Raw genomic sequence first — 57671 nt, 5'->3', positions numbered from 1 at the left:
AAAAACTCACCAAATTATTTTTATTATCCTTGTCTATCGTCAACGTAAAATCACCTATAGGTCCAGCCCAATTCGCACCTGTTTTAAGAATATAAGACAGCCTCTTTTCGCCATAGTAGGGTATGCCTTCTTTAATTCTGGTGGCAAGCTTCTTTTGCAATGCATCACTCACACAATATTTTTTAATAAAATCTAAGTACCATTTCTCGTGAAGTGCGTAAGGTAAACCTATGCTAGTTCCTACCGATAAACCCACGACCGGTTGATATTCATGCTCAATAACAAGGGTTTTCCTCGGTGGAAAAACCTGCTCCCAGGTGTACGTTGTTTTTAATGTCCAGGCAGGTTGGGCTTCTTTTTTCATACCTTGACCAGCATCGTATTCTTCAGTCCAAATTAGACCAAGAGCTTCCAGTTTTGGCCACTTTGCTTCTGGGAATTTTTGTAAGGCGTCCTTGGTTTTACTGTAATAGGGCGACAATGGAATTTTATTTTTTAGTAAAAAATCAGTTTGATCTTTGTTTTTGGCGATAGCCTGTTGATGAATAGACATGTTAATCGCCTGCCCATTTACACGAGTAATAAAACCAACCGGGTTGGCAGGGTCATCAACCGGTAATATAGAAAAACGCTTATCATAACGATAACTTTCAATGTCAGGTAAGGGAAAAGCAATCATCACCTTCACAGGCTTATCTGACTTATTGAAAAACCTATAACGCACCTGCACTTTCTTTGGTGAAAGATAAAGTTCTTCGGATTGCATTTGGATAACAGGGTTTTTGACAAAAATTAATCCACCTGCTGCCAATTCAGCAGAAGAGTCATTAGCAAAAACCAAAAAGGGAGAGAAGAGAGCAATCAACATTAAAATTTTTATTGTTTTCATGTTTTTACCGTCATTTTTATTCATCGATAAAGCCTAATTCCACTAAAAGACAAGGGCCTTTGGCAATAACATTGATACCGTTTTTATTACAGTCATGGATGGCTTTCTCACTCTCAGCCCCTGGTTGCATCCAAATATTTTTAATGCCCTTTTTAATTGCTTCCTCAACAACCCTTTCAGTAACAGCAGCAGGTGTAATGATAGAGATACTTTCTACATCGGAGGGTAGTTGGGTGACTGTCTCGACAGAAGCTATACCCTCAACAATGGATTCCCTAGGATTAATTGGGTAGGCTGTTTTGCCATGCTGCAAATAACAACGCAGCACTTTATTACCAAATTTATGACGTCGGCCTGAGGCACCAACTACACCAAAGGCTTTTGATGATAAAAACTGGTTAATTTGTGCCTCTAAATTCATGGGCATAATGAGATCCCTTCACGTAATTATTTGATCTAGCATAACATAGATAAACTATAAGCCTCTTTGGAAACAATTTTTAAACCAAAGGTTATAATTTTTGCGCACCTATTGTATAGTATTGAACTTTCTGTTCATAAATGAGTTTAAAATGAAATCTATTATCACAGGGTTACTTAAAAATTTGAAAGATATTGAGAGTTTTTTAGACGGCAGCCAACTTGAAAGAGCTAGACTTGTGCATCAAAGCGTGGCAAAAGCTCTTCAAGAACTCAATGCATGTTCTCTATTTATTGAAGATAAAGAACTTTACAATGAATTGAATGAGAGATTTGTCGAAGTTTCGATGAAAGTTTGCTTTGCAATCACTTACTCGCTAATTGATGCTTACAGTAAAGCTGATACGGCTAATAATTTCGTTGAAGCCAAAAGGTTATTAAAACAGATTGAATCAGAAAAAGAATTCATGTGCCAGGAATATCAAAATGCTGTTAATGAAGGGAGAGCAGAAACTCCAGCTTTTATTGATTTCCCAAAAGACTATTACTATTTATCTCGCTACAGTGATGATGCACTCATTGCACCAATATTTAATAATTTCGCGAAAGCACTTGACTTCAGTGGCATGCTCAAAGAATTTGGCCTAAGCCGATCTTCATCTGTTTTTTTTCCAACTTCTTCTGCTAAAGGTGAGATCACAAAACCTCAGAAAAACAACTTCGTTTTCCAATAAATTCCACATGCCTCGGCCTGCCCGAGGCACGTCGTGAGTGAACAAGCACACATAACAAGGTTGGAAGGAACTCTATTCATAATCTACGGTCTTGGTGACTTAATGATCAACAGATTTTTGCTCTATTTCTTATCTACGTCTATGCTTTTGAAGAGTATAATGGACTATTTTTAACCAACTTTTCGATATTCATGGAGGAATAATCATGTCTAAGTTTTTTGTCATCGCGATACTCTTAATGAGCTGGGCCTTTGCCCCTAATGCACTTTCGCGTCAATCCGGTGGCTCGGGCGAAGACCTTAAAGGAGTTTGTGAATTATCGGGAGGGCGTTGGGTTGGTTCTGAAGGCGGTAACTGGGCCTGCTGTTGGGCTGACTGGGGTTGCTATGGTTGTGTTGATAGCGTTTGTAAAATGAAATGTGATACACAACGATGCAAGAAAGCAAATGGCATGGCACGTCCTAGTAGCACTGATTTAATTATCATTAAAGGATTAGCACCTGCTAATAGCAAATCGCCAATAGTACCTAAGAAAAATGCTGCAACAACCAACGATTCATCCTCACAAACCATGCAAAAAAATCAGTAATCCTTATTCCTAATGCTAGTTTTCGCTAGCATTAGGTTTTACAGCTAACTGTTGGGTCTTTCTTCGTTTGTAGAGGAAGTAGATAATTCCAAAACATATAACGAGCAGTCCTGCTGACCACCAGGGTCGAATCGCAAACCAGGCAAGTGCAGTAACAAGAGTCCAAAGTACAAAACCACAGATAAATGCAATAAGTCCAGTACCAAAACCAGCAATAGATCCTAAAATAGGAATCACATCGGCCAACACGACAATAGGTTTCAAAAGCAACGAAAAACCTACAACTAGCATTAGCAGGGTGACACCGCGTAATAACCAGGTAATCAGCCGATTTTCGGTGAGTGCATCCTGAATCATTTGCTCAGGAGATTGTTGACCTGAAACTAATAACAAAACCGGCTGACCCGCTTTTGCCATATAAGCTTGTAAGGTATTGCCTGTTTGCTGCCCAATAACACTCACTGTTTGCGGCAATGTTGCAATCAAAGAAACACGAATATCACCTATTTCCGGGTTTTGATAATCTTTGCCGCCGTAAAGTTGATTATTAATATAGCGCACGGGTTTATTGATTTTATTTTGTAATGACGCTGTATTTACCTTTTCTAAATCCACAGATTGAGTATCACTAATCTGTGTCACTAAATCGAAAGGAAGTAAAAAGTCACCTATCGTGACTTTCTCGGCATACCATTGTTTCGATTCGATAGGCATCGCTGCAGGGTTTTCATGACCTGCCTGATCTTTATATCCGCTGCTATCCAGTAAACGCGTTGTCCAGACTTTCTTATAAGAATAGGTCGTGACTTGCTTCTCCGAGCCGCCTAATTGGGATTCAGTTTTTGTTTCCTGATTTTGCTTCCATTGATACATTTCCACTTTTCGATGCAGACCAATTGCATTTTGCGAAACTCCTAATGCAGGGTCGGTCAGTATATCTTTAGTCGTTGCCAAACCACTTAGATAAACCACATGGAGATTATTTTTAGGATCAATGGGAGAATTGGGCACGGAGATTAAACTACGCTGTGCTTCTACTAGAGATTCCGCGGTATGTAACCCATGGCGTTCATTCCAAAAAGCAAGAACGATAGCCCCGATAATTAATACAATGCCGCCTAAAATACCAATAAAAGCATCCTTGATTCGGCTTCCCCAGGACTTAGTGACAATTTCCTCTGACATATTCCCTGCTCCTAATGATAAGCGTTTGGGGCAACATCATCCGTAAATGACGATAGTAAGGCAAGAAATATGCCTGGAAGTTCATTCTATGGCAAGTTACTGCAGGGGAGTCCGTAGTAACTTAAAAGTGAGTTTCTACGCGCGTGTATGCATCAGAACATTCCATTACCATTCGCTGCTTCAGCAGGAATACTTTGAATCGCATCCCAATGCTCAACAATTTTATTATTTTGTAAACGGAAAATATCGACATTGGCTTGCCCACGCGTATCAGGTTCTTTCATGGAATGGACATGCAAAATAACATAATCCCCACTTGAAAAGACTCGTTTAATTTCACTATGAGATTGTGGATAGGTCGTTTTGAGATACTCAATAAATTGTTTAAAACCCTCAATGCCATCTTGAGCTAAGGGATTATGCTGAATGTACCAAGGACCTAAATACGCTTCAGCGGCATTAAAATCTTTATCATTAATCGCTTTTTGATAAAACTCAGTGACCACACGTTTGTTTAACTCTTCAGTAGTCTCATCCTTGGCAAAGCTTGTCGTTACTTCCAACAATAAAGCAACCGCTAAAATAGATAACCCTATTTTTTTCATTTTCATCTCCTTATTAATTCAATAAAATTGATTGTAATTCACCCAAAGAAAGAAAAAAGCGCAATTTTTTTAATCAAATAATCAGTTTTTTCGATATATTGGATTTTTTAATATGACAAAAATTACATTAGAACAGTGGCGAGTTTTACAGACAGTCGTCGATGAGGGCAGCTTTGCAAGGGCGGCGGAAAAACTCCATAAAAGCCAATCGAGCATTAGTTAAACTCTTGCTAAACTGCAAGATATGTTAGGGCTGACATTATTGCGCATTGATGGGCGTAAAGCCGTACTTACAGAACATGGCAAACACATTTTAAATCTCTCACGACAAATAACTCGTGCCATTAAAAAAGTGGAGATGGCCGCTCAACAGTTAACGTCGATTTACGAACCTGTTCTCCGATTAGCAGTCGATGAAATTTTTCAAGCGACACTTTTAGTGGATGTGCTGCATCAGTTTGCTACTGAAAATCAGCAGACTCGCTTGATTGTGACGCAAGGTCTACTATCAGGTCCTAGCGAGTTATTACTCAATGGCGATGCAGAGTTAGCTATCGTGTCGAAAATTCCTGAGGGATACTTAGGAGAAAAATTGCTGGATATTCAATCAGTTCCTTATACACACGTTGACAGCCCCTTGCACCAAAAAGAATTAGCGCTCGATGACCTCCTTGACGAACATTTTATTATTGCTCAAGACTCGGGTACAAAAAACAAACGAAATGAGGGTTGGTTAGGTTCTCAGTTTCATTGGAAGGTTAGCACCATAGAAATGAAAATTCAGTGTGTGGCACGTGGTATTGGCTTTTCATGGTTGCCTAGACAGTTAGTAGAAAATCGTAACCTGCCGATTAAGCAAATCCGATTAGAGCACAACAATGTACGCACTTATCCTCTTTATCTAGTCCATCATAATCCTCAAGAAATAGGACCTGCGGCCAATCAGCTTATGAGTCTTTTTTCAAGGCATTGTCATAAGAGATAATTTTGCAATTATTATTTTTTAAAATGCTCAATAAAATATTCGTCAGACCTTTTTATAACCACTATGGCTTTCTATACTTAAGAAAGGGCTATTAGTTGGTTTTGAGATTAAGAAGTTATTCTCTGAAAAAAATCACTTCTTAAAAAGATAAAAGTGCTTTGCTCTTGTCGCAGCGACGCATACCGGTATAATCATTCGCAACCAACGCGCGAAATGAGGGATTAACATGATTGCAAAAACACCATTGCATGCTACGCATGTAGCACTAGGCGCCAAAATGGTCGATTTCCATGGCTGGGATATGCCATTACATTATGGCTCGCAACTGGACGAACATAATCAAGTACGCCAACACGCCGGGGTATTTGATGTTTCTCACATGACTATTGTTGACATTTTAGGGGCTGGCGGTCGGCAATTCTTGCGTAGATTATTAACGAATGATGTCGATCAGTTGGAGCATACCGGTCGCGCACTTTATAGCTGCATGTGTAATGAACATGGCGGTATCATTGACGATTTAATCGTTTATCAACGTTCTCCAGATAACTACCGATTAGTGCTAAATTCAGCCACCCGCGAACGTGATTTGGCATGGATTCGTGAGAAAAGTGAAGGTTTCGCCGTAGGGCTCCAGGAGCGTCATGATATGGCAATGCTTGCTGTCCAGGGCCCTAAAGCCATTGCAACAACAATGAGTCTTATTACCCCAGCTCAAATAGATGCTGTCACTACCTTGACCTATTTTGAATGTGTTGATGTGGAGCATTGGTTTTTTGCTCGTACAGGTTACACTGGAGAGGACGGTCTTGAAATTATTATGCCTAAAGAGGAAATCGTTTCATTTTGGTCCTCTTTACTACAAGCAGGCGTAAAACCTTGCGGATTGGCTGCACGAGATACCTTGCGTCTTGAAGCAGGAATGTTGCTTTATGGTCAGGATATGGATGAATCAATCACGCCACTCGAATCAGGTTTAGAATGGACGGTAAAATGGCAACCCGAAGATAGAGATTTTATTGGCATGGGCGCCCTTCTGTCGCAAAAACAGCATGGCGTTAAACGCAAATTAGTTGGCCTCATTTTACAGGATAAGGGAATTATGCGCTCTGGACAAAGAGTCATTGTTGAAGGACATCCAGATGGCATTATTACCAGTGGCAGTTATTCTCCTACTAGAAATGAATCCATTGCACTAGCTCGTGTCCCAATGGCAACGGGCGAGGAAGTGTTGGTGGACATTCGTGGCAAATTAATTCCAGCAAAAGTAGGTAAGCCAAGATTTGTTAAACGCGGAAAAGCATTATAACTATAGTGTTGACAGCAACTAATAAAAATTAAAAAGAGAGATAGAAATGACCGATTTAAAATTTACAAAAACACATGAATGGTTAAGAGTAGACGGCTCTGAGTATACAGTAGGAATCACAGAGCATGCCCAAGAATTATTAGGCGATATGGTATTTGTTGAATTGCCTGAGGAAGGTGATGAAGTAAATGCCGGTGATGAAATTGGCGTGGTTGAATCTGTGAAAGCAGCTTCTGATTTTTATGCACCTATTAGTGGAACGATTGTAGCCATTAATCAGGACGTTAGCGAAAATCCTGCTTTGGTCAATAAAGAGCCTTACGGCGCTGGATGGTTAGTGAAAATCAGAGCAAAAAACCCTGATGAAATAAACACATTATTAAGTAACGAGGAATACCAAAGCGAAATTAAAGAGGATCATTAACAATGCCTTATATCCCACACACAAAAGAAGATATCGATGCAATGTTAGCTCGTATCGGTATTAAGAAAACACAAGATTTGTTTGATGAAATACCATCGTCTTTATTGTATGGCGAACTTAAAAATATTCCTGAAGGTCTTTCCGAAATGGCCATGTTGCAAAATGCGCAGCATATGGCTAATCAAAACCAGAATGGGGTATGTTTTATAGGCGCAGGTAGCTATGAACATCATATTCCGGCTGCGGTGTGGGATATTACCTCTCGTGGCGAGTTTTTAACGGCTTATACGCCTTATCAGGCAGAGGCTAGCCAGGGCACGTTGCAACTTCTTTATGAATTCCAAACCATGATTGCAGAGATAACTGGAATGGACGTCGCAAATGCCTCGATGTATGACGGTGCTTCTGCTTTAGCTGAAGCAGTACTCATGGCAGTACGACTTAACAAACGCAGCGAAAGCAATCGCGTATTAGTTGCTGGCACTGTTCATCCGTTTTATCGTGAAACTCTAGAAACCATTGTACGTACGCAACACATTGAAGTTATCACCTTGCCTTTTGATGAACAACAAGGGATTACAGCACTATCGGCCCTCGATAAGTATAAGGGTGAAGACATTACCGCATTGGTTATTGCACAACCTAACTTCTTTGGCTGTCTTGAACTTGTGGATGAGCTAACCGATTGGGCGCAAACGAATAACACGATTAGTATCGCTTGTGTTAATCCAATTTCTTTAGGTCTTTTAAAACCACCCGGACAATGGGGCAGCAAGGGGGTCGATATTGCATGCGGGGAAGGACAACCTTTTGGTTCTCCCTTGGCTTCAGGGGGTCCTTATTTTGGTTTTTTTAGTACGCGCATGGAGCATGTCCGCCAAATGCCGGGACGTCTAATTGGCCGTACGGTTGATAAAGATGGAAAAACAGGATTTACCCTCACTTTACAAGCGCGTGAGCAACATATTCGACGAGGAAAAGCGACGTCAAATATCTGCACTAACCAAGGCTTATTAGTGACTGCAGCAACCATTCATATGAGTTTACTGGGGGCAGAGGGTCTGCAGCGAGTGGCTTATCAATGCTATGCCAATACCCAAAAGCTTGCAGATGAATTGACTAGAATTGAAGGGGTAGAAACTGTTTTTTCATCACCCTGCTTCCATGAAAGACTTTTGCGATTCAATCAACCCGTTGATGAGGTTTTAGCAAGATTACGAGATGTAGGCATTATTGGTGGGTATTCAATAGAGTCTCACTATCCGCAATTCGCAAATACTGTTCTTGTGTGTGCAACTGAAATGCGTACCCCTGAGGAAATCACTCATTATGCTAATTCACTGCAGTCAATTATGACTAAGCGAGGCATTTAATGTTTATAGTACAGTTATTTTATAAAACTCCGATTAGTGAGGTGGATAAGTATCTACAAGCTCATAGGGAGTTTCTTGACTACTACTACAAAAAGGGATTATTGGTAGCGTCAGGTCCTATGAAGCCCAGAACTGGGGGCATCATTATCGCGGCAACTAGTGATAGAGAGCACTTGGAGTCAATACTTAAACGTGATCCTTATTATCTCGCTGAAATCACTGACTATCAGATTATTGAGTTTACTCCGGTGAAACACTGCGAGGAACTCAAGGATCTCATTCAGAAAACGGAAGGCAAATTATGTTGATTTTTAATCGTTCAAAAGCAACTCGAAAAGCAACGGCACAAATGCCTGAAAAGCCAGCAGAACAGGTCGCAATTCCTGCGCATTTCTTGCGTAAAACACCTCCACGTTTGCCTGCTTGCTCAGAATTACAGGTGATTCGTCATTTTACAGGTTTGTCGCAATTGAATTACTCAATTGATACTAACTTTTATCCATTGGGTTCCTGCACCATGAAATATAATCCTCGTGGTGTTCATAAAGCAGCGTCCAAGCCTGAATTTATTAATCGACATCCTCTTGCTCCTGAAAAAGCAAGCCAGGGATTTCTGCGAATTCTGCATGAACTACAAAGCTATATTGCTGAAATCACAGGCATGTCTGGTGTTTCTTTGACTCCTATGGCTGGTTCACAAGGTGAGTTTGCTGGCGTCGCCATGATTAAAGCCTATCACCAATCCCGAGGCGATACGGCACGTGATGAAATTTTAATTCCAGATGCAGCCCATGGTACTAATCCAGCTTCAGCTGTCATGTGCGGATTTAAAGTTGTTGAGCTTACGACTGCCAAGGATGGTGATATTGATCTGGAAGAGCTACGAAGCAAAGTAGGCCCTAAAACTGCAGGTATTATGTTGACTAACCCTTCAACCTTGGGGTTATTCATGCGTCAAATTAAGCAAATTGCCGAAATTGTGCATCAAGCTGGCGGTCTTCTTTATTATGACGGTGCCAACCTCAATGCCATTTTAGGTAAAGTACGACCTGGTGATATGGGTTTTGATGTTATGCATTTGAATTTACACAAAACCTTTGCAACACCTCATGGCGGCGGTGGTCCGGGTGCAGGTCCTGTTGCTGTGGGCAAGCGCTTGCTTCCTTATCTACCACTTCCTAATGTCATTAAAGAAGATAACTACCGTTGGGCAACCCGCAGTGATTATCCGCAAAGTATTGGTCGTTTATCATGCTTTATGGGAAATGCAGGTATTTTATTACGTGCTTATTTTTATATCCGTGTTTTGGGCAAAGAAGGTTTATTACGTGTATCAGAATTTGCCACACTCAACGCAAACTATTTGCTCACTGAATTAAAAAGAGCGGGGTTTAGTCCTGCATACCCTGAAAGACGAGCAACCCACGAGTTTATTTTGACATTAAGTCAAGAGAAGAAACTTTATGGAATCTCGGCGATGGATTTAGCGAAGCGTTTATTAGATTATGGTTTTCATGCGCCAACGACTTATTTTCCGTTACTGGTCCCTGAATGCCTGCTTATAGAACCAACAGAGACTGAATCTAAAGAAGAGTTGGATGGATTTATCAGTGCGATGCAAGCCATTCATCATGAAGCCGAAACAAATCCAGCTCTGCTAAAAGATGCACCGCACACGCTCCCTGTGAAACGGCTGGATGATGTAAAGGCGGCCAGAGAGCTTGATTTAAATTATTACAGTCATCACGAATGATTGATTTACTTGTATGGATATATTGTCAATTTCAGTTTTATATCCATGCAAGTTTTTCTTGCTAATTTCAAATTCCAACTCAGTCCTATTTCCTTCAATGAATAACGTCCTATTGCTTGCAATGGGAGCCAAATGAGAATGGCTTTTAAATAGATAAGATCTTGTTTTAAAAAACACAGAAAATACTTTGCGTTAACAAAAAAATAAGTTATAACAGTTTTACCTGTATCAAGGATTGACGGGTATGAGGGGTCAGCCCCAAAAGCTGATAGGAAATCTTTTTTCATGGAGCGAAAGGTGAATAGTAAGGTATTTTCACAACGATTTAATCGTGAGTTGTCTTTGCTTGGTTTTCCTGAGGAATTAGCTGAGAAAACCAAAGCGGTTTCTAAAGTGTTTGGCGTTACCCGCCATTTAGCCAATGCAATGATTTTTGGTCATTTGCTACCTTCTTCGGAGCAGCTGGATAAAATAGCGGAAGTTTTGGAAGTTTGTCCTCAATGGCTAAGTGGTATTACCGATCGAAAAAAAGCTTATCCTGGACGTGAAACTACAGAAAGCGTGTAGTCTTGCTCTAATTAGGTTATAATTGGGTAATAAAAATAGAAACTCGTGATATCCAGTTATATCACGAGTCATCAAAGGTTATGTAATCATGGAATGCTTAAGTTATTGCATTGCCAGTTCAATTGATTTGACGCGTCTAGATAATCATTTTAAGAATACATTGATTGGCTATAGCTCTGTTCGCTCTCGAGATGTATTAAAATTAAGTCACTGTGATGACAGCAATTCATTAGTCTTTGTCTTTAAAAATGGTACTGTTGTCACCTGGGGTGTTAAGCGTTATGCAATTAATACCTATCTTGACATCATTCGTCCCTTTGGAGACAAGCTAGTTACTTTTCTGGTGCGCGATGAATTCAGTTATCAAGTGGGCGATAAAACAGCCATAGAGCCTCATGATTTTTTTGATGTGGATTGTTTAACGATCGAAGCAGACAGTGATGAACTGAAATTAAGTTTTTCGTACGGATTTTCTCAATCGGCAAAATTACAATATTTTGAAACCATCATTGAAGCATTGATCGAAAAATATAATCCAATGATTCAAAGTCTCTCCCATAAAGGGGAAATGCCTGTTACACGTAATCAAATACGACAAGTTATTGGCGAAATTTTAGGTGCTAAAAGCGAAATGAACTTGATTAGTAATTTCCTTTATCATCCGAAATACTTCTGGCAACATCCAACACTCGAAGAATACTACACCATGATGGAACGATACCTACACATTCAACGTCGAGTGAATACTATCAACCATCGTCTGGATACATTGAACGAAATCTTTGATATGTTTAACAGCTACCTGGAAACCAGACATTCTCACAGCCTGGAAATTATCATCATTGTATTAATTACCATCGAAATTATTTTTGCCGTACTTAATATCCATTTTTAGTTTATGGCTGTCGCTTACTCCTTTATTAAATTCTATATTGCAAGCGCTCTCTAACTTTTGTAGTATCAACTTTTGCATTGAGCAATCTCTATGAATCGCTTCCAATCTCGTTTTCTAAGTCAATCTTCTTTAAAAACGGAGATCTTGGCGGGTGTAACGACTTTCCTAACAATGGCATACATCGCCTTCGTTAATCCAACGATACTTCAGGAAGCTGGCATGGAGCCAGGCGGAGTGTTTACTGCCACATGTCTTGTCACCGCCTTTGCCTGTGCTTTCACAGGCTTTTATGCGAACACCCCCATTGGTATTGCCCCAGGCATGGCGCTTAACATTTACTTCACCTACGGCGTAGTAAAAGGCATGGGCATCGATTGGCAACACGCCCTGGCGATGGTTTTTATTTCTGGTCTTATGTTCTTAGTGGTGAGCCTTACCCGATTAAGACGCTTATTAATAGAATCTATTCCTCACAACTTGCAAGTAGCTATTCTCATAGGAATCAGTTTACTTATTGCTTTAATTGCTTTACATAGCAATCAACTCATCGTGAGTAATGAGCATACTTTAATGGGTCTTGGAAATCTTGCCACCCCTCAAAGTGGTTTATTTATTGCTGGTTTTTTATTGATTTTGGTCTTGGATTATTATCGTATACCTGCGGCAATCATTTTAGGTATTTTAACGATTAGCTTACTGAGTCTATTGCTAGGATTAACCTCTTGGCGGGGAATAGTTGCTTTACCTCCATCAATCAGCACAACTTGGTTACAATTGGATTTCTCAGGCTTTAACAATACCGCCGCTCTTAAGGCAACATTTACCTTTTTCCTGATTGCCGTATTTGATGCCACAGGAACACTTATTGGTTTATTGAATCAATCCGTATTTAAAGATGAGGATGATTATCAACAGCGATTAAGCAAAAGCTTAACTGCTGATGCAGCAGCCTCAACACTTGCAGGTCTTTTAGGCTCAGCCAGCACCTCTCCTTATATTGAATCAGCAGCTGGTATTGAAACCGGTGGACGCAGCGGCTTAACGGCCTTGGTAATTGCTGTCGGTTTTATTCTTATGTTGTTTTTCTTTCCGCTGGCACAAATGATTCCAAGCTATGCGGTGGGACCAGCACTGTTATATGTTGCCTGTAGCATGATGAAGCATGTGACGGATCTGAAATTGACAGATTTCACAGAGATTGCGCCTTGTATGGTGACCATTATGTTAATTCCATTTACCTCATCGATTGCTGATGGAATAGGAAGCGGTATTCTTCTTTATACCCTATTAAAAGTAATTACACGCCAGACAATCAATCCTTTATTATTTATTTTAAGTTTTTTATTTGTGATATTTTTTGCCATTAGCTAACAACCCTAGTGTAATTTGCTACTGTGGCTGGATAATGTTAGTGAAGGCATTTTTTCAATGTCACTAAGTAATGCCTTTAATAAATTTTCTGTAGAATCTACCCCGCGACCAATTTTCAATTTCGTCATGCTTGTTCGAATGAGCTCAATACTATCTTGTGGTGCAGTGGTCTTTAGTGTTTCTAATAATTTTTCTAAATCCCTTGCTTTCGTTTCTATTGACGATTTATGGAATAAGCTTTTACGCGCATCAATGTATAGCGTATCCACCTGATTATATAATTTTTGATACGGCATTAAATTTGCAACTTCAGACTGATATTTTTCGGCTTGGGTCCATCCTTTGAGAATATCTTCGCGAAGTTGCTCCGTTGAAAAAAAATCAAATCGATTAGGATTCCACAACATTGTTGGCTTAAAACCATTTCTTATTAATTCTCTATTTAAAACTAACATGACTAACGTTCGGCAATTCCCGTCAATAAAAGGATGCAGACGTTCAATTTTCTGAATTAAATTAATAATGCAATCTATCTTATTTTCATCACCCGCGACACTTTTTAATTTTATCTCATACTGTAGAATATAATGATTAATTTTCTCTGCTATCTCTTTATGCGTCATACGCGGTGAGAGAAATTTACAAGGCGTATTTTTAATCGTAGTTTCCAGAAAATCTAAAGCATCCTCTAAACCTTGTTTTGGGTTAGCAGCGCCCTTATAACGCTTTAAAACGTCTTGCAACACATCAGTACCGTGACTTAAAATTTCATAGTGATTTTCATTATTATTGGCAATAATTTCCTCTAAAAATTGACGCAATCCCTCGCGGGAAACATTCGCTTCGTCAGTATCGACAGTATTTAGTTTCAACCAAAATCCACTTACATCATTTGAACGAAAACGATCAAAACGATCTAACTCTGTTAAATTGGTTTTACTCACCCCTTCTAAGGCAGCTTTATACAATTGCAAAATTAATTTCGGGGACAGCGGCTCATGTAATGTTATATTTAACAATTGATGGGCTTTAAGCATCGCTGCCATATAACCAGGTTCATCGATGTCAAATAATAACGATTCGTGTTGTTGCCCTTCTTTAGTGACTTGACGATAATAATCCATATAAAATCGCCATATTTCCTTAGGTAGGACTCTGGCATACTCATAATTTTCTCGTATCTTAGGCATAGTGAGCGTCAGTAACGAAAAGTATTTTTAGTATAGCTGATAATAAGCACAGAGCGTTTCAAATATATACGTCTCTATTGATAAAAAATACTCATTTTTATGCAATACTTAATTTATTTAAGAAGAAAACATCATGATCATTTGTAACAATCAAATTGACGATGACCAATTAAAAGCAATTCAAGATCTGGCAAGCTTATGCCGTGAACATGATGGGGGAACACCTACTTTTTATAATCATCTTCTTATCCAAAAAAGACCCACAGAAAATAATGTCCTGTATTTTCAAGACAATCAATTACTTGGCTTCCTAAGTGTGTATTTCTTTTATGAAGATGCTTGTGAGGTGAGTCTCATCGTTTCTCCTCTTCATCGCAGACAAGGTATTGCGAAACAACTCTTACAAACGATTATGCCTCTTTTAACCGCCAAGGAAATGACTACCCTGATTTTCTCAACTCCAACTGAAATCAATGACGACTGGTTAATTAATCAGGGATTTAGTTATCGCAATAGTGAATATCACATGCAAAGAAATGGATACGACCCCATATTCATGCCAACTCCTAAACTTCATATCCGTAAAGCAACCGAAGATGACATCCCTGCACTATGTGCGATTGATGAGGCTTGTTTTCCAGAACATCAAGAAAACATGATAAGCCGCTTTAGCATGCTATTAAACGATGCGAGCTATACATTATTTTTAGCATCCTATAACCACATTATCGTAGGGAAGGCGCATATTCATTGGCAATCCAAGGAAGCCATCTTCTCTGACATTGCAATCTTTCCACAATACCAAGGACAAGGTTGGGGCGGGGAATTACTCTCTTACTGCATTAATCAGGCACTGACTTCAGGGAAAAACAAGTTGATGCTTGATGTAGAAACCTCTAACCAAAATGCGCTTCATCTTTATACTCGTCTTGGTTTTAAAACAGCGAATGTTAGCGATTATTGGGTAATTCCTCTACCCCAACTACTTACTAACTGGGCGTTAGAGTAAAAAAATAAACTATAGGCTACACTTATACTGTCAGAGTAGTAACTGTTTGCAAAATTATTATCAATTTGGATGATAGATAATGCGCTCAATCAAAGCAGTTTTATTCTTCTTACTTTTTGCATGCAATATTTTTGCTGCCCATGCCACCATCAGGGTAGGCACCGTTTTCTTATATCCCCCTTTTGTCATTTCACTCAACGAAGGTTTTGATATTGAGTTAATTCATCTTCTTTGCCAGAAAATGAATACAGATTGCCAATTAGTTCCTATGGATTTTGAGAAATTATTTACCGCTCTTGATAATGGCGACATTGATGTTGCTATCGGCGGCATAGTAATTTCAAAAGGCAGAGAAAAAAAATATATCTTCACCCTGCCCTACATGCTGAGTCGAGGAGAATTTTTAGTTTCACCAAACAGTACAGCTACAAGCATTAATGATTTGGCAAATAAAACCATTGGCGTCATCAAAGGGGAGCAAGATTCTACTGTTTTCGCAGGTTTTTTAAATGAAAACTATCCGGGCTTATTTACCATTCAATCTTTCGATGATATGGAAGATTTAATTACGGCGCTGAGTAGCAATACGATTGCCGCAGCGTTTATGCATGAAGCAACAGCCTATTATTGGCAACAAAATGGTGGCGGACAGTTTCATCTTCTTGGTAAACCCATGATTGTTGGCGAGGGGATAAGTATCATGAGTACACCCTCACATGCGGATTTAATCGCGCAACTTAATCAACAACTTTTAGCGGCCGAACAGGACGGTTCCTATCTTAATATATTTAGAGTTTATTTTGGTGCAGAACAGTAAACAGGAATTGTTTCTTTCACTTAATATTGTCTTAATTTTTGCACACTATTATATCAATATTGTTGTATTGAAATGAGTGGCTCTGCTATGCCTACCTACAAGGGTCTTGAATTAGAGAAATTTAAAGATAAAACCGGCGGCAAAAATAAAGGCGATGTCGATGGTTTTTATCGAGCGAAAAATGGTGAGAAATTCCTTATTAAGCAGCCTGCGGACAGGAAAGAGTTATTTACTGAATTATTTGCTGGTCTTTTACTCAAACAGTTTTCTGAACGATTGATAAAAGGCCTAATCGACGAAGGCAAACTCCAAGATGGCGCTGAAAAATCACTTATCTTTGCTGAAGCTATTCAACTTGATGATGGCTCCTATGCGCTAATCCAACCGTTCGTTTCCTTCATTGAATTATTCAGAATTATTGGTACCGGCTATAAGGATGATTCTGACCGCGATGCTCTATGGGAAATAATTAACGGTCCTTCAGCTTACCCAGCTCTCACCCATTCGGGACAATACTTCGGCTTATCTTTGTCACTGATGTTCTCTTTGCTTTTGGGTGCTTACAGTGTTCATAGTGCTAATATCGCTCGCTTAATACCAGCAATTGCTAACCCCCTTGAAGCATTCTTTAGTCAATTTGCACGTATTGACTGGGGTGATGCTTTCCGTTTATTTGCCTCTGAAGCAAATAACAAAGATATTCTTTTTCCTGCAGAATATGAGGGTTTTTTTAATTTCAAAAAAATAACCAAAGGTTATATTCAAAACTACCAAAATATTTTTGGGTTATTTACCTCTATTGCTGAGAAAGGTCTGCTCATAGAGAAAAGGGCAAAAGCGTTAAGTAATGGTTCCGTTGCAAACTTTTTTTCTTCCGCAGTTTTGGAAGCATTTCGGCAGATGCCTAAGGATTTATTTCAACATAAGACTAAACCAGAATTAGTTGATGAGGAGAAAAAAGGAAAAGCGAAAACGGTCGATGAGTTAGATCAACAAACAAAGAAAGAACTAGCCAAGTATCTTGCTATTCCCAGTTTTGAACATGTCACCTTTGGAGAAGGGGGTAATTATGCAGAGGTAGCTGCAGAGTTTGCCAAAGTGTTAGAACAACGTCTTACCAAAATCACTCAATTAAAAGAACAACACGCCCCCCAGGAAGACCTCTATCAAAGCGTACTCTTTACTGCGTCTAACCCATTTAAGCTAATAGATGAAACAACGATTTTCTCTGATTTCGTTACAACATTAGACAGTTATATTAATAAAAAAGGCGAATTAAATCTAAAGCAAGCCATTGCCGTTAACTTCGATGAACTCAACTTAACGCAAGTTGCAGAACAATATAATCACTACATTGATTTATTGGCCAGTCAAACTGAGAGTTTTCGGCTATGGCCACACGACGCGGCAAGCAATAGAAATCTGCTGGCAACTGGCCATGAATATGTTCCAGGGCTTCAAAAAGGACATGCTTTTGTGCCCTACTATCGAGAAAGTACAATTTTACGTCGTCTCTCAACTATAGATACTAAAACTTTAGGTATTTATCGTTTTGTACCTTATGAGGAACCTTCGCGTAAATATGGTCATGATTATGGGGATTCCGTTTGGAAAAAAATGGATCAAGTAGCTAGCAGCGGAAATGCGGTTATAGGTTTTCTTAAAGTCGTTCAAAAGATGCAAAAATTCATTTCACAAGAAATTAAATCAAATAAAGTCCAACTTAGTCAGGAAGAAATTACCGAAAAGTATAAGGTAATGGAACCCTCTTTGTCAGATTTATCGAATGCAATTATAGCATTTAATAAAGCACGAGAAGCCCTCTCGTCCTTATTTACCAATCCTGATCCCTGTGAAACACCGGACTACGAGAGTAGCTTTTTTTACCCCATTTCAGACAAAGAACTACATGCCTTGGATGGATTACAACTCGCTACGATTTGTTTTGAAGAATTAAACGCCGTTGAGGAAAGTTTGCTGCTCTTTAGAATTATCAATGATTCCACGTTGTGGGGAATTATGGATCAAGCGATTACTGATTCTAAGCAAATGTTTTTTGCGCGCGAAGATAATATTGAAAGAAAATATACGAAACTGTATGAATTGCACGCAAAAATAACGTCCTTTCATACCCTAGAAGAGCAATTTACAAAAGCATCTTCGCTTGAAGAAAAAGCTGCGGCTTTAGAAATTTTAGAGAAGATGGCAACTCAGTTACCTGCAAAATTTCAAGGTGCACTCACCAAGAATATTGATGCAGCAAGAGAAAAGTTAAGTATACAGCAATCACTTTTTGAAGAATATCGTTTAAGCCTTGAAGTATTTGACCGTGCAGAGGACAAGATAGGGGCGTTTGAATCACTGCAAACAACCTTTAAAGCATTGCCTTTATTTTTGCAAACGCAATTCAGACAGCAATTCAACGATGCAAGAGTATTAGCAACGTTTAAACAGCATTTCTCTTCTTTTAAAGCAGCTGATTCTAAAGATGAAATTTATTTAAAATTACTAGAGATCTATAAACAATTGCCTGCTCGTTATCAAGACGCTGAAGTAGGGACCATGAGTGAAGCAGTGGGTGAAATCTGGAAGGAAAAGGTTAGAGCATTGGATGAGATTTCTGACAAAACCCCCGGTTGGCTTGGCTTAAAGCAAGAATATTTTACTGACTTACAAGCGTTTTTTGATTCTTTACCCAAGACGATAGGTGATAAATTTAAAGAGAAGTTTACTCAACTATCCTACGAGAATGGCTTTTACCAGGGACTTGAGGTTTACAATTCACTCACAACCGTAGCTGCTAAAATCCATGGTTTACCCGCTCTAAAGGATAAAGCAGATACCTGCCAATCTAATTCTTTTATTCAACAAGTGTTTTCCGAGACTCGTGAAACCAATGACCATTTATCCATCTTACAGGAAAAAGGCTTAATCACAGCAGATGCTGAATCCCAAAAGGTAGAAGACAGTTTAGCAACATTAAAAAGAAAGATTGCCGGATTGAAGGAACCTGCGTACTCCAATTTCATAGATGCAGTAATACATGATAAAACGCTTTGGGAAGCTGTTCAGGCCAGTAAGAAAGCCGTCTTTTCAAATGAGATAATTTCTGACCTGTTAGCATTAAAGGATTTTCTCGATAAAAAACTTGCTATTAATAAGCGCGGCGAATTTGGTCAAGACTATTCAATGTCATTGAATAAATTTTATGAAACCGCGGTAGCAATTCGTTTATCCACGTCGTCCCCCAAAGATCAAGCTCATGCAATTATTAAGGCAGCTCACCATGAATTTGCTCACCGTGACTCTGGAAAACGTCTGATCGCTGATATCATCATGACAATTAGTGTGGTGGGTCTCTTTATTGGTGTTGGCCGTTTACTTTCTGGACGGTCCTTTTTCTTCAGTCAAGCCAAAACTGAAAGAGAAACTGAATTCACCACGCAATGGTTGCAAAATGCTGAGAAAGAGGACGAGGATACAAGGATTATTGTTACTCCCCCCGCTGCTTAATAGTGCAATTGCCTTCTTATAGTACAGCTACTTCCTACTAGTACAACTACTTCCTACGTCCCGCGGCTTGTCCGCGGGATCCAGCTTATAAGGCACACTCGTCTAGATCCAGCGGACAAGCCGCGGGACGTAGGATAAAGATTCCCAGGATGCAGGAAAAGATTTTTGGATGCAGAAACAAAGATTCTCGGGATGTTAGGAATCAAGAATAATGAAAACGACCCCACGATACCTTAGGAATTTCTCCCCTCTTCATCATTTTATTGCGATTGAGCTTCTCTTCATGATAGCTTAAGCATACATTGATGCGCCTGCTCTTAAGGCGTTTAAAAATAAAGGGATTTATGAAAGCACTTTTTTTTAGTTTGATGTTTGTGACAACATTTGTCTTCGCCTCAGTACTGGAAAAGCCCACAGACTCTAAAGACAATGCCATCAATCAAATCATTCAGGAACATTTACAAAAATACAAATCTGTCGAATTTTTTTCAGCGATTCAAGTTTCGATAAAAGTTAAAGATAAATTAACCACTTATACCGCTGGGTATCGTGACAATAAGCCAGGGAGCGCACCGATTGATGCGAATTCACTGTTTAATCTGGGCAGCATCACGAAATCATTTACAGGAGCATTGGCCCTTCTCGCTGAAAGTGAAGATAAAATCAAATTAGCAGGAACCTTAAGTAATTACTTACCCGAAAATATCCACATTGGGGAGATATCAGTTTAACGAATTTACTGGATATGAGTAGTGGCATGCCCAATTATTCTGAAGCCCCGAAAATTAATTATTTATTCAGCAAAAATCTTCGCCAATATTGGAGTCAGGACGATTTAATCAATTTAATTTACTCAAAAGACTTTAATCCCCCACGCAAACCTGGCTATTTTTATAGCAATACAGGGTATGTTTTAATGGATAAAATACTGACTAAAGCCTACAAAACACCATTTAAAGCACTCCTTATTGATAAAATTATCAATCCTCTTCAGCTCAAGAATACTTATTATCCTGTACCTGAATATCCACCCGAAGTATTGTCACGCCTGGTAAGAGGCTATGGCTATAATATTTACGACAATCCTGAGTTATTAGGACAAGATGTCACTGAGAATAACTTAAGTTGGGCAGGGGCTGCTGGTGCCCTTGTTGCCAATAGCGAAGATGTTATTCATTGGGTAGAACATTTATTCATTGAAAATAAACTTTTAACTAAAGATCAACAGCAGAAAATGCAACAATTAGTTTCTCTTAAGACGGGTTTACCTATAACGACAACGACAGAGAAGGATCCACAAGGTTTTGGCCTTGGCATAGCTCAAAATTATGATGCAAAAATAGGGCGCTATTGGTTTTATGAAGGGCAAACACTAGGTTATCGAGCAATTTATATTTATGTTCCCTGTAACAAAGTCATTATCAGTACACTATTTAACAGTGCTACCAATGGTGAAAATGACCATACGCGCGAATTAATGGTACAACTTTATAATTATCTTCTTTCCAAAGATGAGATGTTAATCTGCGGTAAAAACAAGATGGATACATAAACAAATAGAATTGAACTTGACAGATTTTCTAAAGGCTTTAGTATTTGCTTTTTATCGCGACGGGAACGCGCCAGAGGGGATGGAATGAAAAAAAGAGTGGTCATCACTGGGATGGAAATTGTATCGTCCATTGGTAGTAGTCTTGAGACTTTCTGGCAGGCGTCGACGAAAGGTGAATGCGGCATTAAACGCATTCAGGCTTACGATCCTTCGCCATATCCTACACAGATTGGTGGAGAAATCACTAATCTATCCCTGGCTCACTTGCCAGATTTTGATAAATCAAAACGTTTTCCTCGTGTAGCACAATTTGCGCTATATTGTACGCATCATGCTATAGAGAGAGCGGGACTTACTGCTGAAGAGCTCAGTAAGGCAGGTACGTTTATTGGCACCAGTCTCGGTGGCACACCGGAACTTGAAGAAGCTTACAATACATTTTTTACTCAAAGCTGGAAAAAAATACCTCCGCTTAGCGTCATCCGTGGCATGCCTAATTCCGTTGCCAATCATGTCGCAATTGCTTTTGGACTTGGAGGACCTAACTCAACCATTTCCAATGCCTGTGTCTCTTCTGCAGAGGCAATAGGCTATGCTTATCAGCAAATTGCTCATGGCCAATTACCCTTAGCTGTATGCGGTGGTACAGAGTCACTTCTCTGGGAAACGATAATGGCAGCCTGGTGTAAGCTGCGCGTTATGTCGACCCAAAATGAAAATCCTCAATTAGCGAGTCGGCCTTTCGATAAAAATCGTGATGGTTTGGTCATGGCCGATGGCGCGGGGATTTTAATTCTCGAAGACATGCAACATGCCAAAGCGCGTGGTGCAAAAATTTACGCAGAAATTATCGGTTTTGGTGCCAGTTGTGATGCCTATCACGTTACAGCCCCTAACAGCCAAGGACAAGTTCGTGCAATTCATTCAGCGCTCGATGATGCAAAGCTTGCTATCAGCGATGTCCAATACATCAATGCCCATGGTACAGGAACTCAGTTGAATGATGTCACCGAAACAGAAACCATTAAAGCCGTGTTTGGTCAACGAGCTTATGAGATCCCTATCACCGCTCAAAAAGCAATGACAGGACATGCCATTGGTGCCGCAGGGGCAATGGAAATTATTGCAACTACATTATGTCTCCAGAATGACTTTTTATTACCCACCATCAATCTTTATGAGCCTGATCCGGCCTGTGATCTTGACTATGTTGCCAATGAGGGGCGCAAGCAACAAATTGATATTGCACTCTCAAATCATTTTGCTTTTGGTGGAGCAAATGCTGCTTTATTATTACGAAGGGTATAAAGATTCACAACTGAAGCTGCATCGAGTTATAATTGCACTATTTTGCACGATTATTAAGGTACTTTGATGAATGCTTCGTTGTATGAGATTGCTCATTTAGTCAGCGGTGTTGTGGTTGGTGATGAGAACATTGAAATTTCTTTATTAGCTCCTATTGATAATATTAGTGTAGGCGCTCTGGTTTTTGCTGATGGAAATGACAATTTACAGTTAGCAGAACATTCTGCTGCAGCTGCTATCCTGGTAAGTCACTCGGTCACAAGTCAGTTAAAACCTGTTATTCAAGTTGCTCACCCTTATAAAGCCTTTATTCAACTGTTGCAGCATTTTTATCCCCCCCAAAAAATTCCCGCCGGTATTCATCCTACTGCAGTGATTGCCGACGACGCTATTCTTGGTAAAAATGTTGCGATTGGTCCTTATGTTACCATCGAAAGTGGCGCACATATTGGCGATAATTGTGTAATCAAGAGCCATGTCCATGTCGGTGAAAATGTCACGATTGGCGCAAACACAACCATTCATCCCCAAGTCACTATTTATAGAGAATGTCGGATTGGTGAGCGTGTCTCAATTCATGCGTCAACTGTGATTGGTTCCGATGGTTTCGGCTATACTTTTATAGACAATCATCATTTGAAAGTTCCTCATGTAGGCAACGTGGTTATTGAAGATGATGTGGAAATTGGTGCCAATACCGTAGTTGATAGAGCAACCTTAGGCTCAACGGTTATTGGTGCGGGTACCAAAATAGATAATCTGGTTCAAGTTGCTCACTCTGTAAAACTCGGTAAACATAACATTCTTTGTGCTTTCACCGGAATAGCAGGCAGTACGACTAGTGGGAATAATGTAATTTTTGCGGCGAATGTAGGCGTTAGCGATCATGTTCGCATTGATGATGGTGTTATCCTGGCAGCACGTGCCGGCGTACCCCCTAAAAAACATCTCAAACAAGGCAATGTATACTTAGGTAGTCCTGCTCGCCCACGAGACAAGGCAATTGAACAAGAACTAGCAGTAACACGTATTCCATTGATGCGTAAGAACTTAAAAACTTTAAGCGACAAAGTTGAAGAACTGAGTCAGCGTTTGGCACAACACGAGACAGACTAATGGCGTCACCACTGATTTTAATTGATGGATCATCCTATTTTTTTCGCGCCTTCCATGCGCTTCCCCCACTGACAACATCGAAGGGTCAGCCTACCGGTGCGGTTTATGGGGTAGCAAACATGGTCAAGCGTCTAATCAAAGATTATAAACCAGAGCAAATTGCGGTAATTTTTGATGCAAAAGGTAAAACATTTAGAGACGATTGGTATCCAGAGTATAAAGCGCATCGTGCACCTATGCCTGATGATTTAAGTTGTCAGTTTCAGCCGTTAGTAACCTTATTAGAAGCCATGGGTTTACCCATTCTGATTATAGACGGCGTGGAAGCAGATGATGTCATTGGCACCATCACCCATTGGGCAACTGTGCAAGGTCAGCCCGTTTTGGTCTCCACTAGCGATAAGGACATGGCACAATTAGTCAATGAGCATGTAACGCTTGTTAACACAATGACGAACCAAGTGCTCAATATAGAAGGTGTTCGAAATAAATTCGGTGTTGATCCCTGCCAAATTATTGATTATTTAACTTTAATTGGCGATAGCGTTGATAATGTCCCTGGTGTTACCAAATGTGGACCCAAAACTGCAGCGAAATGGCTACAGGAATATCAAACCTTAGACAACTTATTAACCAATGCCAACAAGATTACCGGTAAAATTGGTGAGTACTTACGAGAGAGTTTGGCTCATTTACCTTTGTCTAAACGCCTAGTCACGATTAAAACTGATGTAGCTTTGTCACTTACTTTGTCTGACTTGTCGATTAAAAAAGCAAATCGCGAGCAGCTTATTGCGCTAACCCGTGAAATGGAATTTAAAAACTGGTTAAAAGAGCTCTTGGGCGAAGAAGAAAACGAAATCGTTAGTTCAGGCGAAGTTTCAACATTAGCGGTCAATTTTTCAATTATCAATACAGAAGAAGAACTCAATAAGTTGCTTTCACAATTAAATAGCTGTCAACAATTTTGCTTTAATATAGAAACGAATAATAAACATTCATTCGATGCAGCTATTGTAGGCATTGGTTTAACACTAGAAGAAGATAAGCCTGTTTATCTCCCTCTTGCTCATAAAGACAACAGTTTACAGCTTGCAAGCGAGCGAGTATTAGCAGCATTGAAGCCTTTCTTTGAAAATCCAAACATCACTAAGATAGGCCAAAACTTAAAGTATGATTTCAATGTTTTGAAAAAGCACGATATTCATTTAGAAGGCATGGTTTTTGATATTATGCTTGAGTCTTATGTGCTGAATAGTAATGCTAGCAAACATGACCGCGATTCACTGGCGTTAAAATATCTAGGCCATAAAGCCTTGAGTTATGAGGATGTCGCAGGAAAAGGGGTAAAACAACTTGCCTATGATGCACTTAGTGTTGCTCAGGCCGCACCTTATGCAGCTGGTGCTGCCGATGTTAATCTAAGATTACATAATAAGCTCTATCCCATGCTTGATGAACCTCTCAAACGAGTATTACAAGACATCGAAATTCCTTTGCTCCCTGTGCTTGCGGAGATGGAGTACGGAGGGGTGCTTATCGATGAAAATACTCTCGAGAAACATGGTGAACGCTTAAAGTTACGAATGATCGAACTTGAAAAAGAAGCATTGGCGCTTGCAAAAGCACCGTTTAATTTAAATTCGCCTAAGCAACTGCAAGAAATTCTTTTTGATAAATTAAAATTACCTGTTTTTAGCAAAACCCCTACAGGGCAACCTTCAACTGCTGAATCTGTCTTGCAAGAGCTCGCTTTCGAATATCGCTTACCGGCTGTGATTCTTGAATACCGCAGTCTTAGTAAATTAGTCAGTACTTATATTGACGCCCTGCCCAAATGTATCAGCCCTATTACTCACCGGGTTCATACTTGTTATAACCAGGCTGTGGCAGCGACTGGACGTTTATCGTCAAGTGATCCTAATCTGCAAAATATCCCTATTCGTAATGAGGAAGGACGTTTAATTCGCAAAGCATTTATAGCTCCTCCTGAACATGTGCTGGTGGCAGCCGATTATTCGCAAATTGAATTGCGCATTATGGCCCATCTTTCACAAGACGAGAATTTACTTAAAGCGTTTACCATGGGTTGGGATATTCATGCAGCTACAGCAAGTGAAATTTTTCAAGTGCCTTTGGATGAGGTTAGCCATGAACAACGTCGCCGCTCTAAAGCCATTAACTTTGGCTTAATTTACGGAATGTCAGCGTTTGGTCTATCAAAACAGTTAGGGATCGAGCGTCAGGATGCCCAAAACTACATGGAATCCTATTTTAAACGTTATCCTGGCGTATTAAGTTATATGGAACGCACCCGCCAGCAAGCTCATCAACAGGGGTATGTCGAAACACTGTTTGGTCGTCGACTGCATTTACCAGAAATTAATACGCGCAACATGGTTCGTCAAAAAGCTGCAGAACGGATGGCGATTAATGCTCCTATGCAAGGAACAGCTGCTGACATCATTAAAAAAGCGATGTTGGCTATTTCCAAATGGCAAACCACTCAACCAACAACTTATGCACGAATGATCATGCAAGTTCACGATGAGTTAATTTTTGAAGTGCACAAAGATCACATTGATGCTACAACCCATACTATCCGGGAGCTCATGGAACATGCTGCCAAATTGTCTGTACCTCTACAGGTTTCAATAGGTATTGGACAAGACTGGGACGAAGCACACTAATTTTCTAAATAACGTCCAATAGATGTATTTCTCCCTCAGAAATGGCATCTATTGTCTTGAAATTAAGCATTAAGGCTGATTAAATTAGTGCGTTTGGTAAAAATTACTAAATATTGGATAAGGAAATTCGCCATAAATATCAAAAATTCAGCGATTATTTTACTGAAATAAATATTTAATCCTGTGTAATGAATAAAGTTCATTACATAGAAAGAAGACGCCCCCATGACCACCACCAACGTAAAATATTGAAAGGCAGACACTAACAAACTTTTTTGCGATTTAAACGATAAATTCTTATTTAAAATAAAATTGACCGGTGCGGAAATAAGTCGCGCACCAAATACCGCAAAAGCCGCATGTTGGCTAATAAGATAGAACATTGAAAATAGACTAAAATCCAGCAAGAAAGAAAAAATAGCTACCGAACAGAAACGCAGAAAAATATAATAAATCCTCAGCGAATCGACAAGTGGATTAAAATGAGACCCCTTATTGTTATCAATATAAATTGTTTCAATAGGTAATTGCTCAATTTGCAAACGAAGTTTTTTAGCAATAAAAAACATTTCAAACTCAAACTCATACCGTTTGGTTGTTGTCATGACCAGGCTACGAATTAATTGATTGGGAATTCCGCGAAGACCTGTCTGCGTATCTTTAATGCGACTACGTGTAAGCACATTAAAAAGAAGCTTGGTGAGTACATTGCCAAATCTGCTACGTAGCGGAATATCACCTTTTGCAATTTGACGAACCCCTAGATATAACTTGGAAGGTTCCTCATGAAAACGTTGACTAAGATGAATGATGTCTTCAACACTATGCTGTCCATCTGCATCTGCCGTAATTACTCCTGTCATCTCTTGAGAAAAAACAGCCAAATAATAATTCATTGCCGTTTTAAGCGCAGCACCTTTGCCCTGATTCCTTTTATGATGCAAAACAATATAGCCATCACTTTCCAGTTGATTAAAAATTTTCATGGATTCAGCAGTGGAACCATCATTGACAATGATACATTTTTGCTCAGAACAAAGTTCACTGTGTTCTTTTAATAATTGACTAAGCCTTTCATCAGGATTGTAGGCTGGAATAATTAAAACTGGATAATTCTTTGATGGCATAAATAGGACTTCCTGGTTGATATACAGCTTATTGCTATTGTCCTTATTGGGAATGAGCACATTATTTTTTATTAGCTAAATAAATTGTAAATAACCGTCTAGATAAATATTTTAACAATAGATAAGCTCGGCTAAGCTAGCAAATTTCATGAAATAGTGCAATCTTTGTAATTTAAATTCCTTTTCTGCACGATATCTTTAAATTCATATCAGCCCCGTCTTGCTCCAACATAAATAGCCCTTTAAACTGTCCTTCAATTTTGTGCCCCTTCATTTTGGCAAATAGCCATTAACCCTGCAGAGGAATGATATGATATTGCTGTGTTGTGCGTTATTCTGTTCCGTCTTAATTGGCTGGGGCGTTTTTTTTACTCGCGTATTGAAAACCAATCTATCAGTTGGGTTGCTTAATGCCACGGCCTTTTCCGGTTTGGTGATGTTTTATAGCTTTTTATTCTCTATTCCTCATTTAACAAGCCTATTGCTTCTTGGAATCGGCGGGTTTCTCTTCATTTTCTATGTAGGAAATTTAATTAAAAAGAAACAATCGTTGAGTAACTACCAGCCAGAACTGCTCACGATTTTGGCCTATTTGACCATTTGTGGTTTATGTTTTGCTATTGCTTATGGTCTGAGATTTCGAAGCATTGATGACTACTCCTATTGGGGAACAATCAGTAAGTATTTATTTGTCTTTAATGCCTTGCCCAATAATGACACTTACATTAATGCAAGCTTTCTTACCTACATTCCTGGTATGGCAAGTTTCCATTATTTGCTTTATACACTCACACAGCAATACTCCCAGATACTAGGTTATTTTGCCCAAGGACTCATTCTAATTGCTGCTATGATGGTATTTTTTGACCCCCGCAATATTGCTCGCTCAGTAACCCATTTAAGTATTTGGCTAATTTTATTTACGCTTTCCTACGGTGCTATCTTTGCCAGAATGGAAGTTGATGCCTATGTAGCTGCTTATCTATTTACGATAACGTGGTTGATTTATAAAAAAGAAAACTCCTTGTCATTGTGTCTTCCTATCGTTTTTCTTTCCATCATCAAAGAAATTGGACTCGTCTTCTCTATTCTCGCGCTGGTATTATTAGTTTTAGTTGAACGCGCCAATCGCAAAATTCTACTCCATTGTGTTGGAACAATTGCCCTGGTTTTCATGACAAAACTATTGTGGAAATTCCATGTTACTAGTAATCATTTCCACAGTTTCTCACACAGTGTCTCCCTTGATTCTGCACTCTCGGCCCTTAATCCTTTCAACACCCATTATCACGTTGCACAATGGCTTTACTTGAAAGAAATATTTTTTGCACGCTTTGATTATCTCATCAAAATTCCTTATTTGATGCTTTATCTATTCATTGGTGGGCTTTGGTATTGGGCGGTAAAAAATCCCCTTCTAAATCGTGCCAGGATTAATACCAGCATGATCGTTTTTGCAGCCTTTGCCGTTTTATATTTATTGATGTTGTATTTCTTGCAGGCCATTGTTTTTGCAGTTGGCTATGAGAATAAGGACATTTTAGGATTTCACCGCTATTACAATATGCTTTTCCTGCCTTGGCTTTGTTTGCTTATATTTTCTGTACTTGATGCCGTAAAATTCCCGGCTTTGGATAGTTTATCAAAACCTGCTGGATTCATTGTGGTAAGTCTTGCTGCAATACTTTTAATCGGAGGGAAAGTTGAGCGAGTCAGAAAGTTTTATCAACCACATCAACTCTATCAACTGTATGCATCGATTGATGCTAAGGCGAAACAATTAGGGATTAATCACTGGTCTGTTTGCCTGATTAATCCACCTACACCAGCGTATCAAGTTTCAATGCCTTTAAGCTATTTTTTTATGCCTAACCGCATTCTCTATCCTGTGGATCAAAAAGAGCTAGCGAGTTGTAATCTAAAACTGGAATGGACTAATGAAAAGTTATGGGGCGTTAACGTATAAATTAACGCCTTTTAAAAACTTATCTGAAGTTATTCTGCATTCTCTTTTCAACTTCGTCCCGAACTGCAGCAACTGAACCTGACACACTTAGATTTGTCCATGGATCGATTGGCAGTACACGGTTGACCAATCTCCCAAAGAAATCACCCACTGCTACACGAGCATTTGATGTAAACTTATTGCCATTCAAACGATGTTTAGTGATATGGCGTAAGTCCCCCATAATTTGGCGAGCAAAGTTGAAGTCTTCACGGTCCTTATCACTTGCCTGTGCTATTTTTGCTTTTAAGGCATATAAACATTTTGGCTTTTTTAATTGCTCTGCTGTAAAGTCAATATCTTTCTTTCCTAATGAGCGTCTAAGTGCCTTCTTTTCCTCGGGTTTTGCTTCCGTCGTTCTATCTTCTAACATCTTAATAACATCATCAACTAATTTAGACACATTCTTTACGACTTGAGGTACTGGAGGAATCTTTAAAATTTCTTTGTCGTAAGTATCAAGCATTTTTTTAAATTCGTAGGGTTTAAGTCTTTGAGTAGGACTTTGTTTAGTCATCTTTTTAATAATTTCAACTAAAAATTTGACTTGTTTAGCGCTTAAATCGGGGCGATTTTTAGCCAGATTTTTCTCAAGATCCGCATTCGGCATAAGTCTGATGATATTTGATTCATGCTCAGCAATATTAAGCTTTTCTCTTTTAACTTGACCTAAACCTTCAAGTGCTGCAATCCCAACTGAATAAATATCTGCAACCTGGCTCACTGGAGCACCAACAAATAACTCTAAAGGAGAGTAAAGGGGTGTACCACGAGAAACAAGATCATCAGCTCCTTCAAGTGCAGAGAAACCGTAATCTACCGCTCTAACCGTTAAATCTTTTCCCACTATAAAATTCGCAGGTTTAATATCACCGTGAATGATCCCCAAACTTTGTAATCGATACATTTCCTGAAACATTCCCCGCATAATAATCAAAAACTCTTGCGTGGTGTACTTCCCTTTTTCAATGACTTTGCTTAAATCTTTTCCAGCAAAAAATTCATTGACCATATATGCTTTTTGCTCACCTGGGTTGTCACTACTTTCTGTGAACACCAGTTTACGGGTAAATTCTGCCTGGGCACCTACGGAGGCTTCTCTTTTGATATCGGCCACGAGCTCTTTACTGTCAGGAGAGTTATCAATTTTTTGAATTTTGATGGCCTTTATAGTTCCGGTTTGCGCATTTTTCGCTTTAACCACTTTTCCCCATGCCCCCTTGCCTAAGGTTCGCATTTTCTCATAGGACATCACTTCCCCTAAATCATCTTTAAAGGTAATTTCTTCCTTCGGGTGATGATTGTCTGCCTTTGCATTTTCGACTTTAAATAATTTTACAGAATTTCCCATAATACTTCTTAGCCTTCTTGGTTACTTTTTTAGTAAATAGCCCATATAATGCCAGCCGAACCTTAATATTTCCTTAAGAGTTTTAATATTTTTTGAGAAATAATTGGCACAAAACGATTAATTTAAAATCAATAAAACTCCTTCTGGATCCCTACATCCCAATTATTGATAACTGGGATGTAATTCAATCGGCATCACTTGTTGTAAACGTTCATATACATCAAGAAGTTGTGTACAAAAGACATGATGTTGCTGGCGCTCTTCCCACAGTTCGTAGTCAAGACCTTTACGAAAGGCTTGAGATTTTGCCAAGCTCTTAAGAAGTACCCTATCTTGGTTTGACAACTCAAGATCGCTGTTTAATTCAACGAGCTCCATGAGTCTTAAGGGTTGATTGATTTTTCTATGCTCATGCAAAAGATAGGCTTTAAGAGTTAATTCAAATGCGGTGTACATCAGTGATGTAATCGGAGCCAGTGCATCGCTGGTCCTGTGGCCACTACCAGCGACTTCAGCATTTTGATGCAACAAATGCTGCGCACAATAAGCGTGTTCTGTTGCTATTTTTAATAGCTCGAGAGGAGAAAGATCTTTTTTGTCCATTATATAAACTCACCTAACTCTAAATATAAAAAATGACACGATAAAAATTGAGGTATAATGCAATCCATTCAGGGTGTAGCGTATTTTTTATGCATAGTTTTCTTAATAGTCCTTTAAGCATTGGTTCATTACAGTTGTCGAATCGTTTAATTCAAGGTCCATTAGCAGGTTTTAGCTGCGCACCTTTTCGCGAATTATTTATGAAGCACAAGCCTCCTGCCTATTGTGTTAGTGAAATGATTTCCGCACACGATACATTATACAAACATAAATCCAATTCACGTTATCTTTTTCGCTCCCTACAAGAAGGATTGCTTTGTTATCAAATTGCCGGCAATGATCCTGCTATGATGGCTGAAGCCGCCGTACGATTGCAACATTATGGTGCTGATTTACTTGATATAAATTGTGGTTGTCCTAAAGGTAAAATTCGTAAAAAGGGCGCCGGGAGTGCCTTGCTCGATAATCCACACCAGCTTAGTACTATTATAGCTGCAATCCGACCTCGAATTAGCATCCCTATTACTGTAAAAATTCGTATTCAGAAAAACGATCAGGATCTCACTCTGGCAAAGATGATAGAACAATCCGGTGCCGATGCACTTATTGTTCATGGACGACATTGGTCAGAAGATTATGACAAACCATGTGATTTCGAGCAGATAAAACGAATTAAACAAGCAGTCACTATACCTGTGATTGCCAATGGAGATATCAGCAATCAGGAAACTCTCCTTGGAGCAATTTCTTTAAGTGGCTGTGATGGCTATATGATAAGTCGTGCAGGCACGGGCAGACCTTGGATTTATCAAAACTTACTAAATGATGAGAAGGTTGATATTGATGATAACCAACTTAAAACAGTATTTATGGACCATTTGTTAGGTCTTGCACGTTTGGAAGATGACTATAAAGCCATGCTTCAGAGCAAATCACTATTTCGTTATTATTTTAAAAACAGATTGACTCCTCAACAATTACAAGATTTTTACGCTCTACAAACATTAGTTGAGATTGAGAAGGCGCTGAAAAAATTGCTATTGCTCGATAATTAATAATGGTGCTCTCAACAACCTAATAAATTTTCAGTGTCAAGACTGTTTTTTAAAAATTTATTTGGCTATCATGACAAACCCTGCAGAACTATTCTCTTTTAGCGTCTTGTGGGTAACCTTAATCTTTTTTAATCTACCTGTTATCCCAATTTTCTAATACCAAGTCTGTCACACCAGATCCAGTGCGGGTTAAATGCTATTCAACTTGTTCTGAGGTCCGTTTCTTTTATCCACAAAATCTGTGGATAAAACTGTGTATAGCTTGTATGAGGTGCCACCTCATAGCAGCTGAAAAGACAATCGCTACTTTAATGGATGCCTCGGACAAGCCGAGGCACGTAGGGCGGAACTATAGAGAGGTAATCTCTACTTGTCTCTACTTGCCTCTACTTGCCTCTACTTGCCTCTACTTGCCTCTACTTGCTTCTACGTGTCTCGGCTTGTCCGAGACATCCAGAAAATTTCTCTTGTGGGCCTGGGCTCATATTTGGATAAAGCGATCCAATCTACGTTAGATTGTAAATGAAGTTTCCCTAACCCTAGGCGATGCTGCGCCCGCCATCAACGCTCAAAATTTGCCCCGTTATAAATGGATTTTCCACTAACGCCAATACAGCTTGGGCAATAAAGCTCGGATGACCGTGGCGTTTCAAGGGTGTTTGCGACACAATTTTTTGTTGAATTTCAAGATTAAGCGCATTGCCATGCTCAGGCCACATAATGGCTCCCGGCGCCACCGCATTAACACGCACATCAGGAGCAAATTCTCTAGCTAATGCTTTTGTTTGCATGACTAATGCCGCTTTGGTTTGACAGTACACCGCATAATCTTTAAGCGGTTTTTCAGCATGAATATCCGTAAGATTAATAATAACTCCTTGATGTTTCGCTAAATGGGAACACGCTTCCATACTTAAAAAAAACGGTAATTTCACATTGGTATCGAATAAGTCATTCCAATGAGCCTCATCCGGTTTTATCAACATAGTCCGGTTGAAAATAGAGGCATTATTGACTAATACATCAAGACGCCCACCCCATACTAACGCTGCGGCGATAAGCTTATTGGCAGCATTTTTTTCATTTAAATCCTGAGAAATAACCAAAGCACTGTCCGGATGTTGCTCATTAAGAGTCGCTGCAAGCATTTGAGCATCGCGCAAAGATTGATGACAATGGATAACTACTTTAAACTTCGCTTCATGTAGTTTAGAAACAATAGCGGCTCCAATCCTCCTTGCAGCACCGGTCACCAAGGCCACTTTTACTGCGTGTTTATTGGCTTGAGTCAAAATATGTTTCCCCATTTATAGTTAATCAGTTATGAACTTATCTTCCCTAATACGTGAACAAATTCAACAGCAAGGCGATCTACCCTTTGTTGATTTTATGCAACAGGCCTTATATCACCCCTATTATGGCTATTATAGTGCTGGTCTACAGAAATTCGGAACCCAGGGAGATTTTGTGACAGCACCTGAGCTAACCCCCTTATTTGGCTATACCGTTGCCAATCAATGTCAACAAATCCTTAAAGAACTTGAAGAACCCATTTTATTTGAATTTGGTGCGGGTTCAGGCACACTTTGTGTTGATATTATGCTACAACTTGAACGCTTAAATTGTCTTCCTCATAATTATTGTATTTTAGAAGTTAGCAGTAATTTAAAACAACGTCAGCAAGCCCTTATACAGGAAAAAATTCCCCATTTATTTTCGCGTATTACCTGGCTTAAACGCTGGCCGGAAACCGCCTTTAAAGGAGTTGTCATCGCCAATGAGGTACTCGATGCCATGCCTGTTCATCGTTTTCTACAAACGAAGGAGGGGTTACAAGAAAGCTATGTGACCCAGGATGCTCAAAATAATTTGGTCGAAATTTTTAAACCTTGTACTAATCCACGTTTGATAAATCATGTTGATAATGTATTGTCTAAAGACTTTTCTCCTTATCTATCAGAAGCCAATTTGTTTATCGATAATTGGATTAAGCAATGCTTTCTGATGCTTGAACAAGGTGTTGTGTTCTTAATTGACTATGGTTTCCCACGACATGAGTATTATCATTCCGATCGCAATACAGGAACCTTGATGTGTCATTACCGTCACCATGCTCACCCTGATCCATTAATTCATCTTGGTGAACAAGACATTACAGCCCATGTTGATTTTACCCATGTTGCTGAAGCAGGTTATCATGCCGGCTTTCATGTTGCAGGCTATACCAATCAAGCCTCTTTTTTGCTGGCGAATGGTTTGTTAAGCTTGCTTAATGAACTGAGTGACGATTCACTTCGCGTGCGAGCAAATCAAGCAGTGAAACAGCTGCTGCAACCCAGTGAAATGGGCGAATTATTCAAAGTCATTGCCTTAAGCAAACACATTGAAATTCCTTTACTGGGTTTTCAACTGCAGGACAAACGAGCGAGTTTATAATGAAAAAATATTTAACCACAGTCGAACTGCAAAAAGAATCCATGAAATTTTCTGCAGGCCATACTACCATTTTTTCCGCGACAGAACGCGAGCCTCTCCATGGTCATATGTATGGTGTTTATTTGGCTCTAACAACCTGGGTTGAAGAGAATGGAATGACTTTTGATTACCGTTATTATAAAGAACGTATCCATAAGCTCTGTCGTCACTTGAATCAAACTTTTTTAATGCCAGAATATTCACCATTTCTGCAGTTCGCCGAGGATGAAGAGTATTATTACTTCACATTTAATCACAAAAAAATTCCTTTCCTGAAAGAAGATGTAACTCTTATGCCATTAACAAACATTACCGTTGAAGAACTCTCCCGGTGGTTTGTGCAAGAATTAATTAAAGACAAAGAAGAACTTGATAAACATCGCATAGAAAAAGTAGTGGTCAAAGTATTCTCCGCTCCAGGACAATCTGCAAACCACGAATGGCAACGTCCGCGATGACATCGATGGATAGCGTCTATAAAATCTGCATTCCTAATACTTATCGCGATTTTTTTGACTACTTGAGTCCTCAACCACTCTGCATTGGTGCGCGTGTTTGGGTACCTTTTCGCAAGCAAACTCGTTTGGGGTTTGTCATCGGCGAACAATTATCAAGCGATTACAGCAAGCTTAAAGCTATTTCTGAGATTATCGATGAAACACCGTTATTAACCCCTACGATTCTTGAGTTATGCCAATGGGTCTCTCATTATTATCAAGCCCCTTTATCGGAAGTTATTCCTTTAGCCCTGCCCAAAAACTACCGTCTTGGTCACCCCTGTCAATTACCCACCGACGATTATTTTCAACTCGCAATGCCCTTAGAGGATGCCTATCACTTGATTGGGACCAGGGCTCACAAACAACGCGCACTTCTTAGTTTTATTCAGGAGAAAAATAAGGCCATCAATAAAAAAAGAATACTGCAGGAAGGTTTTAGCCAGGCGCAATTGACTAATCTATTGGCATTAAATGTATTAACCCATAAACAAGAAATACTTCTTCCTGTCTCAGGGTCACATCAATCAGAAGCGCCTTTGCTTTTGAATGCAGAACAACAGGCTGCCGTGCACACAATAGCTTCTCATTTAAATGATTATCATTGTTATTTATTACAGGGAATTACTGGAAGTGGTAAAACTGAAGTGTATTTACAAGTCATTGCCGCAGTCTTGGCGCAAGGAAAGCAAGTGCTTATCTTGGTTCCTGAAATAGGTTTAACCCCGCAATTGCTGTCTCGTTTTACAGCTCGTTTTAATGAACCCATGGTCGTTATTCACTCCAATTTAAATGAAACAGAACGGCAACATGCCTGGCAACTGGCCAGTGACAATCTGGCCAAACTGGTTATTGGGACTCGCACCGCCGTCTTCACACCCATGCCAGCTTTGGGATTAATTGTTATTGATGAAGAGCATGATACCTCGCTAAAACAGATGGATGGCGTACGCTATTCGGCACGCGATACGGCGTTGATGCGCGCGCACATGACAAAGATTCCTATTATCTTAGGCTCTGCAACCCCAAGTCTTGAAAGTTTGAACAATTGCATCCAAAACAAATATACTCTATTACGCTTAACGCAAAAGGCACTGAATGCCACACCCTTGCATTATCAAGTTATCGATCTTCGCAATATCCCTCTGCAACAAGGATTAGCTCCACAAACATTAAAAATTATCGCATCACATTTGCAGCAGGGTAATCAAGTATTAGTGTTTATTAACCGTCGTGGTTTCGCGCCAGTGCTATTGTGTCACCATTGTGGATGGATGGCAGACTGCAAAACCTGCGACAGCCATTTGACTTTACATCGTCAACTTGGACGCCTGGTTTGCCATCACTGTGGCCGAACAGAAACTATCCCCTCACAATGCAAGTCTTGTCACAATAAAGAATTAATTCCTATTGGGGCAGGTACGCAACGTGTTTATGATTATTTAAATCAACAATTCCCAGACACTAAAATTTTACGTATTGATCGCGATGAAGTTCAGAAAAAAAATGCACTGGAAAATTATCTCGATAGCATTCACCGCGGAGAGGCTCAATTAATTGTCGGCACACAAATGTTAGCGAAAGGACATCATTTTCCTAATCTCACTTTAGTTGTCGTTCTTGATACGGATGCAGGTTTTTATAATCAGGATTTTCGCTCGCTTGAACGTTTAGGGCAATTATTAACGCAGGTCTCAGGTCGGGCTGGACGGGCAGAGTATCCAGGACAAGTTGTGATTCAGACCCATTTACCACACCACCCGTTGCTAAATATACTTATACAACAAGGGTATGATCCTTTTGCTCATGCTTTATTAACGTTACGACAACAGGCAGAATTACCCCCCTATCATTTCCTGGCATTGATTCGGGCCCAAGATAAATCAGCCACTAAAGTATTACACTTTTTGCATACTTTGAAAGAACAGCTGTTGATGCAGGGAGTTACTACCTTGGGTCCGGCACCCGCACCATTATCACGCAAATCCAATCAACATCGTATGCAATTGCTCTTAAAATCATCCTCCCGCAAAACGCTGCAAACCAGATTGACGCAATTAAGGGAGTGGTTAACAATAAGAAAATTAAATAATCATGTTCGCTGGAATGTGGACGTCGACCCTATGGATTTATCATGACCGAAGAAAAAATAGCCGTGCACCAAAGAACTTTTGCTATTGAGTGGGGCGACATGGATGCCCTGGGTCACGTTAATAACGGGCGTTACTTCGACTATTTTCAGCAGTCTCGTATTGAATGGCTAGAAAGCCTTCATTTAGATATGAAGCAACATATTGGCCCTGTGGTTATCCATGTTGCCTGCACTTTTTTAAAGCCTATCATCTATCCTGCCACCCTAACCTTAGTAAGCAGTGTGCATGGTCTTGGCAATTCCAGTATCATGATGGACCATGAAATCTATCAAAATGAGATTCTGATGACCCAGGGAACAAGTAAAATTGTATGGGTTAATTATGTGGAAAATAAATCTGTCCCCATTCCTGACAGTATTCGTAGTTTGTTTACCCCAAAATAATCATCGTTTAGGAAAATAGTATGACAATGGTCGCCGAACAATTAATTTCTCATACCCAGAACACAGAATCCTTAGAGGAGTGTGCAGAAAAAATTGCAATGCGATTAAAGCAGGAAAGCAAATCGCAAGACGTGCTAGAACAGCAATTACGTTTACTCAATCAACTTCAAGAATTTGACTTTGGTCGCTTTCTTATCCAAAACCGGGGTATTAATGGTTATTGGACACATTATATGGTGACTCATCCTTTCTATGGCCGAAAAACTGGCAAGAACAATCGTGGAGAAACTTTTACATCTTTAGAAAAATTTATTCTAGATAAAGCACCCACCATGCTGGCTACCCAGGAGCGCTTTGAAATTTTTCAGCGTGAAAATCAGAAGGCAGTTAAAAATGGAGCCACATTGGCTTGCATACCTTGCGGCACGATGAGTGAATTGCTCTATTTAACATTAAACCAAGCACAAGATATTCGCCTTGTTGGCATCGATTATGATTGTGAAACCTTTAAGGACGCGCACAATCTGGCAGACAAGCTTAACGTATCCCAACCACTCGAACTCTGTCGTGCCGACGTCTGGCATTTAGACATTCAAAATGAGTTTGATTTGATCTCAAGTAATGGCCTTACCATTTATGAGCCAGACGAAGAAAACATCCTTGCCTTGTATCAAGTATTTTATAAAGCGTTAAAACCGGGTGGCAAACTAGTGACTAGTTTTTTAACTCCCCCACCCATACTGACTGAAAATTGTGAATGGAATATGGCAGCAATTAATACACAGGATTTAATGCTACAGCGAACACTATTTGTTGATATTTTAAATGCAAAATTTCAATGTTACCGTTCCACAGAGCAGACCAGGAATCAATTGAACAGAGTGGGCTTTGAGAACATTGAGTTCTTCTATGATAAAGCAAATATGTTCCCCACCGTGGTGGCTTATAAAAAATAAGCGAGTCCAAGCTCGCTTATTCCTCAATAATTACCGCTCATCACACACGGTGTAATAACCATGTCGATAGGGATTACTGCGAGAACGAAAAACATAATCACGGCATTGCTGACCGCGATCATCGGTATAGCGTTTGTCCAAGCGAAATGCAAAATCTTTGAAATCCATATCTTGCTGCCACTCCCGTTCTTGACGAGCGCGATCTTCTGCTTCCATCTTGTTGAAAAATTTACTAAGCTTGCTGGCATATCCTACGGAGAGGAACATGCTCGCAAGGAGAAGGAAAACAATTTTCTTCATATTCGATCCCAAAAAAAGCAAGACGGACAATATTAAACCATAAATTTAAAAATTAACCAATTTTATTGCTTTAAAATAAACCTTTATGGCAAAATAATTAACTTTTTGGTGAAATATATTTAAAACAAGGAGCTGTTATGGCAGGAAAGCTATCAAAATTATCAATTATCCTCTTTTTTTTAAGTGCATGCCTTTATCTGGTGCTTCTTCCTTTTATCCATTACCCACTAAACACCATTATAAAACCTATTCCGATTATCCTGTTGATAATCATCGCCTGGCAAACCACGGCCGATCAAACCACTAAAACTTTCCTCATTATTGCCTTGATTTTATCCTTATTGGGTGACATCGTATTAACACTACCCGGCGAGCTGGCTTTTAAACTCGGTATTCTTTCATTTTTATTAGCCCATAGCGCCTATATCAGTTTGTTCCTTAAAGATGCACAATTCCGATTAAATCGCACGCTGTATTTTCTTCCCATCTTGTTATTTATCCTCGGAAGTTATTGGTTTATGAGTCCACATCTTGAACAAATGCTCATTCCGGTGACGATTTATCTTTGCTTTTTAGCCATTATGGTTTTTACGGCCTTTCAAGTACAACAGCATCCTGTATTAATTATTGGTGGTGCTTGTTCATTCTTATTTTCTGATTTTATTTTTGCATTGACTCAATTTGTTCTTGGTGAGAGTCATTACACGAATATTTTAATCATGTTTAGTTACTATCTAGCACAATTACTTTTAGTTCTTGGGCTTATCCAACGTCAAACTGGTTTAAAACCGGCTTGAGATTAGCTAATAATTGATGACTTGGGGTTAGCGTCTATCAAGACATTAACCTCATGAGTCAGCTTGAATGAGTATTAATTACAGTTAATGTTACAATTGTCACTCTCAGATTTAGCATATAATTTGTCTTCGCAGAATTGCACTAAACCCTTCAGACTATATTGATCAAGCAGACTAGAAAATGAGGGTGTTAGCACATCAATATTATTCTCTTTGATGAAAACGTGCACCGCTTCCCCATATTGTTTCATTTTACGCTCAATACGCATATTCCAGGTACGGTTTACCGTTTGATTGGACGTTGAAGCATGCCCTTGTAAATCTTTGCGCACCGCGATTGCTGCGGTTTCCCCTTTTTTGTTAACAATAGTATCTTTCTCTGGAGAGTTAAAAATTAATGAATCAAGTCCTTTTCTATCAGTAGTATCCTCAATAAAATGCAGTCCTAACATTAATCGAGCCGGCAATGTAGGTGATCTCACGTAGGTAATATTTATTTCCTGAAATTTATGAGGCATTTCCTGACCCTGTTTTTTCATATGCTCTATAACGTTTGGAACATAATCGCGAGTAGTGGGTGTTGACAATTGCATCGCACCATAAACAGCAAAAAAAGTGCAGCTGGCTCCTTTTTGCATTTTTAAATCAGATTCAAAAATTTCAATATTAGCTAATGGGGAAATCGTTTTAACGAAATTCTCTGTAATTAGAACGTTATAAGGAATTAGCTGAGGGGATGGATCAATATGAACATATCTGACTGTTGGCGGCTGAGTCGATTTATCAATTTCAAATTCACCATAACAACCGTGTCCTTGAAAATATACAATTTGGAATTTAGTAATTTTTTCAGAGGTTTCGTTCTCTAATAATTTCTTAATTTGTTCCGCCATTAACTCAACCTGTTCTCCTTTGTTAATGACAAAAACAGAGTTTGGATAAGGCTTTGTACTCATTTTAGCCGCTAATATTAAAGCTATATCTTGACCTCGAATTAACCCTAATTTAGTAAAAAGATAATCAATTCGTTCCTCTGCAAGTTGCTTTAAAATCAAATAGTTTTGACTAGTTGTAAAGCCCGGAAAAATCTGAATTATTTTTTTATAATATTCCTCAAACTTGGGTGTTACTATTTGAGAGAAAAGCGTAGGAGCATTTTGCAATATCCAGGACAATATCTCTTCATTTTTTGTATCCAGGGCAATGTCAATCAAGTTTTTTCTTGCGTAAGCATTATAGAAAGACCCATTAATATTCCATCCTTCTTGTAAAAGAAGATTTGCGGCTTCATAATTTTTTTCCTCAAGAGCGATATCTATTAGCTCATCGTGCCTAGGGTCGACATACTCCATGTGATTACCTACTCGACTGGCTATAGCACCCTTCTTAATTAAATGAGTAGCCAATCTTATTTTGGTATGAGGGTTAATTTCAGGATGCGTAATTGCTACACATAAAAGAGTTTGACCATTAAATTCACTGTCAGGATTATTATACTCAGCATCAACCCACTGATACGTTTCAATGTATTGATTAATCCCTTCTTCATTAATATTGCCATCGCTGGTAAGAAGAATCTCTTTAATATCTTGGACCTTTCGCGAAGAGGATTTCTTTGAAGTAAAAAATCGATGTTTTAAATGATTGAAGATACTTTTCATAGTCTGCTCTCGTTCTCTATGCCTAAGATTATAGAGTCTTGAGCTAAATTATGACAAACTAACCAAAAATTTATTAATTATTGCCACAAAAAAACATTTAGTAGGTATGTTGTTTATAGTGGTAGAACAACAAATATCATTAGACTATAGGTTTACAACGGATGAAATTTACATTTCACAATAAAAACCGAGGCAGTGGAAAAATTCTCAAAGATGACTTCGACTCGCATAAACCACTACACCACCAATTTTTTGTGCATTTAGATCCATTAATAACTGTTCATATCCTGAATAATGAATATCCCAGGCTTTCTCATTAAATTGGTGAATAATTAACCCTCGCTTTTGTTCAAACTGGTGCAATAACGAGGTATACCAGCAGATAAAGTGCTGACTAAGATCAATGCTTTCTTTAAATTGCCATCCTGAGGATGATAATTGTCTTTTTAATTCAGGTAGAAGAATTGGAGAAAACTGTAGCGCTGTTTTTGACCAGGAAAATGGACTTTTAATAGGGATATTATCTTGCTTTGAATAATCAAATAAGACGAGACTTCCTTCCGATGCAGCCAGTTGAGACAATTGTTTGAGAGCTAGCTCCTGTGAGGCAAAGCAGTAAAAGGCACTTAAGCTATAAATGCATTGAAAGGATCGGTTCACCAGTGCCTTAGCCTGCAAAATGTCTTCACATACAAAGTCAATTTCAGGGTAATGCGCTTTGGCATAATCAATTAGATTTTTATCAATATCAATTCCAGTTATTCGTCCCCACCCCTGCTTTTGTACATAATGCGCAGTACCTCCCAGACCACACCCTACATCAAGAAAACAATGATCCTTATTTTTTGCAATGGACAATAGTGCCAATTCTATCGCTTCAATTTAACCGGGATGAGCAAAATCACCCTGTCTTAACAGCGTGAGTATCTATTTAGTATATTCCATGATTTAGTTACCACTCTAACCAAATTCATCCTGTTATGGGTAATTCTACCCATGCTTTTTTAAATGTCACGCAGCTAGAATTCTTGATCTACAAAATTATAGGTTTACTGAAAATATAAGGAGATATGATGCCCGGATTAAAATTTTTTAATGAATTAGAAATATCCATCCCATCGCTTTATTTTGAGCACGGGATTGTTTTTGATTGGCGTTACCAACCACCCATTGAGGAAAAGATATTTGAAAAGTTAAATCAAAACCTTCCAAAACTTGCTCAAGCCTGGAAAGAAAAGGGCGAACCTCTTTTAACAAACACGATAAAGTTGCTAGGACGACCTTTTTCCAGACAGACGCTTACTGCCTCATTGATATTAACTCCAGGGCAAAACTCTATTAGTAAACCCCTAATGATTCAAGCACTCCCTTATTTAGAGAATGAAGCGCAAAATTCATTGGATATTTTTGTATGTGAAGTTTATCGCGCATTACTTTCTCTTTATGTTGATGAGAATTTTGCTGTAGCTGGAGACATTTTCTCCCTGGACGTATTTCAAGGAGAATCAGAGGAGATCAAAAAAAATATTCTGTTATTAGTAATTATGCTTTCAGTGTATCAAACAACATTTCCTGCTCGTAACATCATTAAATCAGCCATTGACTCAATCAAAGAGCCCGCTATGCAACGTGCTTGGGATATATTAGAAACGCATCCTGATTCTTGTTATTTAATTTTAGAGCGTTTACCCGTCTATCAAATTCAATCAATTATTAGTAAGCAAGTATCTAATGTACCGACTATTTTCTTTGAACATGCCGAAGATCTTGAGAAAGGAATGAGTCCAATAGAAATGGAACGTTTAAACGCTTTTATAGCGGAGCTTAAAGCGCTTTGGCAAGAAAAAGGTACCCCTTTATTAATAGAAACGATCAAATTTTTTGATAAATCATTTCACCAGAATGAGTTGACTCTTTCTCTCTCCATTGATCCTAAAGGCAGACCTATGAGTCATCCTCTACTTGAAACTGTTCGAAGACAATTGCGTCTCCCAGATGAACCGCTACAACGAAGCCGCAATTTTGCTGTGTTTACAATCTATATGTTGTTATTGTTTCGTTATTCTACCCAGAATTTTCCTACTTTAGAGTCTGACAATCCATTCTATTTAAAGTTTGCTAATGAAGATTACGAGATAAAAAATCGTTTGTTTCCAGCATCTATCATGATGCATACCTACAAAGTGACTGGCAGAAGTAATGAGTTCGATGAAGTGGTCAAAGAGTTGAACTCCCCTGTGATGGATAGGGTTTGCAAAATCATCAACGAAGAAGGGGGCTATGAATTATTTCTTACAGAAGCACTTTCTTATACGTTAGCTCCACCCACCTATGGACTTTAAACAACTTAGAGCCTGAGATCTATTCTTAAATTATCTGGAGTCTTTATGCATGGCTCCATATTGTATTTATCAAGCGAGAGTAGTTTCATTCATAGGTCATCAGCGATGACCTTTTAAGCAGCCACAAGAAAATGGTCTTTGATCTTTTGCATCGCCAAGGCAATTGCTTTTTCTCTTATCGCATCACCACGATGCAAACCTTCAGCGCGAATAATAGTCAGATCCGTAATTCCTAGAAAGTTGAAAATCGTTTTTAAGTACTCTTCTTGATGGTCCAATGAGCGCATGGACGCATTATTATAGTGATTACCACGAGTTGAGATGATAGTTAGTTGTTTGCCCGCCGCCAACCCTACTACGCCTTGTTCGGTATATTTAAAGGTACGACCAGCAACAACAATGCGATCGATCCAGGCTTTCAGTTGCGTAGGAATACTGAAGTTATACATGGGTACACCAATCACCACCTCATCAGCGGACAAAAACTCGGTAATTAAAGTTTCAGATAATTGCAGCTCTTCTTTGAGTGGCTCAGATAGCGTCAAAAGCGATTGTTGTTTTGCATTGACAATATGAGATGACAAATGGTTAATTGTTTGTTGATCTAAATCACGATAAACCACTTCTGCCTTGCCATGTCTTTGCTGCCATTGATTTAAAAAATGGCCCATTAATTGGCGTGAGATAGAATTGTCCCCCAATATACTGGTATCAAGTGCTAGCAGTTTCATGTCATTCTCCTAAAATAAGCTCTCCTATTAAGCATATAATTAAAACAATAAATGATAAGTTAGCTTTTATGAGAAACATTGTCCTATAATTATTACCAATGAGTTCCTTTTTAATAGTTCTTCTTATGCTTTTTAACAACCTGTTACCGGATTTAAATGATCTCTATTTTTTTTGCCTGGTGGTTGAAAAAGGGAGTTTTACCCAAGCCAGTCAGGAATTAGAAATCACCAAATCAAAATTAAGCCGTCGTATTAGTGAGTTAGAATCTCACTTGGGCGTGCGTCTATTGTATCGTTCAACTCGTAAATTAAGTCTTACCGATATCGGCCAACTGGTTTATGAGCATAGTAAAGCCATGGTTAGTGAAGCCAATTCTGCCCATGAAGTGGCTCTTAAAGCACAAACAAAACCCAAAGGACGCATACGTATTACTTGCCCTGCGCTATTTACACAATCTGAATTTAATAAAATCATTATCCATTTCATGCAGATGTATCCCGAGGTTCGCATACATCTTGAAGCCACTGACCGTAAAGTTGATTTGATTGAGGAAGGTTTTGACATCGCGCTACGCTTTCAGACGAACAGTTTGAGTGATTCTAATTTGGTAACTCGCAAGTTAGGTGAAAGTGTACACTGCCTGGTTGCAAGCCCACATTATTTATCGCAACATCCTGTCACCAACTCACCAACCGTATTGAGTAATCACGCTTGGCTGGGTAAAAGTCGTGCAGATGGTACCAATCAACTTTCACTTAAGAACAACGATGGTCAAGAAACTAATGTCTCATTAACACCACTTATTGAAAGCAATGACTGGACAATTTTGAAACAAGGAGCGCTTGCGGGGTTAGGATTTGCTCTTTTGCCTCAAGAAATATGTCGACAAGAACTCAATGAAGGAACTTTAACGCGCATCCTTCCGGATTGGTCCTTACCTACAGCGAGCCTATATCTTATCTACCCATCCAGACGCGGATTAATTCCTGCAGTACGTCAATTTATTGATTTTGCAGGCGAGGAAATTGGTAAAGGCTGTGCAGAGTTAGCCTCTCGACTCTCGCAAGCTTTTCCTTAATAGGCAACAAAATAGTTGCTCTTTTCGTGAAAACGAACTAATATGCAACTATAAGGATGCTTATTTTTTGGAAAATGGTCATGAACAACAAGATAGAAAAGACAATCGAACTTAATGCGCCCCTTACCAAAGTCTGGGATGCACTCACCGATTATCGTAAATTTGGACAATGGTTCCGCGTGAATATAGAAAAACCATTTGAAATAGGTAAACTATCCCGCGGACAACTCACCTTTCCAGGTTATGAACATGTCACTTGGCAAGCTATCATTCAAAAAATAGAGCCACAGCACTATTTTTCCTTTACGTGGCACCCTTTCGCTGTTGAGCCTAGTAGGGATTATTCAACCGAAACGCCAACCCTGGTGGAATTTAAGTTAGAAGAAATTGCTAATGGTACCTTACTTACTGTCATTGAGTCAGGATTTGATAAACTTCCTAAAGACAGATATACAGAGGCATTTCGCATGAATGAAGCCGGTTGGAATACACAACTAAACAATATAAAAACTTATGTTAGCCACTAAGACTTTATCTACCAAAGAACAACAATACGCCACCGTCTTCGCTGCCCTGGGAGACAAGCAACGCCTGTCTCTCGTCAAGCAGTTAACCGGGGGAAGACCTCTGTCTATTTCACAGTTGACTCAAGGTTCTAATCTCACTCGCCAAGCCATTACCAAACATCTTAAAGTGTTACAAAACGCAGGAGTTGTTCATCGCGTTCATCTTGGCCGTGAAAGTCTTTTTGAACTTAACGCAGAACCCTTTAAAGATATGAAAGACTATCTAGCCTTTGTTGTGGAGCAATGGGAACTTGCTCTAAACAGACTAAAGGCTTTTATTGAAAATGATTCTGCTTAAAATTTTAAACAGCAATTGGAGCCTTGATTGTAGGATGAGACTGATAGTTAAGAAATTCAAAATCAGCAAACTCATATTCATACAATGATACCGGTTTACGCTTAATTTTTAATTGTGGCAGCGGTAACGGTTCACGAGCTAATTGCGTACGCGCTTGTTCCAGGTGATTTAAATATAAGTGGCAATCACCTCCAGTCCAGATGAATTCCCCCACATCCAAATCACATTGCTGTGCAACCATGTGAGTCAAGAGTGCGTAGGAAGCAATATTAAATGGCACTCCTAAAAACACATCCGCAGAGCGCTGATACAACTGACAAGATAGTCGTTTGTTTGCCACATAAAATTGAAACAATGCATGACAAGGCATCAAGGCCATTTTATCAAGCTCACCAACATTCCAGGCACTAACTATTAATCGACGTGAATCGGGATTTGTTTTAATTTGTTGCAACACTTCTGTTAACTGATCAATCGACTGACCATTCGGTGTTGGCCAGGAACGCCATTGACGTCCGTAAACTGGTCCTAAATCACCTTTACTATCAGCCCATTCATCCCAAATGGTTACCCCATTTTCATTAAGATAGGCAATGTTGGTATCACCGCGCAAAAACCACAGTAATTCATGGATAATACTGCGGGTATGTAATTTCTTTGTGGTGACTAAAGGAAAACCTTCGTCTAGGTTGAAACGCATTTGATAACCAAAAACCGAGAGGGTTCCAGTGCCGGTTCTATCGGTTTTTTCTACTCCGTTTTCAAGAATATGCTCTAAAAGTTTTAAATAGGTTTTCATCGTTTAGCCCACCATAACCATAACCCAATGACAAGCATTGGTAGTGATAATAATTGTCCCATTGTCAGCCAATTAAACGCAACAAATCCTAATTGCACATCGGGTTGGCGGAAACATTCCGCGATTAGACGACATATTGCATAGCCGATTAAAAATACCGCTGAAACACAGCCCGCTGGACGTGGTTTAGAGGCATACCACCAAACCACAATAAATAAAAGTATGCCCTCTAACCCCAATTCATACAATTGGGACGGATGTCTTGGTTCGCCGTCTGAGTTGGGAAAGACCATGGCCCAGGGAACATCTGTAACCCGCCCCCAAAGTTCACCATTAATAAAATTCCCGGCCCTTCCTGCAGCAAGCCCCAACGGCACTAGAGGAGAGATAAAATCGCCAACCTCTAAAAAAGGTTTCTTTGTCTTGCGAGAAAATAACCATAAGGCAACAGCCACCCCGATTAAACCACCATGGAACGACATACCCCCTTCCCATAGTTTAAGCAGTATCCAGGGCTTCATGAAAAATTGTTCCGCATTATAGAAGAGCATGTAACCTACTCGTCCGCCGATAATCACGCCTAACGCTGCATAAAAAATGAGATCACCAATTTGTTCGGGAGTCCAGTTAAGCTGATAATGTTTGGCTCTCCACTGCGCAAGTAACCAGGCACTTACAAAACCAAATAAATACATTAGCCCATACCAATGCACTTTGAGAGGGCCTATAGAAAATGCAACAGGATCTATATTAGGAAATATCAACATTTAGTAACCTCAACACGGTCTAATAATTAATACTTAAGGAATTTGATGACTATTAAACAAGTAAATTACTCGCCGATACAAACAAAATAAATACAAAACCATATCTTAATTGTTTTACCGGGATGATATAAGTCATTTTAGCGCCTAGAGGAGCAAATACACTACTTAATGTTGCTAAACAAATAACCGCAGGCCAATACACATAGCCAGTACTATATAAAGGCAACTCAGTTTCTTTACTACCCGTCATTATAAAGGTAAGTGTACCGACTAATGCGACCGTCATGGTACAAAGTGCAGAGACAGGAATTATTTTACGAAGCTCTACACCACAGTAATTCAGATAGGGGATAATTAAGGTTCCTCCCCCAATACCCAACAAGCCTGAACTTAAACCAATAAAATAACTGACTATACCAATACTCCACCATTTTGGAAAATACGGCATGGGCGTAATCGGTTTTTCAACAAGCATCTTTATGCCTACACCCAATAAGAATAATCCTAACAGTATCTTCAATCCGTTTGTTGGTAGTTTATGGGCCAGTAACGCGCCACAAATTGTGCCAAGAATAATACCCGGAGCCAAATGCTTGTAGACATTCCATAATATACCGTGAGCTTTGGCATGAGCACGTAAAGAGGATTGCGTTGTGAAAACCATGACAGCCAACGATGTACCAGCCGCCATGTGCATAATTAAATCAGGAGGAAACGCCGGATTATGATAAAAAATAAAAAGCAGGCAAGGAACAATAATAACTCCGCCACCAATACCCAGTACACCAGAAATTAAGCCTGAGAAAGTACCCGCTAAAGCATAAATACCACCACTCAAAGCGGCTGCCGATAAAATCACGATTTCCCTGCTCGGATTAATCCTCCCAACCCTTCTTCTTCCAGAGCTTTTTGCAAATACAATCTGATTTCGGCAGGGTGTTCAAATTCTAATACATCAGCCAGGACTTTGCGTGCATACGCAAGGGAAATATTACGAATTACCCATTTAACACGGGGCAGACTAGTTGAGTTCATACTCAAAGTATCAAAACCCATCGCTAGAAGAAGAAGGACTGCAAGGGGGTCACTCGCCATTTCTCCACAAATACTGACTTCAACTCCTGCTGCGTGCCCCCCTTCAACAACTTTCATTAAGGTACGTAGCATCGCAGGATGGAATGAATCATAAAGACCAGCCACACGAGCATTATTGCGATCGACTGCCAGTAAATATTGCGTCAAATCATTGCTACCTACTGAAATAAAATCAACACGTTTAGCCAATTCGCGTGAAAGATAAACTGCTGCAGGCACTTCTATCATCACACCCAGTTTTGGTTTTTCAATTATACAACCTTCTTCCAGTAATTCTTTAAAGGCTTGTTCAAGCAAAAATGAGGCTTCTTCTACCTCACTTAAGGTTGTCACCATAGGTAACATAATGCGTAAATTATTTAATTCTTCGCTCGCACGCATCATAGCGCGTACTTGCATCAAAAATACTTCAGGGTGGTCCAAAGTCACTCGTATACCGCGCCATCCGAGATAGGGATTGTCTTCTTCCACAGGAAAATAAGGTAATATCTTATCCCCACCAATGTCTAACGTTCGCATGGTCACAAAGCGTGGCGCAAATGCTTTTAAAATTTGACGATAAATGATGTATTGCTCATCTTCTGATGGGAAGCGATCACGACTCATGAAGGGCACTTCTGAGCGATACAAACCCACGCCTTCGGCGCCAACGCTTAACGATAAACCAGCATCCATCGCAAGACCCGTGTTGACTTGCAAAGATACCCGATAATTATCCAATGTTTCCGCAGGCTTATCTCGCAAGGTCACCAGGCTTTGATTAAGTTCTGCCTCTTCTTGCGCTAATTTTTTAAATTCTGCAAGAACCGTTCTCGAGGGAGAAATATACACATGACCATAATATCCATCGACAATCACCGCTCGACGAGTAAGTTGTTCTACTTTAAGGCCACGCACCCCCATGACCGTGGGCACGCCTAAAGCGCGAGCTAAAATTGCCACATGTGAATTATTAGCACCCCGTGCCGAAACGACAGCCGCTAAATGACCTTCAGGCACCTCTGCTAAAGCAGAAGCGGTGATTTCTTCGCCAATCAATATGGTTCGTTTGGGATAAATGATTTCTTCTCGCTGTGATAGCTGCAGTTCAGCCAAAACCCGACGTCCTAAATCACGGAAATCACTTGCGCGTTCACGTAAGTAATCATCTTCCATACTTTCAAACTGTTGTACGTGCTTTTTTATTATGGTGGAAAGTGCTGCCTGAGCGCTTAGTTTTTCATCCCGAATCACTGCTTCTACTTCAGCACCTAGACTGTCCTTATCTAGAATACGTAAGTAGACATCAAACAACGCATGCTCATCTTCATCCACTGTAGACTTCATTCGTCGACTGAGACGCTGCATGTCATCGCGTGCGGCTTGCAGAGCTTCCAGAAAGGTAGCAACTTCTTCATCGACATTATCAACATTATGTCGCGGAACGGCATCAATGTCTGCTGGAGGATAAACAACGACTGCAGTTCCAATACCAACACCAGGGACACTACCAACCCCTGTAAGTGCCGTGGAAGTGACTTCCAGCTTGTTTGCCCCCAAAGGTTTGGGTTGTGTAAGTTGGGCTAGTTCTCCTGTCGCTTCAGCATGGGCAATAATCCCTCCAAGCTGAGCAGCCAAGGTGATTAAAAAAGCTTCCTCTGCATCATCAAAGCAACACTCTTCAGCACGCTGCGCCGTTAAAACACCATAAAGTTTGCGATGTTGAATAACAGGAACACCTAAAAAGCCTTTCAGGTGTTCCTCTCCTAACAGAGGGTTTTCATAAAAATCGGGATGGGAAGGAGCATCTTCAAGATTGATGGGTTCTTCTCGACGACCAACCAAACCAATTAAACCTTGATCGAGGCCGATACGAACTCTAAATTCCGCCTGTTTGTTTAAACCATCAGTCGCTATTAAAACATATTCCGCGTGTTTGTTATCAATAAGGTAAACCGAAACTGATTCAGCAGCGACAGCTTTACGTACTCGTTGTACTAAAATCGCCAATGCCTCATTTAAGTGATTCGCCGTAGTTACATCTTGTACAATTCGCTTTAATATCTTTAACATTTATCGACTATGATTACCTCGCTTACGGCGAGCACCAAAAGGGGTGCGCCTTCTTTTTAGCAAGTGTTCCAATTCCTTCATCGCTTGGGAGTACACTTGTCGTTTGAAAAAAATAACTTGCTCCTGTGGCTCGTGGTAATCAATCCAACGCCAACTATCAAATTCAGGTGAATCACTTAAATCCAGACGAATTTTTTGCTCAGAGGCAACTAATTTTAACAAATACCATTTTTGTTTCTGTCCGATGACCAATGGCTCACTACCGTGACGAAGGTATTGTTTGGGTAATCGGTATTTTAACCAACGTTTGGTTGAACCAAGAACCTCTATATCATCCCGTTCCAGACCAACCTCTTCTCGCAATTCACGAAGCATTGCTTCCAATGCTGATTCACCGGCAGCAAGTCCGCCTTGAGGAAATTGCCAGGCATCATGTCCCTGACGTCTTCCCCAAAAAACTCGACCCGAACCGTTCACCAGAATAATACCGACATTTAATCGGTATCCGGCGCGATCAATAACCATAATAACACTGCTTTAGCTAAACTTTTAATACCTTGATTTTTCCATAAAGTGCAAGAGGTTGGCAAATAAATCTCTGTGTTATGTTGTAAATAATTTTGTATTTCCGAAAGATGTTTTCTCGGCTTGATGAGAATTATTCGAACGAAGCATTGCAAAGCCCCAATACGAAAACAGTCCATGTTCAGGTGCTTCCAGAGGAATAGTAATTTGTTTGCAATGCGCTTCAATTCTTAAACTGCTAAGACAAGCATCAATTATCTTATCCCCTTTTCTCAGTAGCGCTGTTTTAAGTTTAGTTAATCTTGTACCAAACTCCTCTACGTCACCTTGTAATTGCTCGCAGTCGTCATTGACCGTTAGTGTCCCCTGATAAGAGGAATAGCTATTTTTTCCAGGATAAAGAAGGTCCGCAATTGTTTTTGAATTTTTTCGCCATTGGTCAAAAAAAAATATCGATAATGTTGCGGTATTTGGAAAATTTTTATAACAATCTTGCAAAAGGACAGCACCGTCACCCATTAAAAATTCCATACGTTTCTTCGCGTCCTTAATAGTTTGCTGAAAACCAAGAGTACCTGTCATCGTCGCAGATAGTTCATTGCTTTTTTGTTTCATTGCTTTGGCGGTTTGCCAAGAATCCAACCAAGGAGTCCCATTATCCGGTTTTTCCAATTCGGTTTTAAAGGTCTCAGCCTCTAGAATATAGGTATAATGAGGTTGAGTATCCACGAAATTAAGCTGACTCATAAAATAATAAACATCAAAAAGACCTAAACATACTCGATAAATACTTAACGCATAAGCAAATTGCTCCATAAATTGTTGAGCCTTCGTGGTATAAGGTATTTCTCGGTGAAAAATATAACCATGTTTACTACGAATCAATGGTAAATGACTCTCTTGAATATTCACATCGAAAGCGTCGACAAGAGAAAGAGTTGCTTCAGGCTTTAAATCTCTTGCTTGAAGCGCAAGCTGCTCTTCATCAATCAAACAGGATTTTAAGGCTTGAGAAACTTCGTTTATGTTAAATATTTCTTGCCCCTCAATGGGGCGCTCTACAAGAGAGTCCAGAATGTTAGTATTAAAAAAATACTCTAAAAAAATTTTCCTGATTTTAACGGCTGAGTCCGCGTAATGTTTAGCTTGCTTTTGTAGCTTGTCAAAACTGTCCTTTACTTCATCCTCTAGAATTTTTAATTCTTTACGACCCATAGCAACTCCTTTTATCATCCTTCTTGATTTTAATTTCTACAGTGCGACATTAACCTTGTCAAGACGCTTATTATTTTTTGCGAAAGAACTTATGACTTGATTCCATACTGCACTTGAACGGTATAATTATTTTACTGGAAAACTGGCTGTTAGCTTTTTATGAAAAAACGAATTCTAATTCTCAACACTGGCGGCACCATTAGTAGCCTTAAGACAAGCAGAGGATATGAGCCAGCGTTAGGTTATGTGCAAGCGGCTTTGGAACAAATCCCCGCATTAAAAGATTCCCATATGCCGGATTACCTTATCAAGGAATACGATCCTCTGCTGGACTCATCAAACATGACATTGACTGATTGGAATCGTATTGCAACTGATATTGCCAGGGAATATGATAATTTTGATGGTTTTGTTATTTTCCACGGAACAGATACCATGGCCTATACTGCCTCTGCCTTATCGTTTATGCTGGAAAATCTGGGTAAACCTGTAATCGTCACGGGCTCTCAAATTCCCTTATCTGAAGTGCGCAATGATGCCTTAGACAATATCATCACGTCATTGTGGTTATGTGCCCATCAACCCATTCATGAAGTATGCGTTTATTTCAACCAACAATTATTGCGTGGCAATCGCACACAAAAAGTCAGCGCTCAACGTTTTAATGCCTTTGAATCGCCGAACTATCCTCATTTGGCAACTATTGGTATCACCATTGAATTGCATAAAGATTTGATGTTGCCCAAACCAAAAAAGGCTTTTCGTCTACAGACATTAGAACCCCAATTTATCGCTAATTTCCGTTTGTTCCCCGGATTTGCCACAAAGGTCCTGGATTATATTTTACACCAACCTCTTAAAGGTTTAGTACTTGAAACCTACGGGGCAGGTAATGCGCAAAATAATGATCCCCATTTTTTACAAAGTTTAAAAGAAGCCTGCGAACGTGGGGTGGCCATAGTTAATTGCAGCCAATGCCAGCAGGGGCATGTAGAAATGAATCAATACGCTACGGGTTATACTCTAAAACAAGCAGGCTTAATTAGTGGTCACGATATGACACCGGAAGCCGCGCACTGCAAGCTACTTTATTTATTCAGTAAAAACTTAAGCCTCCAACAGGTCAAAAATTTGTTGGAGACTAATTTGTGTGGAGAGCTTAATTCCTAGATAGTTAAGCCATTTGTTTCATCTTCAGCAAATTCCTCATCAATATCTTTTTTCGCGGGTGGGATAACTTGCTTTGTCACAGCCTTAACTTCATCATCTTTCTCTGAGGAAGTTATTGGAACAACTACTTTTACAACTTTAGACCCACCAACGTTGTCTGGGTTCTCTGACAGTTTTAATTGTAAAAGAACATCTATCATAAGTTTTAGTTGCTTCTTTGCCATCTCCATACATACTTTAAGATCCCCTCTCGAAGGTTTAGCAGTAGGCTTTACGTAAAAAAGACTGTATGGCAAAGTAACACCCATCGGCACGTTCTCTAAGGCAGCGTGATTAGAACAGGCCTTTTCGTTATTTCGCAAGACTTCTTCAACGAAATCCAGAACACGCCTAGTCTTTGACAAGGGGTATGTTGGCTGTTTCTTATCTAAAGCATTTAATGCTTCTTTGCAATTTCGTAGAGCGTTCAAAAGAATGGTTTCTTTTTCATCAGCCACTACGATAGGGGACCAAAACAAGGCAGTAACTTGGTCCGTAAGACCTTTTGAAGGAGCCATTACCTTATCACCAATATATAAAGCGGCGTAGTAATAAAATATATAAAGAGGATCATCATAAAGAATCAGGGAATTTGAGGATTTTGGTTTTATTGGCAATTCAGCTTCAGGGACGATATCTAACAACTGCTTATTTCCAAGTGTTCTAAAAAGCTCGTCTAACAATTGACTCATTTCTTTTAATGAGGTGTCAAAAGTACCTTTTGCCTGTTGTTCCTCTTTGCATTTAGCTTCTAATCGTGATCGACAGTTCCCAATAATTTTTTTTAATTCGTCTAGGTTCTTCTTATTAGATCCCTGATCTTGTAGAGTTAGAATAGCATTTGAAATTATTTCTAACTCCTCTTTCTTGTATTCTTTAAGATGTGTATTCCAACCTGTATCAAGTCGTTTACTCTCATTTTCAATTGCTATATTAAGAAAATGCTTCATAACATCAAAAATAATAACCATGGCACTACTCCTTTGCTCATAATTTTTTTATCATATCCAGTAATTTTAATCTTCGCAACATAAATGCAGATTGTTTAATTAGATTACTCTTTTTACAAGCATCTGTAAGAACAGAGGGAATTAAAAAAGTATATGTCACTACAAATCGTTATTTTGGCCGCAGGCCAAGGGAAGCGAATGCTTTCTAAAACACCCAAGGTTCTTCATCCACTCGCTGGCAAGCCAATGCTTACACGTGTTGTGGAAACGGCTCAACAATTGAATCCTGATTCTATCCATGTGATTTATGGCAATGGCGGTCTAAAAATTAAAAATGCCCTGCCTGATTTAGCAGTTAACTGGGTGTTTCAAGCCGAGCAATTAGGAACCGGCCATGCAGTGATGCAAGCTTTGCCTCATATTCCACCCAGTTCTCAGGTATTAGTGTTATCAGCTGATGTTCCTCTTATTCAAGCACAAACATTGAGAGCACTTATTGATTGCAATCGTTCTGAGTTAGGAGAGCGTCCTCCTTTAAGTTTACTATTAGCTACTGTGGATAATCCTACAGGATTGGGTCGCATTATTCGTAATAGTAACGGTGAAATTCGCGCAATCGTTGAAGAAAAAGATGCGACTACCGAGCAAAAACAAATTAAGGAAATTTACAGTGGTATCTGCTGCGCTCAAGCAAATGATTTGACACGCTGGTTACCCTCACTGGGAAATAGTAATGCACAAGGTGAGTATTATTTAACGGAAATTATCTCCCTTGCCGTGACGGAGAATATCCCTATCACGTCAATGCAAGCGCCGGATAATATGGAAATTCAAGGCGTTAATGACCGCTTGCAACTGCATCAACTGGAACGGATTTGGCAGGAGAATTTTGCTAAACAGCTTCTATTATCGGGTGTTTCTATAGCGGATGCCAATCGTATCGATGTGCGCGGAGATCTACGCTGTGGTGAGGATGTGTTTATTGATGTCAATACTGTGTTTAGAGGCCAAGTTATTTTGGGCAATGGTTGCCAGATAGGTCCTAATTGCGTTTTAGATAATGTACAACTTGGAGACAACTGCGAAATCCTGGCAAACTCCGTTCTTGATAATTGCATCATAGGTAGTAATTCTCATATTGGTCCCTTTGCTCGCTTAAGACCAGGAACTAAAGTGGCTGATGATTGCAAAATAGGTAATTTTGTTGAAACCAAAAATGCTATTTTTGCCCAAGGCAGTAAGGCCAGTCATTTAAGTTACTTAGGTGATGTGGACATTGGCAAAGCGGTTAATATCGGAGCAGGTACTATCACGTGTAACTATGATGGTGCAAATAAGCATCAAACTGTTATTGAAGAAGGGGCTTTTATCGGCTCTGACACACAACTGGTAGCCCCAGTTACCGTGGGAGCTTATGCAACAATCGGTGCCGGCAGTACTATTCGTAAAGACGCACCACCTGGCGAATTAACACTAACTGAGAAGAAGCAAAAGACTATTACGGGGTGGAAAAGACCAGTTATGAACAAGTCTTAACTATTGGGTTGAGTGTTGAGTAAAATTACCAGCCGTGCTAGATTCAGCATCTTTCTGGATGCCTCGGACAAGCCGAGGCACGTAGGTAGCGCGTGGTTCAATGCTCTGTAAATAGCGCCATATACCGTGTCTAGTCAAATTCAATCAGGTTACGTATACACTACAATCCGAATGTCCTCTTTACACTTTGTCTACGTGTCTCGGCTTGTCCGAGGCATACACGTTGAATCAATCGACCGGAGCAACAGTAAACTAATTTCCGATATTGACTTGTTTGATAGTGGTAGAACCATCCTGAGCTTGTTTATAAAATAAATTATATAACCATAAGACTATTGGTAATCCCAGTAAAGTAACTCCTAATTTAAAAATCCAGGCGCTCATTGTTAAGCTTAAAATTTGTTCGTAGGGGTAAATCCCGCCAAACAACAAACTGTAATTTACTAGGCACAACAAGGATGTCGCCAGAGTGTTTGCAATTAGAATTCGCCAACCACGACTTTTACCCAATTCAGTTTTCTTTAAATACTCTAGACACAACGCATTAACTACAAAGGTCACAAACAAAGCCAGTGTCGCTGCCGGTATACGTCGTGGAACAATAAAGGAATAAAACGGATTGAGATTAAAAAACTCAGGGGAGGGTAATGCCACGGCCCCCATTAATAGCAAATCAAAGGCTAATTCAGCAGAGATTAAAACAACTGTTAGACGAAGATTCGCTTTATACCCATACAATTCACCAATTAAATTGCTAACCATAAATGTTAGTGGAAATAAGAGACCACTTGCAGCCAGTGTCCATCCATTGGAAAAAGAAACAAGGCGGTACTCACACGCCAGGCAGATT

At 39.5% G+C, this 57671-nt stretch carries 55 protein-coding genes (2 of these 55 only partly in view); 34 read left to right on the top strand and 21 right to left on the bottom strand.

The window, feature by feature from the left end:
• A protein-coding gene (locus tag LHA_RS01065; protein WP_045104901.1) for a DUF4424 domain-containing protein crosses the window boundary here: on the bottom strand, positions 1-913 show its 5' portion. 110 nt of this gene lie to the left of the window's left edge; 913 of the gene's 1023 nt are visible here — the first part of the coding sequence; the start codon lies at positions 911-913; its stop codon lies off the left edge, out of view.
• A complete protein-coding gene (locus LHA_RS01060; protein ID WP_197541147.1) occupies positions 906-1316 on the bottom strand; it encodes a CoA-binding protein in 411 nt (136 codons plus the stop codon). The genes LHA_RS01065 and LHA_RS01060 overlap by 8 nt, the downstream gene beginning before the upstream one ends.
• A gap of 145 nt (positions 1317-1461) precedes the next feature.
• Here LHA_RS01060 and LHA_RS01055 point away from each other — a divergent pair, with 145 nt between their 5' ends.
• Both LHA_RS01055 and LHA_RS01050 read left to right on the top strand, forming a co-directional pair.
• Complete coding sequence (locus LHA_RS01055; RefSeq protein WP_045104900.1) at positions 1462-2043, top strand: hypothetical protein; 582 nt, start codon at positions 1462-1464, stop codon at positions 2041-2043.
• Positions 2044-2248: 205 nt separating this feature from the next.
• The gene (locus LHA_RS01050) at positions 2249-2632 is read left to right on the top strand and encodes a hypothetical protein (RefSeq protein ID WP_052673543.1); all 384 of its coding nucleotides are present in this window, start codon (positions 2249-2251) and stop codon (positions 2630-2632) included.
• Positions 2633-2647: 15 nt separating this feature from the next.
• Here LHA_RS01050 and LHA_RS01045 read toward each other — a convergent pair whose 3' ends face one another.
• Together LHA_RS01045 and LHA_RS01040 are read right to left on the bottom strand one after the other, a co-directional pair.
• Positions 2648-3817 carry a TMEM43 family protein gene (locus LHA_RS01045; protein ID WP_045104899.1) on the bottom strand — a complete coding sequence of 390 codons (1170 nt, stop codon included), beginning with the start codon at positions 3815-3817 and terminating at the stop codon, positions 2648-2650.
• 152 nt (positions 3818-3969) lie between these two features.
• Positions 3970-4422, bottom strand: a complete 453-nt coding sequence (locus LHA_RS01040) for a nuclear transport factor 2 family protein (protein ID WP_045104898.1) — start codon at positions 4420-4422, stop codon at positions 3970-3972.
• Positions 4423-4534: 112 nt separating this feature from the next.
• Between LHA_RS01040 and LHA_RS17210 the strand changes: the two genes are divergently transcribed.
• The 10 genes from LHA_RS17210 (at position 4535) to LHA_RS00990 (ending at position 13099) form a co-directional block, all read left to right on the top strand.
• On the top strand, positions 4535-4645 hold the full coding sequence (locus LHA_RS17210) for a LysR family transcriptional regulator (protein ID WP_231861960.1): 111 nt from the start codon (positions 4535-4537) through the stop codon (positions 4643-4645).
• Positions 4646-4666: 21 nt separating this feature from the next.
• Complete coding sequence (locus LHA_RS01035; protein ID WP_231861959.1) at positions 4667-5407, top strand: LysR family transcriptional regulator; 741 nt, start codon at positions 4667-4669, stop codon at positions 5405-5407.
• A gap of 226 nt (positions 5408-5633) precedes the next feature.
• Entirely contained in the window at positions 5634-6716 is a 1083-nt protein-coding gene (gcvT, locus tag LHA_RS01030) for a glycine cleavage system aminomethyltransferase GcvT (RefSeq protein ID WP_045104897.1), read from the top strand.
• Between the two features lie 46 nt (positions 6717-6762).
• Positions 6763-7140: a glycine cleavage system protein GcvH gene (gcvH, locus tag LHA_RS01025; RefSeq protein ID WP_045104896.1), complete on the top strand. Its 378-nt coding sequence runs from the start codon at positions 6763-6765 to the stop codon at positions 7138-7140.
• 2 nt (positions 7141-7142) lie between these two features.
• The gene (gene gcvPA, locus LHA_RS01020) at positions 7143-8513 is read left to right on the top strand and encodes an aminomethyl-transferring glycine dehydrogenase subunit GcvPA (RefSeq protein WP_045104895.1); all 1371 of its coding nucleotides are present in this window, start codon (positions 7143-7145) and stop codon (positions 8511-8513) included.
• A complete protein-coding gene (locus LHA_RS01015) occupies positions 8513-8821 on the top strand; it encodes a YciI family protein (protein ID WP_045104894.1) in 309 nt (102 codons plus the stop codon). Before gcvPA ends, LHA_RS01015 begins: the two co-directional genes overlap by 1 nt.
• Positions 8815-10266 (top strand): aminomethyl-transferring glycine dehydrogenase subunit GcvPB, encoded by a 1452-nt coding sequence (gene gcvPB / locus LHA_RS01010; protein ID WP_045104893.1) that lies wholly within the window; start codon positions 8815-8817, stop codon positions 10264-10266. Before LHA_RS01015 ends, gcvPB begins: the two co-directional genes overlap by 7 nt.
• 297 nt (positions 10267-10563) lie before the next feature.
• On the top strand, positions 10564-10833 hold the full coding sequence (locus LHA_RS01000; RefSeq protein WP_045107317.1) for a hypothetical protein: 270 nt from the start codon (positions 10564-10566) through the stop codon (positions 10831-10833).
• 88 nt (positions 10834-10921) lie between these two features.
• A complete protein-coding gene (locus LHA_RS00995; protein WP_045104891.1) occupies positions 10922-11728 on the top strand; it encodes an RMD1 family protein in 807 nt (268 codons plus the stop codon).
• A 90-nt stretch (positions 11729-11818) separates the two neighbouring features.
• Positions 11819-13099, top strand: a complete 1281-nt coding sequence (locus tag LHA_RS00990) for an NCS2 family permease (protein WP_045104890.1) — start codon at positions 11819-11821, stop codon at positions 13097-13099.
• Positions 13100-13104: 5 nt separating this feature from the next.
• Here LHA_RS00990 and LHA_RS00985 read toward each other — a convergent pair whose 3' ends face one another.
• On the bottom strand, positions 13105-14289 hold the full coding sequence (locus LHA_RS00985; protein ID WP_082060249.1) for a Fic family protein: 1185 nt from the start codon (positions 14287-14289) through the stop codon (positions 13105-13107).
• Between the two features lie 133 nt (positions 14290-14422).
• Between LHA_RS00985 and LHA_RS00980 the strand changes: the two genes are divergently transcribed.
• From LHA_RS00980 to polA, 8 genes are all read left to right on the top strand, one after another.
• Positions 14423-15298, top strand: coding sequence for a GNAT family N-acetyltransferase (locus LHA_RS00980; protein WP_045104888.1), 876 nt, complete (start codon positions 14423-14425; stop codon positions 15296-15298).
• A 79-nt stretch (positions 15299-15377) separates the two neighbouring features.
• A complete protein-coding gene (locus LHA_RS00975) occupies positions 15378-16115 on the top strand; it encodes a transporter substrate-binding domain-containing protein (RefSeq protein WP_045104887.1) in 738 nt (245 codons plus the stop codon).
• 87 nt (positions 16116-16202) lie between these two features.
• Positions 16203-19628 carry a LepB GTPase-activating domain-containing protein gene (locus tag LHA_RS00970; RefSeq protein WP_045104886.1) on the top strand — a complete coding sequence of 1142 codons (3426 nt, stop codon included), beginning with the start codon at positions 16203-16205 and terminating at the stop codon, positions 19626-19628.
• A 344-nt stretch (positions 19629-19972) separates the two neighbouring features.
• On the top strand, positions 19973-20359 hold the full coding sequence (locus LHA_RS17475) for a serine hydrolase (RefSeq protein WP_052673542.1): 387 nt from the start codon (positions 19973-19975) through the stop codon (positions 20357-20359).
• Positions 20360-20385: 26 nt separating this feature from the next.
• Positions 20386-21180 carry a serine hydrolase domain-containing protein gene (locus LHA_RS00965; protein WP_052673541.1) on the top strand — a complete coding sequence of 265 codons (795 nt, stop codon included), beginning with the start codon at positions 20386-20388 and terminating at the stop codon, positions 21178-21180.
• An 84-nt stretch (positions 21181-21264) separates the two neighbouring features.
• A complete protein-coding gene (locus tag LHA_RS00960) occupies positions 21265-22488 on the top strand; it encodes a beta-ketoacyl-[acyl-carrier-protein] synthase family protein (RefSeq protein ID WP_045104885.1) in 1224 nt (407 codons plus the stop codon).
• A gap of 66 nt (positions 22489-22554) precedes the next feature.
• Entirely contained in the window at positions 22555-23604 is a 1050-nt protein-coding gene (lpxD, locus tag LHA_RS00955; protein ID WP_045104884.1) for a UDP-3-O-(3-hydroxymyristoyl)glucosamine N-acyltransferase, read from the top strand.
• A complete protein-coding gene (gene polA, locus LHA_RS00950; RefSeq protein ID WP_045104883.1) occupies positions 23604-26294 on the top strand; it encodes a DNA polymerase I in 2691 nt (896 codons plus the stop codon). Before lpxD ends, polA begins: the two co-directional genes overlap by 1 nt.
• 62 nt (positions 26295-26356) lie before the next feature.
• Here the strand turns inward: polA and LHA_RS00945 are convergent, their stop codons facing one another.
• Positions 26357-27421: a bifunctional glycosyltransferase family 2/GtrA family protein gene (locus tag LHA_RS00945; protein ID WP_045104882.1), complete on the bottom strand. Its 1065-nt coding sequence runs from the start codon at positions 27419-27421 to the stop codon at positions 26357-26359.
• A 310-nt stretch (positions 27422-27731) separates the two neighbouring features.
• On the opposite strand from LHA_RS00945, the gene LHA_RS00940 reads away from it, so the two are divergent.
• Positions 27732-29387: a hypothetical protein gene (locus LHA_RS00940; RefSeq protein ID WP_045104881.1), complete on the top strand. Its 1656-nt coding sequence runs from the start codon at positions 27732-27734 to the stop codon at positions 29385-29387.
• A gap of 19 nt (positions 29388-29406) precedes the next feature.
• On the opposite strand, the gene LHA_RS00935 is transcribed toward LHA_RS00940, so the two are convergent.
• Both LHA_RS00935 and LHA_RS00930 read right to left on the bottom strand, forming a co-directional pair.
• On the bottom strand, positions 29407-30663 hold the full coding sequence (locus LHA_RS00935) for a protein kinase domain-containing protein (RefSeq protein WP_256597227.1): 1257 nt from the start codon (positions 30661-30663) through the stop codon (positions 29407-29409).
• 276 nt (positions 30664-30939) lie between these two features.
• Positions 30940-31380, bottom strand: coding sequence for a hypothetical protein (locus LHA_RS00930; RefSeq protein ID WP_045104879.1), 441 nt, complete (start codon positions 31378-31380; stop codon positions 30940-30942).
• Between the two features lie 89 nt (positions 31381-31469).
• Here LHA_RS00930 and LHA_RS00925 point away from each other — a divergent pair, with 89 nt between their 5' ends.
• A complete protein-coding gene (locus tag LHA_RS00925) occupies positions 31470-32435 on the top strand; it encodes a tRNA dihydrouridine synthase (protein WP_045104878.1) in 966 nt (321 codons plus the stop codon).
• A 539-nt stretch (positions 32436-32974) separates the two neighbouring features.
• Here the strand turns inward: LHA_RS00925 and LHA_RS00920 are convergent.
• Positions 32975-33742, bottom strand: coding sequence for a pteridine reductase (locus LHA_RS00920; RefSeq protein WP_045104877.1), 768 nt, complete (start codon positions 33740-33742; stop codon positions 32975-32977).
• A 16-nt stretch (positions 33743-33758) separates the two neighbouring features.
• On the opposite strand from LHA_RS00920, the gene LHA_RS00915 reads away from it, so the two are divergent.
• From LHA_RS00915 to LHA_RS00895, 5 genes are read left to right on the top strand one after another with little or no spacing between them, the layout of a single operon-like run.
• Entirely contained in the window at positions 33759-34871 is a 1113-nt protein-coding gene (locus LHA_RS00915; protein WP_045104876.1) for a class I SAM-dependent methyltransferase, read from the top strand.
• Positions 34871-35368, top strand: a complete 498-nt coding sequence (locus LHA_RS00910) for a 6-pyruvoyl trahydropterin synthase family protein (protein ID WP_045104875.1) — start codon at positions 34871-34873, stop codon at positions 35366-35368. The genes LHA_RS00915 and LHA_RS00910 overlap by 1 nt, the downstream gene beginning before the upstream one ends.
• Before the next feature lie 5 nt (positions 35369-35373).
• Complete coding sequence (locus LHA_RS00905) at positions 35374-37545, top strand: primosomal protein N' (RefSeq protein ID WP_045107316.1); 2172 nt, start codon at positions 35374-35376, stop codon at positions 37543-37545.
• The gene (locus tag LHA_RS00900; protein ID WP_045104874.1) at positions 37542-37943 is read left to right on the top strand and encodes an acyl-CoA thioesterase; all 402 of its coding nucleotides are present in this window, start codon (positions 37542-37544) and stop codon (positions 37941-37943) included. Before LHA_RS00905 ends, LHA_RS00900 begins: the two co-directional genes overlap by 4 nt.
• A gap of 20 nt (positions 37944-37963) precedes the next feature.
• Positions 37964-38899: an SAM-dependent methyltransferase gene (locus tag LHA_RS00895; RefSeq protein ID WP_102046619.1), complete on the top strand. Its 936-nt coding sequence runs from the start codon at positions 37964-37966 to the stop codon at positions 38897-38899.
• Between the two features lie 30 nt (positions 38900-38929).
• Here the strand turns inward: LHA_RS00895 and LHA_RS00890 are convergent, their stop codons facing one another.
• The gene (locus LHA_RS00890) at positions 38930-39199 is read right to left on the bottom strand and encodes a hypothetical protein (RefSeq protein ID WP_045104873.1); all 270 of its coding nucleotides are present in this window, start codon (positions 39197-39199) and stop codon (positions 38930-38932) included.
• Positions 39200-39336: 137 nt separating this feature from the next.
• On the opposite strand from LHA_RS00890, the gene LHA_RS00885 reads away from it, so the two are divergent.
• Positions 39337-39996 (top strand): lysoplasmalogenase, encoded by a 660-nt coding sequence (locus tag LHA_RS00885; RefSeq protein WP_045104872.1) that lies wholly within the window; start codon positions 39337-39339, stop codon positions 39994-39996.
• Positions 39997-40070: 74 nt separating this feature from the next.
• Here LHA_RS00885 and LHA_RS00880 read toward each other — a convergent pair whose 3' ends face one another.
• Positions 40071-41657 (bottom strand): hypothetical protein, encoded by a 1587-nt coding sequence (locus LHA_RS00880; RefSeq protein ID WP_045104871.1) that lies wholly within the window; start codon positions 41655-41657, stop codon positions 40071-40073.
• Positions 41658-41864: 207 nt separating this feature from the next.
• Positions 41865-42524, bottom strand: coding sequence for a class I SAM-dependent methyltransferase (locus LHA_RS00875; protein ID WP_045104870.1), 660 nt, complete (start codon positions 42522-42524; stop codon positions 41865-41867).
• Positions 42525-42730: 206 nt separating this feature from the next.
• Between LHA_RS00875 and LHA_RS00870 the strand changes: the two genes are divergently transcribed.
• Positions 42731-43999, top strand: coding sequence for a hypothetical protein (locus LHA_RS00870; RefSeq protein ID WP_045104869.1), 1269 nt, complete (start codon positions 42731-42733; stop codon positions 43997-43999).
• Positions 44000-44112: 113 nt separating this feature from the next.
• On the opposite strand, the gene LHA_RS00865 is transcribed toward LHA_RS00870, so the two are convergent.
• Complete coding sequence (locus tag LHA_RS00865) at positions 44113-44730, bottom strand: FMN-dependent NADH-azoreductase (RefSeq protein WP_045104868.1); 618 nt, start codon at positions 44728-44730, stop codon at positions 44113-44115.
• 98 nt (positions 44731-44828) lie between these two features.
• Here LHA_RS00865 and LHA_RS00860 point away from each other — a divergent pair, with 98 nt between their 5' ends.
• The 3 genes from LHA_RS00860 to LHA_RS00850 all read left to right on the top strand — a co-directional run bounded on the left by LHA_RS00860 (position 44829) and on the right by LHA_RS00850 (position 46673).
• Positions 44829-45809 (top strand): LysR substrate-binding domain-containing protein, encoded by a 981-nt coding sequence (locus tag LHA_RS00860; protein WP_231861957.1) that lies wholly within the window; start codon positions 44829-44831, stop codon positions 45807-45809.
• Between the two features lie 80 nt (positions 45810-45889).
• Positions 45890-46336, top strand: coding sequence for an SRPBCC family protein (locus LHA_RS00855; protein ID WP_045104866.1), 447 nt, complete (start codon positions 45890-45892; stop codon positions 46334-46336).
• Positions 46323-46673, top strand: a complete 351-nt coding sequence (locus tag LHA_RS00850; protein WP_045104865.1) for an ArsR/SmtB family transcription factor — start codon at positions 46323-46325, stop codon at positions 46671-46673. Before LHA_RS00855 ends, LHA_RS00850 begins: the two co-directional genes overlap by 14 nt.
• 4 nt (positions 46674-46677) lie before the next feature.
• On the opposite strand, the gene thyA is transcribed toward LHA_RS00850, so the two are convergent.
• From thyA to LHA_RS00820, 6 genes are all read right to left on the bottom strand, one after another.
• Complete coding sequence (gene thyA, locus LHA_RS00845; RefSeq protein WP_045104864.1) at positions 46678-47472, bottom strand: thymidylate synthase; 795 nt, start codon at positions 47470-47472, stop codon at positions 46678-46680.
• On the bottom strand, positions 47469-48239 hold the full coding sequence (lgt, locus tag LHA_RS00840; RefSeq protein WP_045104863.1) for a prolipoprotein diacylglyceryl transferase: 771 nt from the start codon (positions 48237-48239) through the stop codon (positions 47469-47471). The genes thyA and lgt overlap by 4 nt, the downstream gene beginning before the upstream one ends.
• Before the next feature lie 52 nt (positions 48240-48291).
• Positions 48292-49098 carry a sulfite exporter TauE/SafE family protein gene (locus tag LHA_RS00835; RefSeq protein ID WP_045104862.1) on the bottom strand — a complete coding sequence of 269 codons (807 nt, stop codon included), beginning with the start codon at positions 49096-49098 and terminating at the stop codon, positions 48292-48294.
• Positions 49095-51386, bottom strand: a complete 2292-nt coding sequence (gene ptsP, locus LHA_RS00830; protein ID WP_045104861.1) for a phosphoenolpyruvate--protein phosphotransferase — start codon at positions 51384-51386, stop codon at positions 49095-49097. Before ptsP ends, LHA_RS00835 begins: the two co-directional genes overlap by 4 nt.
• Positions 51387-51911 carry an RNA pyrophosphohydrolase gene (locus LHA_RS00825; RefSeq protein ID WP_045104860.1) on the bottom strand — a complete coding sequence of 175 codons (525 nt, stop codon included), beginning with the start codon at positions 51909-51911 and terminating at the stop codon, positions 51387-51389. It lies immediately after the preceding gene.
• A gap of 78 nt (positions 51912-51989) precedes the next feature.
• Positions 51990-53126 carry a hypothetical protein gene (locus tag LHA_RS00820; protein ID WP_045104859.1) on the bottom strand — a complete coding sequence of 379 codons (1137 nt, stop codon included), beginning with the start codon at positions 53124-53126 and terminating at the stop codon, positions 51990-51992.
• Between the two features lie 159 nt (positions 53127-53285).
• On the opposite strand from LHA_RS00820, the gene ansA reads away from it, so the two are divergent.
• Positions 53286-54296, top strand: coding sequence for an asparaginase (ansA, locus tag LHA_RS00815; RefSeq protein ID WP_045104858.1), 1011 nt, complete (start codon positions 53286-53288; stop codon positions 54294-54296).
• On the opposite strand, the gene LHA_RS00810 is transcribed toward ansA, so the two are convergent.
• A complete protein-coding gene (locus tag LHA_RS00810) occupies positions 54293-55306 on the bottom strand; it encodes a hypothetical protein (protein WP_045104857.1) in 1014 nt (337 codons plus the stop codon). The genes ansA and LHA_RS00810 overlap by 4 nt on opposite strands.
• Before the next feature lie 132 nt (positions 55307-55438).
• Here LHA_RS00810 and glmU point away from each other — a divergent pair, with 132 nt between their 5' ends.
• The gene (glmU, locus tag LHA_RS00805) at positions 55439-56821 is read left to right on the top strand and encodes a bifunctional UDP-N-acetylglucosamine diphosphorylase/glucosamine-1-phosphate N-acetyltransferase GlmU (protein WP_045104856.1); all 1383 of its coding nucleotides are present in this window, start codon (positions 55439-55441) and stop codon (positions 56819-56821) included.
• Between the two features lie 252 nt (positions 56822-57073).
• Here the strand turns inward: glmU and LHA_RS00800 are convergent, their stop codons facing one another.
• Positions 57074-57671: the 3' end of a VUT family protein gene (locus LHA_RS00800; RefSeq protein ID WP_045104855.1), read on the bottom strand. Its footprint extends 707 nt past the window's final position; 598 of the gene's 1305 nt are visible here — the last part of the coding sequence; its start codon lies beyond the right edge, outside the window; it ends in the stop codon at positions 57074-57076.

Source organism: Legionella hackeliae, from assembly GCF_000953655.1.
In the GTDB taxonomy this organism is placed as follows: domain Bacteria; phylum Pseudomonadota; class Gammaproteobacteria; order Legionellales; family Legionellaceae; genus Tatlockia; species Tatlockia hackeliae.
The sequence above is the reverse complement of the archived record's forward strand: the minus strand, read 5'-3'. Positions and strand labels throughout refer to the sequence as shown.

Bases quoted from the DNA above. Each gene is read 5' to 3' on its own strand.
- LHA_RS01060 (WP_197541147.1), bottom strand. From the start codon at position 1,316: ATGCCCATGAATTTAGAGGCACAAATTAACCAGTTTTTATCATCAAAA.
- LHA_RS01055 (WP_045104900.1), top strand. From the start codon at position 1,462: ATGAAATCTATTATCACAGGGTTACTTAAAAATTTGAAAGATATTGAG.
- LHA_RS01050 (WP_052673543.1), top strand. From the start codon at position 2,249: ATGTCTAAGTTTTTTGTCATCGCGATACTCTTAATGAGCTGGGCCTTT.
- LHA_RS01045 (WP_045104899.1), bottom strand. From the start codon at position 3,817: ATGTCAGAGGAAATTGTCACTAAGTCCTGGGGAAGCCGAATCAAGGAT.
- LHA_RS01040 (WP_045104898.1), bottom strand. From the start codon at position 4,422: ATGAAAAAAATAGGGTTATCTATTTTAGCGGTTGCTTTATTGTTGGAA.
- LHA_RS17210 (WP_231861960.1), top strand. From the start codon at position 4,535: ATGACAAAAATTACATTAGAACAGTGGCGAGTTTTACAGACAGTCGTC.
- LHA_RS01035 (WP_231861959.1), top strand. From the start codon at position 4,667: ATGTTAGGGCTGACATTATTGCGCATTGATGGGCGTAAAGCCGTACTT.
- gcvT (WP_045104897.1), top strand. From the start codon at position 5,634: ATGATTGCAAAAACACCATTGCATGCTACGCATGTAGCACTAGGCGCC.
- gcvH (WP_045104896.1), top strand. From the start codon at position 6,763: ATGACCGATTTAAAATTTACAAAAACACATGAATGGTTAAGAGTAGAC.
- gcvPA (WP_045104895.1), top strand. From the start codon at position 7,143: ATGCCTTATATCCCACACACAAAAGAAGATATCGATGCAATGTTAGCT.
- LHA_RS01015 (WP_045104894.1), top strand. From the start codon at position 8,513: ATGTTTATAGTACAGTTATTTTATAAAACTCCGATTAGTGAGGTGGAT.
- gcvPB (WP_045104893.1), top strand. From the start codon at position 8,815: ATGTTGATTTTTAATCGTTCAAAAGCAACTCGAAAAGCAACGGCACAA.
- LHA_RS00995 (WP_045104891.1), top strand. From the start codon at position 10,922: ATGGAATGCTTAAGTTATTGCATTGCCAGTTCAATTGATTTGACGCGT.
- LHA_RS00990 (WP_045104890.1), top strand. From the start codon at position 11,819: ATGAATCGCTTCCAATCTCGTTTTCTAAGTCAATCTTCTTTAAAAACG.
- LHA_RS00985 (WP_082060249.1), bottom strand. From the start codon at position 14,289: ATGCCTAAGATACGAGAAAATTATGAGTATGCCAGAGTCCTACCTAAG.
- LHA_RS00980 (WP_045104888.1), top strand. From the start codon at position 14,423: ATGATCATTTGTAACAATCAAATTGACGATGACCAATTAAAAGCAATT.
- LHA_RS00975 (WP_045104887.1), top strand. From the start codon at position 15,378: ATGCGCTCAATCAAAGCAGTTTTATTCTTCTTACTTTTTGCATGCAAT.
- LHA_RS00970 (WP_045104886.1), top strand. From the start codon at position 16,203: ATGCCTACCTACAAGGGTCTTGAATTAGAGAAATTTAAAGATAAAACC.
- LHA_RS17475 (WP_052673542.1), top strand. From the start codon at position 19,973: ATGAAAGCACTTTTTTTTAGTTTGATGTTTGTGACAACATTTGTCTTC.
- LHA_RS00965 (WP_052673541.1), top strand. From the start codon at position 20,386: ATGCCCAATTATTCTGAAGCCCCGAAAATTAATTATTTATTCAGCAAA.
- LHA_RS00960 (WP_045104885.1), top strand. From the start codon at position 21,265: ATGAAAAAAAGAGTGGTCATCACTGGGATGGAAATTGTATCGTCCATT.
- lpxD (WP_045104884.1), top strand. From the start codon at position 22,555: ATGAATGCTTCGTTGTATGAGATTGCTCATTTAGTCAGCGGTGTTGTG.
- polA (WP_045104883.1), top strand. From the start codon at position 23,604: ATGGCGTCACCACTGATTTTAATTGATGGATCATCCTATTTTTTTCGC.
- LHA_RS00945 (WP_045104882.1), bottom strand. From the start codon at position 27,421: ATGCCATCAAAGAATTATCCAGTTTTAATTATTCCAGCCTACAATCCT.
- LHA_RS00940 (WP_045104881.1), top strand. From the start codon at position 27,732: ATGATATTGCTGTGTTGTGCGTTATTCTGTTCCGTCTTAATTGGCTGG.
- LHA_RS00935 (WP_256597227.1), bottom strand. From the start codon at position 30,663: ATGCGAACCTTAGGCAAGGGGGCATGGGGAAAAGTGGTTAAAGCGAAA.
- LHA_RS00930 (WP_045104879.1), bottom strand. From the start codon at position 31,380: ATGGACAAAAAAGATCTTTCTCCTCTCGAGCTATTAAAAATAGCAACA.
- LHA_RS00925 (WP_045104878.1), top strand. From the start codon at position 31,470: ATGCATAGTTTTCTTAATAGTCCTTTAAGCATTGGTTCATTACAGTTG.
- LHA_RS00920 (WP_045104877.1), bottom strand. From the start codon at position 33,742: ATGGGGAAACATATTTTGACTCAAGCCAATAAACACGCAGTAAAAGTG.
- LHA_RS00915 (WP_045104876.1), top strand. From the start codon at position 33,759: ATGAACTTATCTTCCCTAATACGTGAACAAATTCAACAGCAAGGCGAT.
- LHA_RS00910 (WP_045104875.1), top strand. From the start codon at position 34,871: ATGAAAAAATATTTAACCACAGTCGAACTGCAAAAAGAATCCATGAAA.
- LHA_RS00905 (WP_045107316.1), top strand. From the start codon at position 35,374: ATGGATAGCGTCTATAAAATCTGCATTCCTAATACTTATCGCGATTTT.
- LHA_RS00900 (WP_045104874.1), top strand. From the start codon at position 37,542: ATGACCGAAGAAAAAATAGCCGTGCACCAAAGAACTTTTGCTATTGAG.
- LHA_RS00895 (WP_102046619.1), top strand. From the start codon at position 37,964: ATGACAATGGTCGCCGAACAATTAATTTCTCATACCCAGAACACAGAA.
- LHA_RS00890 (WP_045104873.1), bottom strand. From the start codon at position 39,199: ATGAAGAAAATTGTTTTCCTTCTCCTTGCGAGCATGTTCCTCTCCGTA.
- LHA_RS00885 (WP_045104872.1), top strand. From the start codon at position 39,337: ATGGCAGGAAAGCTATCAAAATTATCAATTATCCTCTTTTTTTTAAGT.
- LHA_RS00880 (WP_045104871.1), bottom strand. From the start codon at position 41,657: ATGAAAAGTATCTTCAATCATTTAAAACATCGATTTTTTACTTCAAAG.
- LHA_RS00870 (WP_045104869.1), top strand. From the start codon at position 42,731: ATGCCCGGATTAAAATTTTTTAATGAATTAGAAATATCCATCCCATCG.
- LHA_RS00865 (WP_045104868.1), bottom strand. From the start codon at position 44,730: ATGAAACTGCTAGCACTTGATACCAGTATATTGGGGGACAATTCTATC.
- LHA_RS00860 (WP_231861957.1), top strand. From the start codon at position 44,829: ATGAGTTCCTTTTTAATAGTTCTTCTTATGCTTTTTAACAACCTGTTA.
- LHA_RS00855 (WP_045104866.1), top strand. From the start codon at position 45,890: ATGAACAACAAGATAGAAAAGACAATCGAACTTAATGCGCCCCTTACC.
- LHA_RS00850 (WP_045104865.1), top strand. From the start codon at position 46,323: ATGTTAGCCACTAAGACTTTATCTACCAAAGAACAACAATACGCCACC.
- thyA (WP_045104864.1), bottom strand. From the start codon at position 47,472: ATGAAAACCTATTTAAAACTTTTAGAGCATATTCTTGAAAACGGAGTA.
- lgt (WP_045104863.1), bottom strand. From the start codon at position 48,239: ATGTTGATATTTCCTAATATAGATCCTGTTGCATTTTCTATAGGCCCT.
- ptsP (WP_045104861.1), bottom strand. From the start codon at position 51,386: ATGTTAAAGATATTAAAGCGAATTGTACAAGATGTAACTACGGCGAAT.
- LHA_RS00825 (WP_045104860.1), bottom strand. From the start codon at position 51,911: ATGGTTATTGATCGCGCCGGATACCGATTAAATGTCGGTATTATTCTG.
- LHA_RS00820 (WP_045104859.1), bottom strand. From the start codon at position 53,126: ATGGGTCGTAAAGAATTAAAAATTCTAGAGGATGAAGTAAAGGACAGT.
- ansA (WP_045104858.1), top strand. From the start codon at position 53,286: ATGAAAAAACGAATTCTAATTCTCAACACTGGCGGCACCATTAGTAGC.
- LHA_RS00810 (WP_045104857.1), bottom strand. From the start codon at position 55,306: ATGGTTATTATTTTTGATGTTATGAAGCATTTTCTTAATATAGCAATT.
- glmU (WP_045104856.1), top strand. From the start codon at position 55,439: ATGTCACTACAAATCGTTATTTTGGCCGCAGGCCAAGGGAAGCGAATG.